Genomic DNA, 57671 nt, shown 5'->3' on the forward strand with positions numbered 1-57671 from the left:
TTCTTCCGTCTCGTGTGCGCCCCGGCCGGGGGTGCCATGGTCAACCGCATGGGCGAGCGGTGGGTCTACGTCACCGGCCTGCTCGTCGTCGCCGCCTCCACCTTCGCCGTCGCGCTCGCCCAGACCTACTGGCAGCTGCTGCTGTTCCGTGGTCTCGGCGGCCTGGGCTCGACGATGTTCACCGTCTCCGCCATGGCGATCATCATCCGCATCGCCCCCACCCACATGCGGGCGCGGGCCACCGGCGCCTACGCCCAGGCCTTCCTCGTCGGCAACATCCTGGGCCCCGTCGTCGGCGGTCTCATGGCGGGCTGGGGCATTCGCGTGCCCTTCGTGGTCTACGCCGTCGGTCTCGTCATCGCCGCGCTCGTCGTCCGCCTCCGGCTGGGTAAACGGACCGAGGTCGCGCTGCCCGCCACGGACGGATCCGCTCCCGAGGCGCCCTCCACTCCCGCGGAGAACGTCGGGTCGGCACCGGCCACCTCGTCCCGCTTCGCGGCCCGAAGGGCGCGCAAGCGCGCCGAGCGGGCCGTGCGGGAGGCGGACCGGTTGCCGCGCATGCGGTTCCGGGAGGCCTGGCAGGACTCCGCGTACCGGGCCTCGCTCGTGTCCTCGCTCGCCAATGGCTGGACCTCGAACGGGATCCGGGTGGCGCTCTACCCCCTGTTCGTCGTCCACGTCCTCCAGGCGGACGCCCGGATCGCCGGGATCGCGCTCACCGTCTTCGCGGTCGGCAACGTCATCGCCGCCCGCGCCGTCGGTCGGTGGGCGGACTCGGTGGGCAGGCGCCCCTTCGTCCTCGGTGGCCTCGCGGTGCTCGCCGCCTCGACCTTCGGGCTCGCCTTCGTCGGACACACCGTGCCGTTCCTGCTCCTCTCGGCGCTCTCGGGTCTCGGCGCCGGTCTGCTCAACCCGGCGCAGCAGGCCGTCGTCGGCGACGTGATCGGCAAGGAGCGGGCCGGCGGTACCGTGCTCTCGCGCTTCCAGATGTCGATGGACGCCGGCGCCATCTTCGGGCCGATCGTCGCGGGTGCCCTCGCCGAGCAGCTGGGGTACGGCACGGCCTTCGCGGTGTCCGGGGCGATTGCGGCACTCGGGTTCCTCGTGTGGCTCACCGGCCGGGAGACACTCCCGTCCCGGGAGACACCGCTTTCCCGGGAAGGCGCGTCCCGTGGTCCGGATCCTGTGGACGGGGACGGACCCGGTCGGGACGAGTAGGGGGAGGGGCGCCTCGGCCGCGTCCTGAGGCATCGCTCGAGGGCGGTTCCGGCAGGACTGCCGGGGCGGGCGACCTGCGGTCACAGTCCGGGCCGACCGGGGGTCCGTGGCCGGGGGACGGAGAGCCCGGCATCCACAGGCCACAGCGGGGTCTTCCGGCCCCGTGGGGCGGTCCGGGAGTGTTCCGGCCATGGACGACATGTATCTCATCCCCGGACCCCCGCCCGCTCTTCGTGACACGGCTCTTGGTGACACCGCACTTCTCGACACCGGACCGGTGCGGGAACCGGAGGCGGAGGACCTGTGCGCGTGGATCGACGCGCTCCAGTCTGCCCACCCCGACGCGATCGCGCACGGGCCGACCGCCGCACGACTGTGGGGAGTGCCGCTGCCCCTGCGGGTGCGGTCCGAACGACGTCTCCACCTGGCGGTCGAGGCCGGGCGGTCACCGGTCCGCCGACCGGAGGTCGTGTGTGCGTCGACCCGCTTCTACGACCCGCACCTGGTGCAGGAGGTGGTCGTCAACGGGCCCGGTCAGACGGTCGTGTCGCTCGCGACCCTGCTCGACATGGAGGAGCTCTGCCTGGTGCTCGACCACCTCTTCACCCACGGCGAGTGCCCGGAGACCGGTGACCCGGACGCGGCGCGGGCCTTCTTCCGGCAGTACCCGCGGTTCCCCGGTGCCGGACGGGTGCGCTCGGCACTCGCGCAGTTCTCGTGACCATTTCTCGCAACGATTTAAGGGAAACCCCACCCCGATGGTGGGGGACCAGGGTGAGACGGTGCGCCGGACCCCCGTACGATGGAGGACGGCCGGATGCGACCCTGTATCCGTTCGCCCGGACCACTTCTTCAGGTCGCGGGACCCGCGTGCGTCGAAAGGCCCCGAGTGAGAGCTCTGACCCGACTCAGTCTGAAGAACCGTGCACTCATCGCGCTCATGTCCGTCGTGGTCGTGGTGTTCGGTGTCATCGGCGCCGGGTCGCTCAAGCAGGAGCTCATGCCCTCGGTGCAACTGCCCCAGGCGGTGGTGTTCGCCAACTACGAGGGCGCCTCGCCGGAGGCCGTCGAGCGGGAGGTCACCGAGCCCCTCGAGGGCGCACTCGGGGGTGTCCAGGAGGTCGAGTCGATCAGTTCGGTCTCCTCGACCGGGTCCTCCCAGGTGATCGTCGAGACGGAGTACGGCACGGACTCCGACGACATCGTCCGGGCACTCCAACGGGCCGTCTCCCAGGTCGAGGCACAGATGCCCGACGGGGTCGAGCCGAACGTGTTCGCCGGTGGGATCGACGACTTCCCGGTCATGCAGATCTCGGTGACCGGTGGGGAGTCGACGGAGAAGCTCGCCCAGGAGCTCGAGGACGTGGCCGTCGTCGAGATCAAGAAGTTCGGCGGGGTCCGCGACGCGACGATCGAGGGCACCGTGACCCAGGAGGTCGCGATCACCGTCCGGGAGGACGACCTGGAGGACGAGGGCGCCTCGCTCGACGAGATCGCCGGGATCCTGCAGGCCAACGGTGTGCCCACCTCGGCCGGCGACCTGGAGACCGGGGACGCGACCGCCCCCGTCCAGATCGGTACCCGCCTGACCTCCGTCGAGGACATCGCGGACATCGCGATCGCGGGTTCCGACGGTCCGGTCCTCCTCCGCGAGGTCGCCGATGTCGAACTCCGGGACGAACCGGTGAGCTCGATCTCGCGGACGAACGGCGCGGACTCCCTGACCCTGTCGGTGACGAAGAAGCCGGACGCGAACACCGTCGAGGTCTCCCATGCGGTCGAGCAGGCGCTCGACGACGTGCAGGACCAACTGAGCGGGGACGTCGAGTTCGTCACCGTCTTCGATCAGGCACCCTTCATCGAGCAGTCCATCCACGACCTCGTGGTCGAGGGTGCCCTGGGCCTCGGCTTCGCCGTTCTCGTCATCCTCGTCTTCCTCATGAGTGCCCGGGCGACGGTCATCACGGCGATCTCGATCCCGCTCTCCCTCCTCGTCACCCTCATCGGCGTGTGGATGACCGGCTACTCGCTCAACATGCTCACCCTCGGTGCGCTCACGATCTCGATCGGTCGTGTCGTCGACGACTCGATCGTCGTCATCGAGTCGATCCGGCGCAGGCACGCGACCGGTGGTGCCAAGTTCGCGAACATCCTCGCGGCGACGGGGGAGGTCGCCGGGGCCATCACCTCCTCGACGCTCACCACCGTCGCGGTGTTCCTGCCGATGGTGTTCGTCGGAGGGATGGTGGGCGAACTGTTCCGCCCCTTCGCGCTCACCGCCTCGATCGCGCTGCTCGCCTCGCTCGTCGTCGCCCTCACGATCGTCCCCGTCCTCGCGTACTGGTTCCTGCGGGACCGCGAGTCGCGGGTGAAACTCAGCGGGGAGCAGCGGAAGCGGATCCGGTCCGACCGGAAGGCCGCGCTCGCCGAATGGCGGGCCGAGCGGAAGCAGGCGAGGAAGCAGAAGGGCGACGTCACCCGCCCCTCCGGCCGTCACAGCCTGCCGACCGGTGCGATCCCGCTCGTCGGGCAGGAGGAGGACCAGGCGGAGGAGGTCGACGAGCTGGCCGGCATGCGCTCGCCGGTCACCCGTCTGCAGAAGACCTACGTACCCGTCATCCGGGCGGCCACCCGGTTCCCGGTCGTCACGATCCTCATCGCCGTGCTCGTGCTCGGCGGGACCTTCGCGATGATCCCGGGCCTCAAGACCCAGCTCATGGGCGACACCGGGCAGAACTCGATCACCGCGATGCAGGAGTTCCCCGCCGGAGTCACCCTCGAGGAGGCCTCCGAACGGGCCACGGACGTCGAGGCGCTGCTCGCCGACGACCCGGAGGTCGTCGACCACCAGCTCACCATCGGTGGGGGCATGGCCGCCCTGTCCGGCGGCGGCAACCGCACCGGCAACTACACGATCACCCTCGAAGAGGGTGTCGACGTCCCGGCGGCCACCGAGCGGCTGCAGGAGGAGTTCGACGCCCTGCCGGAATCCGCGGGCGAAGTGCTCGTCATGGGGTCCGACGCGATGAGCGGCGGCGACGACATCACCGTGAGCCTCGTGTCGAACGATTCCGAGGCGATCGCCGACGGCGCCGAGGGCCTGGCGGACGAGCTGTCCGGTCTCGACGAGGTGTCCGCGGTGACGACCGACCTCGAGGCGTCCCAGCCGGTCGTCGAGGTCGACATCGACCGGGAGGCCGCCGCCGAGGAGGGTCTGACCGAGTCGCAGATCGGGCAGGTCGTCTCGCGGGCCATGCGCGGGCAGATGCTCGGCCAGGTCGTCATCGACGACGTCGGCCACTCCGTCCTGCTCTACGACGGTGAGGTGACGGACCTCGACGAACTGCGCGAGATGGAGATCGAGATCCCGGCGGCTCCTGCGGCACCGGGTCTGCCCGCCGGCGATCCGGAGACGATCGAACTCCAGGACGTCGCCGAGGTGAGCGAGGAGCTCACACCTGCGACGATCCGCCACACCGAGGGTCTGCGGGCAGTCACCGTGACCGTGACCCCGGCCGGGGACGACCTGGGCGCGGTGTCGACCGCAGTGCAGTCGACCGTCGACGAGTACGACTTCCCGCAGGGTGTCACCACGAACGTCGGGGGTGCCGCCGAGGAACTGGAGACGACCTTCACCCAGTTGGGCCTCGCGATGCTCGCCGCCGTGCTGATCGTGTTCGTCATCCTCGTGGCGACCTTCAAGTCGCTGCTGCAGCCGCTCATCCTGCTCGTGTCGATCCCCTTCGCCGCGACCGGCTCGATCGGTCTGCTGCTCGTCACCGGCACCCCGCTGGGCATGACGGCGATGGTCGGCCTGCTCATGCTCATCGGCATCGTCGTGACGAACGCGATCGTCCTCATCGACCTCATCAACCACTTCCGTGCGTACGGCGTTCCCCTGCGGACCGCGGTGATCCAGGGTGCGCGACTGCGGTACCGGCCCATCCTCATGACGGCGGCGGCGACGATCTTCGCGCTCGTCCCGATGGCGCTCGGGTTCACCGGCGGCAGCGCCTTCCTCTCGAAGGACCTGGCGATCGTCGTCATCGGTGGTCTGGTGAGCTCGACGGTGCTCACGCTCGTCCTCGTCCCGGTGCTCTACCAGTTGCTGGAGGGTGTGAAGGAACGACGGGCTGAGAAGCGGGCCATCCGCTCGATCACCCGCGGTGCCGTCATCGACGAGGCCGAGGCAGCCGCGAGTGCGGACTCCTGACACACCCGGACTCCCACCCGGACCGCGTCCGCGGTTCGGGTGGGAGGTCGTGCTCGTCGCGGCACTCTCCCTCGGGCAGTCGGCGGTGTACGCGGCCGTCAACCTCCTGGAGATCTCGACCCGGGCGCCGATCGCGCAGGCGCAGGCGAACCTCAACACCTCGCAGTCCGCCCGGCCATGGTTCGACCTTCTCTACCAACTCCTCGGCCTCGGTTTCTCGCTCGTCCCGGTCGTGCTCGCGCTGTACCTGATGAGTCGGGACCAAATCTGGCCGGCCCTCGGGGTCGAGGTCGGGGACACCCGGCCGGTCGCCCTGCGCACGGGTCTCGACCTGTACCGCCCCTGGTCGGACACCGGGCGGGGGCTCCTGCTCTTCCTCGTCATCGGCATCGGCACCCTCGGCGTGTACTGGGCGGGGAGGGGCCTGGGCATCACGGCGGAGATCGTGACGAACAACCTGTCCGCCCACTGGTGGACGGTCCCGGTGCTCCTGCTCGCAGCGGCCAAGAACGGGATCCTGGAAGAGGTCCTGCTCCTGGCCTTCGGGGCCGACCGGTTGGAGAAGCTGCGCTGGAACCCGTGGACGATCATCCTCGTCCTCGCCCTGTTCCGCGGGGCCTATCACCTCTACCAGGGCATCGGTCCGTTCGTGGGCAATGTGCTCATGGGGCTGCTCTTCGGTTTCCTGTACCTGCGGTGGAGGCGGACCATGCCCTTCGTCGTCGCGCACACGGTCATCGACGCCGTCGGCTTCCTGGGCCCCGGGATCCTCGCCGCGGTCGATCCGCGGGTCTGAGACGTGCCCCGACACTCGACCCCACCGGTAACGCACACTCCACATGCGCTAAATGTGCACGCCATCGTAAGTTACCCGCGCGTTCACGAGGCCGTTCCCCCGACTACAAGTCGTCTTGACACCGTGACACGGTCCCGGGACCTCAAGGGTCCCCGTTCGTTCCCCGTTCGACCGAAAGGTCTCACACCGTGTCACTCCTGCGTGAACTCCTCCCCATGGCCGACCACGTGCGCGGCAAGCGTTCCCCGGTCACCTGCCAGCTCAAGTGCGGCAACGCCTGCCTGGGCGATGTCTGCAACACCTCGGCGAACCCTAACTTCCGGTCGATCGCCTCGGCCGCGCTCAGCCGCCGTGCGGCCCTCGGCGTCGGTGCCGCCGGCGCACTGGCCGTCGCGGTGACGACCACAGGTTCCCCGACGGCAGCGCTGGCCGCCACGCAGGGTCCGACGGGTGCGGCCCCGGCGAAGTCCAAGCTCTCCTTCACCCCCATCGACCCGGTCCACTACGAGGTCGACGGTGTCCACGTCCCGAACGGTTTCACCTGGGCCCCGATCGCCCGCTGGGGCGATCGTCTGTTCCCCGACTCCCCGGAGTTCGACCCCGAGTCGCAGACCGAGGCCGCGCAGAAGCGTCAGTTCGGCTACAACTGCGACTACCTGTCGATCCAGCCGGTGGACGGGAAGAACGGCAAGCGCGCGCTGATGTTCTCCAACCACGAGTACGTGAACGAGGGCATCATGTACCCGGACTCGCTGCCGGCCGCCGAGCGTCGTGCGATCTCGCGGGCCGCCGTGGGTCTCACCGTCGCCGAGCTCACCCGGAAGAACGTCACCGACCCGTGGACCATCGACGTGGACGGCGAGAAGAACCGGCGCTTCCTCATGGAGACCGAGTACGCCTTCACCGGCCCCGCCGCGGGCTCCGATCTGCTGAAGACCGCCGACTACCCTGCCGGTGACATGGTGCAGGGCACCGTCGGCAACTGCGCCGGCGGTCTCACCCCCTGGGGCACACTGTTGTCCGGCGAGGAGAACTTCAACGGCTACTTCGCCGCTGCCGGCACCACGCCCGAGGAACAGCGCTACGGCCTCGGAGGGGAGGGCAACGGCTGGGCGGCCGACGACCCGCGGTTCGACACCCGCAACCCGGGCTACGAGAACGAGGCGAACCGGTTCGGGTACATCGTCGAGGTCGACCCCTGGGACCCGACCTCCACCCCGGTCAAGCACACCTCGCTCGGTCGCTTCAAGCACGAGGGCGCGAACGTCATCGTGGCCGAGGACGGTCGTGTCGTCGCCTACTCCGGTGACGACGAGCGGTTCGACTACCTCTACAAGTTCGTCTCCTGCGACACCTACCGCGAGGGCGACCGCGCGCACAACAAGACCCTCCTGGCCGACGGCGACCTGTTCGTCGCGAAGTTCTCCGGCAATTCGCCGGAGTCCGAGATCGACGGCTCCGGCGCGCTGCCGGCCGACGGTCACTTCGACGGCGCCGGTGAGTGGCTGCCGCTCGTCCTCGACGGGCAGTCCGCCGTCGAGGGCATGAGCGTCGAGGAGGTGCTCGTCCACACGCGTCTGGCCGCCGACAAGGTCGGCCCGACCAAGATGGACCGGTGCGAGGACGTGGAGCCGAGCCTCCACACCGGCCGTGTCTACGTGGCCTGCACGAACAACACGAACCGGGGCGTCGGCAGCTACGCGGGCGTCGACGAGGTCAACCCGCGCACGCAGAACCGTGACGGCCACGTCGTCGAGATCGTCGAGCGCGACGACCAGACCTCGACCGCCTTCGACTGGAACCTCCTCATCGTCGCCGGTGACCCGGCGAACGACCGCGAGACCTACTTCTCCGGTTTCCCCGAGCAGCTCGTCTCGCCCATCTCCTGCCCCGACAACCTGGCCTTCGACTCCGTCGGCAACCTGTGGATCTCCACCGACGGTCAGCCGAGTACCATCGGCTACGACGACGGTCTCTTCAAGGTGACCCTCGACGGTCCGGAGCGCGGCAACGTCGAGCAGTTCCTCTCCGTCCCGCGTGACGGGGAGACCTGCGGGCCGATCATCCACGACGAGGAGCGCACCGTCTTCGTCGCCGTCCAGCACCCGGGCGAGGACGGCTCTTACGCCTCTCAGCGCTCCGCGTTCCCGGACTTCGTCACCGAGAACTCCGCAGGTGACGCCATCGTGCCGCGTCCCTCTGTCGTCCAGGTGATCAAGGCCCGCCGCGGGCTCAGCGAGCAGGACGCCCGTCAGCGTGCGCTCATCGGCGACCGCGAGGCGGGGGATTCGCTCCGCCAGGGGCTGCCGACGGCCTGAGTCCCGCTGCCGAGGCGCCCTCCTGGGCATGACGGCCGGGTGCCTCGGGGTGGGATCCGGCCTGGTCGGACCGGGTTCTTCGGAGGGCTCAGAGGGTGACGAGGCCGCCGGGGGTGGAGAAGCTCACGGACATGAGGCCGGGGGTGGCGTGCGGGGCCGTCCAGTCGATGTTGATCTCCGGGATCGGCTTGGCCTCGTCGGTGCCCAGCCAGTCCTTGAGGCGGTCGCGGGACCCGGCGATCTGGAGTGCCTCGATGGCGACGCCGGAGTCGGTGCCGCGGGCAGAGGGGTGTTCGGAGGCCGGGGAGAGCCAGTGGATGAAGTAGGGCAGCTGCGGATCGGCGATGAGCCCCTTGACGCCGATCTGCTTCCAGGACAGCTCGACGCCGGTGTCGGGGGTCCGGTTGCCGTCGACGGCCTTGCGTTCCAGGCGGTCCTCGACGGGGCCGAGGTCGGAGACGTTGACGCACCAGCCCATCCAGCCGCCGCCCAGATCGCTGCGGGCGCGGACGGCCTGGCCGTAGGGCGTGGAGAGTGCGGCGGGATGTTCGAGGGCTTCGACGACCTCGATGTAGTGCCCGCGGGAGAGCGCGAAGACGAGGGTGCGGGTCCCGAACCGGGGATGGACCCCGCCGTCGTGGTAGCCGACGCCCAGCCGGTCCGCGATGCGGTCCGCCGTGGCGACGTAGCCATCGGGTTCACTGGCGAAGGAAACGTGATCGAGGTGCATGTCCGAACGATGGCACAGCCGCCTCACCAGTGCTTCTCAGGGTGACCTAACTTGCAATCCGTGACCCCGATCACCCCGTGCTCCTCACCTGCGCACCTTCCTCGAGAAGCCCCCGGGAGCCGTCCCGACATGCGAAAAGCCCGTTCTGCGTACCTTTGCGGTACGGCAGAACGGGCCGTTCGTGGAGCGCGGTGCTCAGTGCCCGGTGGGGTGCCGGGGCACGGGCGGCGTCAGGCTCAGTGCCCCTCGGCCTTGAAACGCTCGATCGACTCGGTGACGATCTTCTCGGCGTCCGCGCGACCGGCCCACTCCGAACCCTTGACGAACTTGCCGGGTTCCAGGTCCTTGTAGTGGACGAAGAAGTGCTCGATGGAGTCGAGCAGGAACGTGTCGACGTCGGACACGTCCTGGATCGCCTCGAAGCGCGGGTCACCCGCGACGACGGCGAGCACCTTGTCGTCGCCGCCGGCCTCGTCCTCCATCTTGAAGACACCGATGGGGCGGACCTCGACGCCGACGCCGGGGAACACCGACTCGTGCAGGAGCACCATGACGTCGAGCGGGTCGCCGTCCTCGCCGAGGGTGTCGTCGAAGAAGCCGTAGTCGGTCGGGTAACCGAACGAGGTGTAGAGGTAGCGGTCGAGCAGGACCCGGCCCGTCTGGTGGTCGACCTCGTACTTGTTCCGCGAGCCCTTGGGGATCTCGACGGTCGCGAGCAGTTCCATGAAAACTCCTGGTCAGTCTGTTGGGGACACCCGTGACGCGGTACCCGCGTCGCTTGCCGCCCTTAGCATAGTCGGCGTGAGTGAGGCCCCGAGGAGCAGTGAGAGCGACGCCCCCGAGCGTCCGTGTGGTCGAGCGCGGAAGGACCGGCGGCGTAGGCGGCGCTCCCGCCGGGTCCTCCTCGGGGTCGGCGCCGTCCTCGTCCTCGCACTCGGCTACGGGATCGCGGACTCCTACGACCACGTGCCCGGCGTCCTCACCGTCTCCCCGGAGGTCGTGGCCGAGCCCGTGCCCCAGCCGCGGGCCACCGCCGGCTCCGCCTGGGCTGCCGACACCGACGACTCCCCGTCCGCCGAGGCGCCCCTCCCCACCGACATCACCGGCGTCCTCGACGGGCTGGTGGAGGATCCACGGTTCGCCGGTCCGCTCGGCGTCGAAGTGGCCGATGCGCTCACCGGTGACGTCCTCTACTCCCACCGGGCGGAGGCGACCCACACGCCCGCCTCGACGACGAAGGTGTTCACGGCGGGGGCGGCTCTGGCGGAACTCGGTGCCGACTCGACCCTGTCGACCCGCGCCCTCGTCTCCGGTGGGTGGGTGGCCGAGGGCTCCGACAACACCGAGGAGACGGGGACGACGAGCATTCCGGCTGTCCACCTCGTGGGCGGCGGTGACGTGCTGCTCGGGGCGGGCGCCTCGGACGCGGGGGCGGTGAACGGCCATGCCGGACTCGCCACCCTCGCGGCGGATACGGCGGCCGTGCTCGCCGAGCACGGCGAGGACACGGTCGAGGTCACGGTCGACGAGTCCCGCTGGGCGGGCCCCCGGTTCAATGCGGGGTGGGCGCGAGCGGACATCGGCAACGGGTACATCGCGCCGATGTCACCGCTCATGACGGACAGCGGGTACACCCCGGCCGAGGGTGACGAGGCCCGCACCACGACGCCCGCATGGGTCGCGGGCCAGGCTTTCGTACGTGCCCTCCGCGAGGCGGGTGTCACGGCGGACCTCGTGGGCTTCGGGGACGACCGCACCGCGAGCGCGGAGACCGCACCGGCCGGTGTTGTCGAGGTCGCCGTCGTCGAGTCGGCGCCGGTCTCCGCGCTCGTCCGCCACATGCTCCTGTACTCCGACAATGTCGTCGCCGAGGCGCTCGGCCGCGAGATCTCGCTCGCGCGGGGTGGCGACGGCAGTGCCGCCGATGCGCCGGTCGCCGTGCTCGCAGCCCTGGCCGATGCCGGGATCGATCCCGGCGCGACGACCTTGGAGGACACCTCCGGACTCGACTACGGCAATGCGATCGCCGCGCGTGACCTCGTCCGGGTGCTCACGACCGCCGCGACCGACACCGGAGATCTCTCCCGCCTGGTGCCCGGGCTGCCGGTCAGCGGCCTGTCCGGCAGTCTGTTCGAACGCTACGAGGACACGGACACCCGGGCGGCCGCCGGGGACGTCCGGGCCAAGACGGGCACGCTGAGCACCGTGAACTCCCTGGCCGGCACCGTGCTCACCGCCGACGGACGCCTGCTCGTCTTCGCGGTGCTCGCCGACGGTCAGACGCCCGGATCCGCCTGGTCCACCCGGGCGGCCATCGACGAGGCGATCGCGGGGCTCGCCTCCTGCGGATGTGGAGGGACCTGAGGATGGCACGCACGGACTCCCCACGACCCGGCCCCACGCTCGATGCCCGCCTGGTCGAGCGCACGGCCCGGGAACTCATGTCCGCGGGCCCCAAGCCGGGCACCGGCGAGGCGCTCGTCCTCGTCGAGGAGCTCCACCGGGCCGCGGAGACCTCGACCGACCTGGTCCTCGACGTCATGGACCTGCCCACCGACCACGCGGACCTCGTGCGCTCGCACGTCGCCCGGGGCAGCGTCCACGTGGTCGACCGACTGGGCTGGGTGCGCGCGAACGCACACATGTTCTCCGGGATCGTCCGGTTCCCCGCCGGGGGATCGCTACCGAGGCGCCTGGCGCTGCGGGCGGCGGCACGGACCGGTTCCGTCGAGCTCGGTGGGGGTCTCGCGGTGCTCGGGTCCCGGATCCTCGGGCAGTTCGACCCCTTCCTCGCCTCCTCGCACGCCGGGGTGGGGGAGGAGGACGCGCGGACCGGTCGTCTCCTCCTCGTCGCCCCGAACATCCTCGACCTCGAACGGGAACTGGAGGTCCGACCCCGGGACTTCCGCCTGTGGGTCGCCCTCCACGAGCGGACCCATCAGGTGCAGTTCGCCGCCTCCCCGTGGCTGGCCGGGGTTCTGCGGGGGCACATCTCCGCGCTGCTCGCCGACCCCTCCCGCCTCGTGGAACCCTCGGAGATCGGCGGTGACCCGCGGTTCGCCCAGCTCACCACGCTCATGAGCCTCCTCGAAGGACACGCGGACGTCGTCATGGACGCGGTCCCCACGAGTGCGATCCCCACCGGTGCGACGCTCCGGCGGTTGTTCGACGCCCGTCGGCGGGAGCCGGGGAGCGGGATCCGCAAGCTCCTGGGCACGCTCGTGGGCATCGACGAGAAGCTCGGGCAGTACTCCCGCGGGGCCGACTTCGTCCGTGCCGTCGTCGCCGCCCGGGGTCATGCCGGACTCCGCCCGATCTGGGACGACAAACGGATGATGCCGACGACCGCCGAACTCGCCCACCCCGAGGCCTGGCTCGCCCGGGTCCCTGCGGGTCGGGGGCGTCGGTGAACGGGCCGGATTCCCGCCGTCCGCGTCTGGACCGCGCGACCGCCGACATCCGGAGAGCGGTACGCGCGGCACTGCTCGACGACCCGGGTGACGCCCGGTACGTCGTGGGCGTCTCCGGCGGGGCCGATTCGCTCGCGCTCGCCGCCGCCTGTGCCTTCCTGCAGCGCGGTGGGGTGCCGGGGGACGGGCGGCGTCGTGCGCACAGCGGTGGGGTGCCGGGGACCGGGCGGCGTCAAGCACAGCGTACGGGCGCTGCGCGCTTCGTGGCCGTCACCGTCGACCACGGGATGCAGGCCGGCTCGGAGGCCGTCGCCCGGCGGGTGGGCGAGGTGCTGGAGCCGCTCGGGCTCGACCACCGGGTCGTGCCGGTGACCGTGGACCCGCAGGACCCCGCCGGTCCCGAGGCGGCCGCCCGGAACGCCCGGTACCGGGCGCTCGTCGCCGTGGCCCGGGAGGTCGGGGCGCGGACCGTGTTACTCGCCCACACGCTCGACGACCAGGCCGAGACCGTGCTGCTCGGTCTGGCCCGTGGTGCCGGGGTGCGGTCGCTGGCGGGGATGGCGCCGCGGCGACCGGCGGAGGTGGACGGTGGGACGGGTGCGGCACCCGGCGGGTCGGTCGACCTGGTGCGGCCCCTGCTCGGCCTCAGACGGGAGGACACCCGGGCGTCCTGCACGGCACAGGGCCTGGACGTCTGGGACGACCCCATGAACGACGACCCGACCTATGCCCGGGTGCGGGTCCGGAACACCGTCCTCCCGACCCTGGAAGCGGAGCTGGGACCCGGGATCGCACAGGCGCTCGCCCGCACCGCCGACCAGGCGGCGGCGGACTCGGTGTACCTGGAGACGGAGGCGGTCCGGGAGTGGCACGCGCTGGAGTCGGAATTACGGCGCCCATCGGAACTGCAGTGCTCCTCGGAAGCACAGCACCCCTCGGAACTGCAGGGCGCCTCGGCGGCGGGGGAAGGGGACGTCCTGCTCGTCCCGGCGGGGACGGCCCGGTTGCCGGAGGCCCTCCGGTGGCGGATCGTGCGGGACCGTCTGCGGCTGTGCGTGGGGACCGCGGAGGAGGTCGGCCACGGGCACGTCCGCGCCGTCGACGACCTGCTCGTGGGTGCGCGCGACGGGGCGGTCTCGGTGCCCGGTGGGGCGCGTGTGCGGCGCCGGGACGACGGCGGACTGCTGTACCACCGGGTGTCCGGTGGGCGGGATGCCCGGGTCCGCGCGGAGTGATCCGTCACAGCCGGTGGTCCGCGGCGGGCCTCGGTGTCCGTGCGCTGCGATAATGTGGGCACACGGATCCGGCGTGGGCCGAGCGCCGCGAGCTTGAGTCACCAACCGAGGAGCAGCAGTCGTGGACGAAAAAGACCTGGGGACCGACATCGATCGCGTCCTGGTCACCGAGGCACAGATCAAGCACCGCCTCACGGAGATGGCCGCGGAAATCGACCGCGACTACCGGGACAAGGACATCCTGCTCGTCGGTGTCCTCAAGGGCGCCGTCATGGTGATGGCGGACCTGGCCCGGGCGCTCCACTCGCACGTGGAGATGGACTGGATGGCTGTGTCGTCCTACGGGTCGGGTACCAAGTCCTCCGGTGTCGTGCGGATCCTCAAGGACCTCGACGCGGACATCAAGGACCGTGACGTCCTCATCGTCGAGGACATCATCGACTCCGGCCTCACGCTGTCCTGGCTGGTCAAGAACCTGAAGTCGCGGGGTGCCGCCTCGGTGGAGATCGCCACCCTGCTGAGCAAGCCCGAGGCCCACAAGGTCGAGATCGACGTGCGGTACGTGGGCTTCGACGTGCCCAACGAGTTCGTCATCGGCTACGGCCTCGACTTCGCGGAGAAGTACCGGAACCTCCCCTTCGTGGCCACGCTCGCGCCACACGTGTACAGCTGAACGACCACCTTTCTTCAGCCGGAATGTGTGGGGGACCCGAGTTCAGGGGTTCCCCACCTTTCTCGGATAGCCTCCCTCCGGCCCGATTCCGCACCCCGTCCTGAGAGGACCCATGGCAGAGACCAAAGACAGCCGACCGCGCATGACCAAGTGGGCGCGTGGGCCCCTCCTGTGGATCGTCCTCGCGATCCTGGTGGTGACCTTCGGTGCCCTGTGGTTCGGCGGGGGCGGCTTCCAGCGGGTCGACACCGAACAGGGCCTCGAACTGTTGGCCGACGGCAAGGTCGAGCAGGCCAAGATCGTCGACGGCGACCAGCGGGTCGACCTGGTGCTCACCGAGGACTACTCCGCCGACGGCCACGACTACGGTGACCGGGTCCAGTTCTTCTACGTCGAACCACGGGGTGAGGCGATCGTCGCGGCCGTCGACGCCGCGGCCCCGGAGAAGGGCTTCACCGACGAGATCGCGCAGCAGAACTGGTTCACCAGTCTGCTCATCAACCTGATCCCCTTCGTCATCATCTTCCTGGTGTTCTGGTTCCTGCTGTCCCGGATGGGTGGCGGCAAGGGCATCATGAACATCGGGAAGTCCAAGGCCAAGCTCGTCAACAAGGAGAACCCGGACGTCACGTTCACCGACGTCGCCGGTGTCGAGGAGGCCCTGGAGGAACTCGAGGAGATCAAGGACTTCCTGTCCGAACCGCAGAAGTTCCAGGACGTCGGGGCCAAGATCCCCAAGGGTGTGCTGCTCTACGGCGCCCCGGGTACCGGTAAGACGCTGCTCGCCAAGGCCGTGGCCGGCGAGGCCGGGGTGCCCTTCTACTCGATCTCCGGCTCCGACTTCGTCGAGATGTACGTGGGTGTCGGCGCCTCGCGCGTGCGTGACCTGTTCGACCAGGCCAAGCAGAACTCGCCGTGCATCATCTTCATCGACGAGATCGACGCGGTGGGACGCAAGCGTGGCTCCGGGATGGGCGGCGGCCACGACGAGCGCGAGCAGACGCTCAACCAGCTGCTCGTCGAGATGGACGGGTTCGACGCGACGACCAACATCATCCTCATCGCCGCGACCAACCGGCCGGACGTCCTGGACCCCGCCCTCCTGCGCCCCGGTCGGTTCGATCGGCAGGTGCAGGTCGAGGCCGCCGACCTCAAGGGCCGGACGCAGATCCTCGAGGTCCACGGCCGCAACAAGCCGTTGGCCGAGGACGTCGACCTGGCCGTCGTCGCCAAGCGAACCCCCGGCTTCTCCGGTGCGGACCTGGCGAACGTGCTCAACGAGGCCGCGCTGCTGACCGCCCGGCAGGGCAGGGACGTCATCACGAAGGACGCGATCTACGAGGCGATCGACCGTGTGATCGCGGGCCCCCAGAAGCGCACGCGTCTGATGAACGACAAGGAGCGGCTCACGACCGCCTACCACGAGGGCGGCCACGCCCTCGTCGCGGCGGCGATGAACGACACCGACCCCGTCACCAAGATCACCATCCTCCCGCGCGGCAAGGCGCTGGGCTTCACCGTCGTGATGCCGGAGGAGGACAAGTACTCGACGAGCCGCAACGAACTGCTCGACCAGCTGGCCTACGCGATGGGCGGACGGGCGGCCGAGGAGATCATCTTCCACGACCCCACCTCGGGCGCCTCGAACGACATCGAGAAGGCGACGAAGACGGCCCGGGCGATGGTCACCCAGTACGGCATGAGCGAGAAGCTCGGCATGGTGAAGATCGGCGAGTCCGATCCGGAGCCGATGGCCGGTGCCTACGGTCCCGTCGACCCGCACGCGGACTCGACCGTGCGGATCATCGACGAGGAGGTCCGCACCCTCATCGACGAGGCGCTGGCCGACGCCCACTGGGCCATCAACACGAACCGCGGGATCCTCGACCGACTGGCCCACGAGCTGTTGGAGAAGGAGACCCTCAACGAGCCGGAGCTGCGCGAGATCTTCGCCGAGGTCGTCAAGCGCCCGCGCCGTGACCTGTGGCTGGCCAGCGAGGACCGTCCGGTCTCCGACCAGCCGCCGATCGCCGTGCCCCCGCGTCTGTCGGAGAACGGGAACGGGACCGGCAACGGGAACGGATCCGGCTCGGGTGATGCCGGAGGCGTGCCGCAGCCGCCACGACCGGGGACGGCACCACAGCCCCCGCAGCCCGGTGTCCCGCCGCAGCCCCCGCAGCCCGGCGCGCAGTTCCCTCCGCCGCAGGGCCACCCGCAGCCGGGGGACCAGTTCCCGCCGGCACCCGGTGGGCAGAACCCGCCGGCGGGCCCCTACACCGGTCAGGGCCATTTGCCCGGCCACTCCGGCCCGGCGGGTACCCCCGACCAAGGGCGGGGAGAACCCCGGGGTCCGCAGGATCCGCAGGGTCCCCCGGACAAGCAGGGTCCGCGGCACTGACCCACGGGTGCCGGGATCGCTCGGTCCCCGCACCCCACACGAGACACGTCCGACAGTTCGAAAGGCAGACATCAGTGGTCGATCAGGAACGCATCGCGGCCGCCGTCCGGGAGATCCTCCTGGCCGTCGGTGAGGACCCCGACCGCGACGGTCTGCAGGACACCCCGGCGCGGGTGGCGCGCGCCTACGAGGAGATGTTCTCCGGTGTCGGGCGGGACGCCTCCGAGGTGCTCTCGACCACCTTCGACATCGGCCACGACGAGATGGTGCTGGTGCGCAACATCGAGATGTACTCGATGTGCGAACACCATCTCGTGCCCTTCCACGGGGCGGCGCACGTGGGCTACATCCCCGGCAAGGACGGCCGGGTGACCGGTCTGTCCAAGCTCGCCCGCCTCGTCGAGCTCTACGCCCGCAGGCCCCAGGTCCAGGAGCGTCTCACCGGCCAGATCGCCGACGCCCTCGTCGCGCACCTGGCACCCGGCGGCGTCATCGTCGTCGTCGAGGCCGAACACCTGTGCATGTCGATGCGCGGCGTGCAGAAGCCGGGTGCCTCGACGATCACCTCGGCCGTGCGCGGACAGTTGCGCGACGGTGCCTCCCGCGCCGAGGCGATGAGCCTCATCCTCGGGAGGTGACCGCCGTGACCGCGCCCGGTCCCGATCCCGTCCACCCCGTCCTGGCACCCGCCGACCGGACGCGGATCATGGGTGTCCTCAACGTCACGCCGGACTCCTTCTCCGACGGCGGTCTGTGGTTCGACACCGGGGACGCCGTCGCCCACGGCTTCGACCTGCTCGCTCAGGGTGCGGACATCGTCGACGTCGGTGGCGAGTCCACGCGACCGGGTTCCGTGCGGGTCGACGAGGCGGAGGAACTGCGCCGAGTCGTCCCCGTGACCCGGGAGCTCGCGGCGGCCGGGGTCGTCGTGAGCGTGGACACCATGCGTGCCTCCGTCGCCGAGGCCGCGATCGAGGCGGGTGCGGCGCTCATCAACGACGTGTCCGCCGGACAGATGGACTCCGACATGCTCGGCACCGCCGCCCGGACCGGTGCCCCGATCGTGCTCATGCACTGGCGGGGTCTGCTGGAGCGGGCCGACGCCTCCTACCACTACACGGACGTCGCCGCCGAGGTGCGCGCGGAACTCTCCCGGCGCGTCGAGGTTGCTGTCGAGGCGGGCGTGCGGCCGGCCCAGATCGTCCTCGACCCGGGTCCCGGGTTCTCCAAGAACGCCGGGCACAACTGGCAGTTGCTCGCCCACCTGGAGGAGTTCCTGGACCTGCCGTTCCCGTTCCTCGTCGCGGTCTCCCGGAAGAAGTTCCTCTCGACACTGCTCGCCCCGGGCCCGGACGCAGCGGCGTCCGTGGCCGACCGCGATTCCGCGACCGCCGCCGTCACGACTCTCGCCGCCCGGGCGGGTGCCTGGGCCGTGCGCGTGCACGAACCCCGGGCTTCCCGGATCGCCGCCGAGGTGGCCCGGGCCGTCACTTTCGCCGCGGCGTCCGACCGGGACGGAGAGACCGTCCCGCCGCCCGCGGACACGCACGTCTTCGGAAGGAACGACAGGTAGATGACCACCGACAGCATCCGCCTCACGGGTCTGCGCGCCCGGGGCCACCACGGGGTGTTCGAGCACGAGAAGACCGACGGTCAGGACTTCCTGATCGACGTCGTGCTCCACACCGATGTGTCCCCGGCCGCCGCGACGGACGACCTGGCGCACACCGTCGACTACGGGACCCTGGCCCAGGACGTCGTGGAGATCGTCGGGACCGGATCGCTCGATCTCATCGAGACGCTGGCCGAGCGGATCGCCGACCACTGTGTGACGCTGTGCCCCCACGTCGAGGTGACGGTCCACAAGCCGCAGGCCCCGATCCCGCACGCCTTCGCCGATGTCTCCGTCCACGTGGAACGCCGCCGGGAGTCCACTCCCGAGGCTCCGGTGGAGGGCACCTCGGGAACGGGTGCACGGCCGGGTGACGCGGCGGCGGACGCACAGGCCGTCATCGCCCTCGGGGCGAACCTGGGACACCCGGTGACGGCTCTCAAGGAGGCGGTCGCCGCTCTCGACCGGCACCCCCGGATCACGGTGACCGACGCGTCGAACGTGTACCGGACCGCCCCGGTCGGTGTCACCGACCAGCCGGACTTCCTCAACGCGGCCGTCTCGCTGCACACCGAGCTCTCCGCCCTCGAACTGCTGTCCGTCTGCCAGGGCATCGAGGTCGCCGCCGGACGGACCCGCGGTGTCCACTGGGGACCGCGGACGCTCGACCTCGACCTCGTGCGGTACACGCCGGGCGGGGGAGACCTGGACGATCCGGGCGCCCAGACGGTCATGGACACCGCGGTGCTGACGCTGCCGCACCCGCTGGCCGCCGCCCGTGCATTCGTCCTCGGGCCCTGGCGGGATCTGCGCCCCGCCGCCCGGCTGGTCTGGGATGATGGGAGTACGGGTCCGCGGGTCGTACCCATCGGGGAGGCCTTCGCCGCGGCCGAGGACCACGCGGGCCTCACCCCGACGGAGCTCACCCTCCGCTGATCCCGGCACGGATACGGGTGTATCGGTGACCCGGGCACGGCGCCGGGCATCCGACCGGCTTCGACAGGTGGCAGGAGGCGACATGAAACAGACGAGCACCGGGCTGGTGCTGGCCTGGGGCGTGATCGGCCTCGTCCTGTCCGTGGGGTTCCACTTCGTGTGGGAGTCGATGGGCCGTGTCCTCCCGGCCCTGCCGTGGACGGCGGTTCTCGGCATGCTCGTCCTGTCCCTCGTCCTCGTGCTGCTCGGGTGGCCGGTGAAGAAGTGGCGCGACGGTGACCGCTCGACGGAGATCGACCAGGTCCAGGCGGCCCGGACCGCGGTGCTCGCCAAGGCCGCACTGCTCGCCGGGTCCCTGCTCACCGGCTGGTACCTGGGCGCTGTCGTCCACCTGCTCGTGAGTGCGCCCGGTGTGCGGGTCGACGCGGCTCTCGTCGGGCTCGTGCCGGTCGGAGCGGCCGCGGTGCTCATGGTGACCGGTCTCGTCGTCGAGTCCTGGTGCACCCTCCCACCCGGCGACGGTCCCGCGGACGGCCGACGTGGCGGGCGGGGAGGCCCCGGCTCGGGCGCCCCCGAACCCGCCTGAGGGCGGACACGGGGCGCCACCGGCGTTCTCGTCGCTCGAAGTACCAACCCCACGTACTCCTTCGCTCCTCGGCCTTGGTGGCGCACCCGTCTCCGCCCTCAGGGGACCTGAGGGCGGAGACGGGTGCGAGCGGCGGATATCCCCCTCCCTTCCCTTCCGGTCAGCCGTCTAGGCTGGTGGCGGCCATCGTCCTGCCCACCGGGTGGGACGGACTCCGACCCCCGAGGTGACCGATCGTGACCGAGTCCGTGACCACCGAACCCGTCGAGCAGACACTCCGGATGCCCGAGTTCGTCCCGGTGAGCCCCAAGTACGTGTGGCTCGAACTCCTCGGGACCGCGATCGTCCTCGCCGTGGTCCTCGTCGGGCTCGTGGTCCTCAAGGCGTTCACCTGGAACAGCACCGTCACGTGGTGGATCGCCGGGATCGTGCTCGGACTCGTGGTCATCGACGTGGTGGTCACACTCATCGTCGTCCCCCGGCAGGCACGGGCCCTCGGCTACGCCGAACGCGAGGAGGACCTGCTCGTCCGACGCGGCATCCTGTTCCGGAAGATCACCGTCGTCCCCTACGGGCGTCTGCAGTACGTGGAGGTCGAGTCCGGCCCGATCGAACGCGGGTTCGGGCTGGCGACGGTCAAACTCCACACCGCCTCGGCGAACTCCGACGCCACCGTCAAGGGGATCCCCCGGGAGGACGCGGACCGTCTGCGTGACTCGCTGGCCGCCCGGGGCGAGTCCCGCCTCGCAGGGTTGTGAGCACGATGGACACGGACGACACCGTGGACACGCACGCCGGGGACCCCACCTGGCACCGCGTCCACCCGATGACGCCGTTCCTGCAGGCCTGGGTGGGCCTCGTCGCCGCGGTCGGTGGTATCGCCGCGGGATTCCAGAACACCATCCAGGGGCTCATCGAGGCCCTCGTCCGCGGTCGGCCCCTGAGCGAGGTCGAGGGGATCGGCTGGGTGGCCTCCCATTCCTGGGTCCTGCTCCTGATCCTCGGCGGCATCGTGGCCGTCGTCGTCCTCGTGGGTCTCGTCTCCTGGCTCAGCTGGCGGGCGCTCGGATACCGGGTGGACGACACGAACGTGTACCTGCGCCACGGCATCCTCACGAAGGAACACAAGCAGGCCCGAATGGACCGGGTGCAGTCCGTGGACGTCAACCAGCCCTTCGTGCCCCGCCTGCTCGGCTTTGCCGCCGTCACCTTCGACGTGGCCGGCGGCAAGGGAAGCTCCGTCGACATCCGGTTCCTCCGGAAGGCCCGGGCCGAGGAGCTCCGCGAGGAGATGCTCGGACTCGTCCGCGCCGCGAAGGTGGAGCGGACGGGAGACCCGTCCGCCCCCGCGGCACCGGAGGAGGGCACGGACGCCCGTCCCGGGCAGGGCTCCTCGGCAGCGGGTCTGTCCGGGGTCGTCGAGGAGACGGCCGAGACCGTGGCCGCCGACTTCGGCGCGACGATCCACGACCTCCTGGTTCCCTACGGGGTACGGATCCGGCCGGACGAGGACGGGCAGTTGGTGCGGGCGCCCGCCCACCGGGTGGTCCTCGCACGGGTGCTCAGCGAGGAGATGCTGGTGATGGCGTTCTTCGCGCTACTGGCCATCGGCGGCGTCATCACCCTCCTCGCCCTCGGGATGGTGGAGGTCGCGATCCCCGTCCTGTTCTCCGTCCTGTTCCCGCTCGGTGCCTTTACCTTCGGGTTTTTCAAGGGCGGGATCGACAACGCGAACTTCACGGTCCGGGTCACCGAGGACGGGCTGGCGGTGAGTCGGGGCCTCACGAGCACGGTGCGCCGGACGCTCCCGCTTGACCGGGTGCAGGCGGTGCGGATCCGTCAGCCCCTCCTGTGGCGGAAGGCCGACTGGTGGGAGGTCACCTTCAACACCGCCGGGGGTGGCGGCAACGAGGACGGCAGCGGCACCAGCGGCAACGACAACGTGCTGTTCCCGGTGGGCACGCGGGAGGAGGCCCTCACGCTCGCCGCGCTCGCGCTGCCGGACCCGGGACTCGACGCCGAGGCGGTCGAGGCGTCCTCCCTCTACTCCTCGGCCATGTACTGGACACGGTCGTCCGACCCGCACGCGTCCGCCGCCGAGGCGCTCTTCCGTCCGCATTCCCCACGCGCGCGGATCCTCGACTGGCTCACCTGGCGGCGCAACGGGTTCGTCGTCACCGACACGACGCTCGTGATCCGGGCCGGGCGGCTGACGCGCGAGGTCGTCGTCGTCCCGCACGCCCGGGTGCAGTCCATGGCGCTCCACGACGGGCCTCTCCGGCGGGCACTCGGGCTCGGTGACGTCCGCCTGCACTCGACCGCTGGGCCCGTGAATGCGCAGTTGAACCACCTCGACGCCGAGGTGGCCCGGGAGTTCTTCCTCACACATGCGGAGACCACCTGGGCTGCGCGGCACCGGATGGACGCGGGGACCGAACCCGCCCCGGCCGGGGTCCGCGCTCCCGCCTGACCGCTGCCGACCCCTCCTGGTCCCCGGTGCCATCGGTGCCGGGGCCGGTTCCGGGGTCGCCCGGCCCACCGACTACCGTGGGGGCCATGAATCACGAGGACGGGACGCGCCTGGGGGTCGGCGTCGTGGGCTGTGGCCGTGTCGGAGCCGTCATGGGAGCCGCCCTGCGCGGTGCCGGGCACGCGCTCGTCGGGGTGACCGCCACCTCGCAGGCCAGCCGTGACCGTGCCGAGGCGATGCTCCCGGAGGTCCCCGTGCTCGACGTCGAGACGGTCGTCGAACGGGCGGAGCTCGTCCTCCTCACCGTGCCGGACGACGAACTGCCCGGTCTGGTCCAGGGGCTCGCGGACCTCGGCGGGTTCCACCCGGGCCAGATCGTGCTCCACTGCGCGGGCCGCTACGGGACCGAGGTGCTGCAGCCGGCCGTCGCCCGTGGGGCCATCCCGATCGCGCTCCACCCGGCGCTCACCTTCACCGGCACCTCGATCGACCTGAGCCGTCTGCACGAGGCGACGGTCGCGGTGACCGCGCCGCGGGCCGTCATGCCGATCGGGCAGGCGCTCGTCGTCGAGATCGGTGCCGAACCCGTGGTCGTGGCCGAGGGGGACAGGGTGCTCTACCACACGGCCCTCTCGCACGCCTCGAACCACACCGTCACCGTCCTGTCCCAGGCGATCGACATGCTCCGGAGCATGGGGGTGGAGGACCCCTCCCGCGTCCTCGGGGCGCTGGTCCACGCGAGCGTGGGCAACGTGCTCCAGTCCGGGGCGAGTGCACTTACCGGACCGGTGAGCCGGGGGGACGTGTCGACGGTCGAGGCCCACGTCGCGGGGCTCGGGGAGTACTCCACCCAGGTGGGATCGACCGAGACCTTCGACACGTATGCCGCACTCGCCCGGGCGACGGCCGGCCGGGCGCTGGCCACCGGGACGATCCACGAGGAGACCGTGGCCCGGATCCTCGACGCGCTGGAGAAGGACCGGACGACGGACTGAGGGCTGTGCGCCGGGCCCGGGCTGTGTCGAACCCGGGCGGGGCCCGGGCGGTGTCGAACACCGCACTGCCCACGTTTCGGGGGCGTGAAGCCTCACCGGTACGCTTGGGGTCATGGCCGAGAACACCTCTTCCGCCCCCGGAGCAGACGCCTCCGCGGCCGCGACGACGCCCGACGAGCACCTCGATCCCGAACAGCTGCGCATCCGCAAGGAGAAGCGCGCCCGCCTGCTGGAGAACGGGGTGGAGGCGTACCCGGTCGCGGTGCCGCGCACTCACACCCTGGCGGAGATCCGCGTACGCTACGCGGACGTGCTCGAGGCCGGTCAGGAGACCGAGGACGAGGTCGGGATCTCCGGCCGCGTCGTGTTCGTGCGGAACACCGGGAAACTGTGCTTCGTCACCCTGCAGTCCGGTGACGGCACCCGGCTGCAGGGCATGCTCTCGCTGGCCGAGGTCGGTCAGGAGTCGCTCGACGCCTGGAAGTCCGACGTCGACCTCGGGGACATCGTGTTCCTGCACGGTCGGGTCATCTGCTCCCGCCGTGGTGAGCTCTCGGTCATGGTCGACCGGTGGGCCATGGCGGCCAAGGCCATCCGTCCCCTCCCGGGCCTCCACACGGAGCTCGCGGAGGACACCCGCGTCCGCAACCGGTCGATCGACCTCATCACCCGCCAGCAGGCCCGCGACAACGTCCGGATGCGCTCGGCGGTCATGAAGTCCCTGCGGTCGACCTTCGACGCCGCCGATTTCATGGAGATCGAGACCCCGATGCTCCAGACCATTCCCTCCGGTGCCTCGGCGCGTCCGTTCAAGACGCACATCAATGCCTACGACATCGACCTGTATCTGCGTATCGCCCCGGAATTGTTCCTCAAGCGGGCCGTGGTCGGTGGACTCGACAACGTGTTCGAGATCAACCGCAATTTCCGGAACGAGGGCGCGGACTCCACGCACTCGCCGGAATTCGCGATGCTCGAGGCCTACCAGGCCTACGGTGATTACCACTCGATCGCGGAACTCACCAAGAGTCTGGTGCAGAACGCCGCGAAGGACGCGACCGGGTCCATGGTCGTCACCCTGCCGGACGGTTCCGAGTACGACTTCGGCGGGGACTGGACGGTCGTGAGCATGTACGACTCCCTCTCGGAGGAGTCCGGCCACACCGTGACCCCGGAGACCACGGTCGAGGAACTCGAGGCGATCGCCGCCGAGCACGACATCGATCTCGAGGGTGTTTTCCGGTCGCACGGCAAGTACGTCGAGGAGATGTGGGAACACTTCTATTCCGACCGCCTGTGGGAGCCGACCTTCGTCACCGATTTCCCCGTCGACACCTCGCCGCTCACCCGTGAGCACAGGGAGAAGAAGGGTGTCGTGGAGAAGTGGGACCTCTACGTCCGCGGATTCGAACTGGCCACCGGCTACTCGGAGCTCGTGGACCCGGTGGTGCAGCGGGAACGGTTCGCCGCCCAGGCCGCGGACGCCTCGGCCGGCGACGACGAGGCCATGCGCCTCGACGAGGACTTCCTCGTGGCCATGGAACACGGTATGCCGCCCACCGGTGGAATGGGGATGGGTATCGACCGACTTCTCATGGCGATCACCGGACTGGGAATCCGCGAGACCATTCTGTTCCCCTTGGTGAAGCCCCTCGAGGACTGAATGGGGGAATTCCCCCGATTCGTGCCATTTCCCCCGCGGCATATGCTGCGAAATCGCCGTTCTTCGTTAGGATGAGCAGTGGAATACATCCAAGTACTCCTTCCCTCGATCTGTGTGGGCCTGATCTTCTGGTACGTCATCCGTACCGTCATGCGGGCCGACTCGATCGAGCGGACAGAATTGGACAAGTACGCCGCGGAATCGGATTCCCCGGACACGGACATCACGGGTGTCACGGCCCCGGAGGAAAAGGAGACCGTGGACCACGAATCATCCGAGAGGAAACGGGACAATGGCGGTCAAGACGGTACAGATCCTCACTGACGACATGGACGGCTCGGAGGCCACGGAGACCGTCGAGTTCTCCCTCGACGGCAAGGCCTACGCGATGGAACTGTCGGACGACAACGCGGCCGGCCTGCGCAACGTGCTGGCCCCCTACATCGAGAAGGCACGGCGTGTGACCGCCGCACCCAAGCCGGTGGCCCGCCGCGGCGGCACCCGCCAGGCGACCAAGGTCGAGGTCGGTGCGGATGCCAAGACGGTGCGCGCCTGGGCGCGTTCCAACGGCTACGAGGTCCCGGACCGCGGGCGGATCCCGCTCCAGGTCCAGCGCGCCTTCGCGGAGGCGAACCCGAGCTGAGCCCCTGCGGCTGACGGCTTCCTTCCACCACACATCCGGCCCACGGCGATGATTTCGCTGTGGGCCGAATGCTTTCGGCCCAGGGCGAAAACCGGAATCGTGGCGGCCCGGATTCGTTAGGGTTTCAGGAACCCACGGAACGAGGAGGGCGAATGTTCGAACGCTTCACAGATCGTGCCCGTCGTGTCGTCGTACTGGCGCAGGAAGAGGCCAAGCTTCTCAAGCACAACTACATCGGGACCGAGCACATCCTGCTGGGCCTCATCCACGAGGGTGAGGGCGTCGCAGCGAAGGCCCTCGAAGGCATGGGGATCTCGCTGGAGCAGGTGCGCGAGCAGGTCACGGAGATCATCGGTCAGGGCCAGCAGGCTCCCTCCGGTCACATCCCGTTCACCCCGCGCGCCAAGAAGGTCCTGGAGCTCAGCCTGCGCGAAGCGCTGCAGCTGGGCCACACCTACATCGGCACCGAGCACATCCTGCTCGGCCTGATCCGCGAGGGGGAGGGCGTCGCCGCACAGGTGCTCGTCAAGCTCGGCGCGGACCTGGGCCGGGTGCGCCAGGAGGTCATCAAGCTGATCTCCGGTTACCAGGGCAAGGAGCCGGTCTCCGCCGGCAACCGCGAGGAGGCCACGCCCTCCGGATCGCTCGTGCTCGACCAGTTCGGTCGCAACCTGACCGCCGCCGCGCGGGAGGGCAAGCTCGACCCGGTCGTCGGTCGCCAGGACCAGATGACCCGCGTCATGCAGGTGCTGTCCCGCCGCACCAAGAACAACCCGGTCCTCATCGGTGAACCCGGTGTCGGCAAGACCGCGGTCGTCGAGGGCCTGGCCCAGGCGATCGTCGCCGGGGACGTCCCGGAGACCCTCGAGGACAAGCAGCTGTACACGCTGGACCTCGGTTCGCTGGTCGCCGGTTCCCGCTACCGCGGTGACTTCGAGGAGCGCCTGAAGAAGGTGCTCAAGGAGATCCGCACGCGTGGTGACATCGTGCTCTTCATCGACGAGATCCACACCCTCGTGGGTGCGGGTGCCGCCGAGGGCGCGATCGACGCCGCCTCGATCCTCAAGCCCATGCTCGCCCGCGGTGAGCTGCAGACGATCGGTGCGACGACCCTCGACGAGTACCGCAAGAACATCGAGAAGGACGCCGCTCTCGAGCGCCGGTTCCAGCCGATCCAGGTGCCGGAGCCCTCGCTGTCCGACTCGATCGAGATCCTCAAGGGTCTGCGCGACAAGTACGAGGCGCACCACAAGGTGACGATCACCGACAGCGCACTGGCGGCCGCCGTCAACCTGTCGGACCGCTACGTCAACGACCGGTTCCTGCCGGACAAGGCCATCGACCTCATCGACGAGGCGGGTGCGAAGCTGCGGATCACGCGGCTGTCGGCCCCGCCGGAGCTCAAGGAGCTGGAGTCGAAGATCCTCGACGCGCGCCACCGCAAGGAGGCCGCGATCGACTCGCAGGACTTCGAGCTGGCCGCCAACGAGCGCGACGCGGAGATGAAGCTCAAGGCACAGCAGGAGGAGCTGGAGAAGGAGTGGCGCGCGGGCAACAAGACCGCGACGTCCGCCGTCGTCGACGAGGAACTCATCGCCGACGTGCTCGCCTTCGCGACCGGCATCCCGGTCTACCAGCTCACGGAGGAGGAGTCCTCGCGTCTGCTCAAGATGGAGGACGAGCTGCACAAGCGCGTCATCGGCCAGGAGGACGCCATCAAGAGCGTCTCCCGGGCGATCCGGCGCACGCGTGCCGGCCTCAAGGACCCCAAGCGTCCCTCCGGTTCCTTCATCTTCGCCGGCCCCACCGGTGTCGGTAAGACGGAGCTGGCCAAGTCGCTCGCGGAGTTCCTGTTCGGCGACGAGAACTCGCTCATCTCGCTCGACATGTCCGAGTTCTCCGAGAAGCACACCGTCTCGCGGCTGTTCGGTTCGCCTCCCGGTTACGTCGGCTACGAGGAGGGCGGCCAACTCACGGAGAAGGTGCGCCGCAAGCCGTTCTCCGTCGTGCTGTTCGACGAGGTGGAGAAGGCCCACGCGGACATCTTCAACTCGCTGCTGCAGATCCTCGAGGACGGTCGACTCACGGATTCCCAGGGTCGTGAGGTGGACTTCAAGAACACCATCATCATCATGACCACCAACCTGGGCACGCGGGACATCAACCGCGGCGTCCAGATGGGCTTCCAGGTCGAGGGCAACGCGAACAACGACTACGAGCGGATGAAGCAGCGGGTCAACGAAGAGCTCAAGCAGCACTTCCGGCCCGAGTTCCTCAACCGCGTGGACGACACGATCGTGTTCCCGCAGCTGTCGAAGGACGAGATCGTCCGCATCGTCGACCTGTTCATCGAGCGCCTGGACAAGCGCATGAAGGACCAGTCGATGAGCGTCGAGCTCACGCAGGCCGCGAAGAACCTGCTGGCCGACCGCGGTTACGACCCGGTGCTCGGTGCCCGGCCGCTGCGCCGCACCATCCAGCAGCTCGTCGAGGACCAACTGTCCGAGAAGATCCTGTTCGGGGAGCTCAAGGGCGGCCAGAAGGTCAAGGTCGACGTCGAGGGCGAGGGCGCGGACGCCGTCTTCACCTTCGAGGGCACCGACAACGAGCGTGTGCCCACCGAGATCGAGGGCGAGGTCGAGGAGATCCCCGAGGACGCCTCGGCTCTGGCCTCCGAGAGCTGAGGTCGACGCCGCCTTGAGCCCCGGCACCCCGCCGCTGCTCAAGGCTGAGTTCGAAGAGCCATTCCGTTCCGCCCGCGGCCCGTGTCCCCTTCCGAGGGGACACGGGCCGCGGGCGTTCTCATGTGGGCACGTCGGCGCAGGTGGGAGGCGAGGGTGTAGAACTGTGGGCATGACATCCGATCCCGCCGCACACCTCGACGCCCACGTCCTGCCGAGTGGGTTGGTGATGCGACGGGCCGTCGCCCGGGACGTCCGGGACCTGCGGGAGCTGGTGAAGCCGCTGGCCGCGGACATGCTGCTCGTCGAGAAGCCCCCGGTCGCCTACTTCGAGTCGCTCGCGGAGTTCCGTCTCGTCGTCGACCCGGGGCCGGACGGCGGGATCGCCGACGGCACGCAGACCCTCGTCGGGTGTGCCGCCCTCCACGTCATGTGGGAGGACCTCGCGGAGATCCGCACCGTCGCGACGAACCCCGACTACCGCGGCCGAGGCGCCGGCAAGGCGCTCGTCGCACAGATCGTCGCCGACGCCCGGGCCATCGGGGTCAGGCGGGTCTTCTGCCTCACCTTCGAGACGGGCTTCTTCGGGTCCTTCGGATTCCGGGAGATCTCCGGGACCCCGGTGTCCCCGGACGTCTACGGCGAGCTGCTGCAGTCCCACGACGAGGGCACCGCGGAGTTCCTGGACCTCGCCCGGGTCAAGCCGAACACCCTGGGCAACACCCGGATGATCCTCGACCTCTGAGGACCAGCCCGATCGACCGCACGGAGCGCCCGGTCGACGGTAGGGAGCGCCCACTCGACGGTTCGGATTCAGGGGAGCGCGAGCACCTGCGTGCCGTCGGCGGTGGTGCGTCGGACGGCCAACCCGTCGTTGACGAGGTCGGCCACCAGCCCTGAGATCCGCTCGGCGGTGCCGAGCTCGCGGACGACCGACCACGCGGTGCGGACCGCCTCCGGGAGCGCCTCGGCGGCGGCCTCGTCGGTCTCCGTGAACTCTGACGTCGACACGGTGAACAACCGGACCGGGACGGTGCCGGGCGGGTCGGAGGGCGCCCCGGGAGCGGGACCCGCCGCCGAGGCATTCCGCAGCACCTTCATGATCGCCCCGCGCAGCTGCCGGTCGGTGCCGGCCCAGGCCTGCGTGCGCGGCTTGCGGGCGGGCGCGGCGGGACGGCCCGCGGCCAGCCACCCGCAGTGCGCGGCGAGTGGGCAGGTGTCACAGGCCGGATTGCGGGAGGTGCACACGACCGCGCCGAGTTCCATCGTCCCGGCGTTCCACGCGACGTGGTCCGTGTCGGGCACGAACCGCGAGGCCCAGCGGGTCTCCTTCTTCGACAGGGCCGTCGGCGGGTGCTGGATGCCGTCGAACACCCGGGAGAGCACCCTGCGGACATTGACGTCGAGGACGGTGGTCCGTCGTCCGTGGGCGAAACTCGCGACGGCCGCGGCCGTGTAGGCGCCGATGCCCGGGAGATCGAGAAGGGTCTCCTCGTCGGCGGGCACCTCGCCGTCGAACCGGTCGACCACGGCCTGCGCGCACTCCTGCAGTCGCAGGGCCCGGCGGGGGTAGCCGAGGGTGTCCCAGGCCAGGAGCACCTCGGAGGTGGGTGCGGCGGCGAGGTCGGCGGGAGTGGGCCAGGCGTCCATCCAGGCCAGCCAGCGCGGGGCCACCCGGGTCATGGGGGTCTGCTGGCTCATCACCTCGCTCACGAGGATCCCCCACGCGGAGGTGCCCGGTTCCCGCCAGGGGAGGGGCCGGGCGTTGTCGGCGAACCAGTCGACGACGGTGCGCGTCACCTGCTCGACGCGACTGTCCTCCGCTAGGCTCACGGTGATGTCTCCTTCCAACACGAATCGTCGGCCCGCCACCTCGAAGCGCGGGACCTCGCGTCCCCGGGGTGGCGGCCGGAAGCCCTCGGCAGTCTACGCGCGCAGGCGACTGACCGTGCTGATCGCCGGTGTCCTCGTCCTCGTCCTGCTGGGGCTCGGGATCTGGCTGCTGGTGAAGGGCATCTCCTCCCAGATCGAGAAGTCCGCGCAGGCTCGTGCCGAACAGCAGGCGGAAGAGCCCGCCGAGGCGCCCGCCGAATCGACCTCGCAGGCACCCTCCCCGGACGCCTCGGCGGCGAGCGGACGGTGCCCGACGGAGGCGGTGGTCGTGACCGGTGGGACCGACAAGAAGGAGTACGGGCCGGACGACTCCGTGACCTTCCGGTTCACCGTGACGAACGACCACGAGAACGCCTGCCTGGTGGCGGTCGGGACCAAGGACCAGGAGTACGTGGTCGAGCACGAGGGCGACACCGTGTGGAGCTCCCGGTGGTGCGCCGACCCGGAAGCCGACGGCGACAACGCCGAGGTCGAACAGGTGTTCGCGGCCGGAGCGGAGAAGTCCTCGTCCCTGCCGTGGAACCGGATCCCCATCGACTCCGACTGCACCCGGACGGGCGAGGAGGACTTCGCGGCCGGGGACTACGAGCTGATCGTGAAGCTCGGGGAGATCGAGAGTGCGCCGGTGGCCTTCACGCTCCGGGCACCACCCGGGCCGGAGCCGACGGAGGAGACGGAGTCCGCGGAGGACGCGGAGACCGACGGCGAGGGGTGATGCTCCGGGCAGGGCGCCTCGGCGGCGTCGGATTCAGGTGACCGCGGAGAGGAAGGCACGGGTGCGTTCCTCGCGGGGGTTCTCGAAGAGCTGCTGCGGTGTGCCCTCCTCGATGATCCGGCCGTGGTCGAACATGAGGACGCGGTTGCTCACGTCGCGGGCGAACTGCATCTCGTGGGTGACGATGAGCATGGTGATGTCGGTCTCGTGGGCGACATCCGTGAGGATGGTGAGCACCTCGTCGACGATCTCGGGGTCGAGGGCGCTCGTGACCTCGTCGAGGAGCAGGATCTCCGGGTCCATGGCGAGTGCCCGGGCGATCGCCACGCGTTGCTGCTGACCGCCGGACAGGCGGGTGGGGTGGGCGTCCGCCTTGTCGGCCAGACCGACCTTCTGAAGCAGCTGGTGGGCACGCTCGACGGCCGCCGACTTCGACATCCCGAGGACGTGGACGGGCGCCTCGATGATGTTCTCCAGGACGGTCATGTTGGGGAACAGGTTGAACTGCTGGAAGACCATGCCGATCCGTTTGCGCATCTCCACACGGTGCTTCTCCTTGAGCGGGACCCGGCGGCCGTCCTTCTCGACGTGGGTGAGCGGGTGGCCGTCGATGAAGATGTAGCCGCCGTTCGCCTCCTCCAGGGTCATGACGAGGCGCAGGATCGTGGTCTTGCCGGACCCACTGGGGCCGATGAGGGTCACGCGGTCGCCCTTGGCCACGGTGAAGTCCAGGTCCTGGAGGACGACGTGGTCGCCGAACCGCTTCTCGATCCGGTCGAACCGGATGGCGGGGGTGGGGTCAGGATCGTCCCCGGAAATGGGACCGGGCACGCTGTCAGTAGCGTTCAAGGCGGCGTTCCAATCGTCGGAGGAGCATGGACGTGGGGTAGCTGGCGAGCAGGAAGATGATGCCCGCGATCGTGAAGGCCTCCATGTAGCGGAAGTGTTGGCCGCCGAACTCCTGGGCGGTGCGGACCATCTCCGTGACCGTGATGGCCATGAGGAACGGGGTGTCCTTGAACATGGAGATCACGTAGTTGCCGAGGGCCGGCAGGGTGGAGCGGACGGCCTGCGGGATCACGACGGCCACCCAGGTACGGCGGGTGGACATGCTCAGCGCGGTGGCCGCCTCCCACTGTCCCGGGGGGACGGCGTCGATGCCGGCGCGGTACACCTCGGCCATGTAGGTGGCGTAGTGGACCCCGAGGACCACGATGCCGATGGTGAGGGGATCGACGGCGGTGAGCGCGAAGTAGACGAACATGAGCTGGACGACCACCGGGGTCATCCGGACGAAATTCACGCAGAAGGTGAGGACGGCGGCGATCGGGGCCGGTGCCAGTCGCCGGGTCACGGCGATCACGAGTCCGAGGGTCGCGGCGATGAGGCTGGCGAGCACCGTGGCCAGGAGTGTCACCTGCACGAAGGCGAGCAGGAGTTCCGGCAGGGCCTGCAGCGCATAGTCCCAGTTCCAGAGTTGCATCAGGAGCCGACCTCCTTGGCGGGTGCCCGGAAGGACAGGACGTCCCGCAGCGACTCACCCTGGCCCAGGCGGTGCTTGGCGCGGACCTCCAGGGCATTCATGAGGAGGGTGAGCAGGTAGGCGATCGCGAAGTAGATGAGCAGACCCACCATGAAGGCGAAGAACGTGTCACCGGACTCCACGCGGAGCTTGTCGATCTGGACCGTGAGGTCGACGAGCGTGATGAAGCTGACGATCGCGGTGCCCTTGAGCAACTGGATGAGCAGATTGGTGAGAGAGGGGATCATGAGGGCCCAGGCCTGCGGCAGGATCACGCGGAACATGCGTTGGGCCGGGGAGTGGCTGAGCGCGATCGAGGCCTCCCACTGGCCGGAAGGGACGGCGTTGATCGAACCGCGGACCACCTCGGCGGCGTAGGCCCCGTAGTTGAGGCCCAGTCCCATGACACCCACGAGGATCGGGTGGAGGTCCACGCCGAACAGCGGCAGCACGTAGAACAGGAAGAACAACTGGACCACGAGCGAGGTGCCACGGAAGAACTCGATGACGATCCGGGCGAGGACCCGCAGTGTCGCCGAGGTGGTGCACGAGGCCAGTCCGAGGGCCAGCGCCACGACGAGCGCCAGGAGTGCGCCGCCGACGGTGAGCCACAGGGTGATGCCCACGCCCTCGAGGATCTGCGGCCACGCGCGGGCGAGTGCCTGGAGGTTGTCGGTCACGAAGGGTCCGCCCGATCACTCCGCGGCGCAGAGTTCCGCCGCCGTGAGGTCCTCCGGCGGGCGGTTCTCCGCGGTGAAGCCGAACTCGCCGACGAGGTCCAGGTAGGCCTGTTCGTCGGACAGGATCGTGGAGGCCTCTTCGTTGTAGGCCTCGAGGAGAGCGGTGTCGTCCTGCCGGAAGACGGTGGAGCCCGCACCCTCCTGGGGCACGCCGTCGATCTCCTGGATGAAGGCGCCGGTGGTCTCCAGGCCGGCGTCGGGGGAGTCGGAGACCATCGTCTCCAGGGACACCGCGGTGAGCGCGAAGGCGTCGGCGCGGCCGTTGGACACCGTGTCCCAGCCGTCCTGGGCCCCGTCGACCTTGACGACGTCGGAGATCCCGAGTTCGTCGGCATAGCCCTCCTCGATGGCACCGGACTGGACGGCGAGGGTCACGTCCCCGGCCGCGGCGACCGAGTCGAGGTCGGACAGGTCGTTCGGGTTGCCCTCGGGGACCAGGAGCGTGGTCGTGTACATGATCTCCGGCTCACTGAAGGCGGCCTGCGCGCAGCGGTCCGGGAGGATCGACATGCCGGCACTGATGACATCGAACCGGCCCGCGTTGAGACCGGGGATGAGGGAGTTCCAGTCGACCTCGACGACCTCGAGGTCCTCGATTCCGAGATTGCCGAAGATCTCCTCGTGCATGGCGATCGTCGCGCCGGTGGCCTCCCCGGACTCGTCGACCCAGGAGTAGGGGCGCTCGTTGGCGACGGCGACCGTGATCGTGCCTTCGGACTGGGCGCGTTCGAGGGTGGAATCGGCCTCGGTGTCGCCGCCGGAACCACAGGCGACCAGGGTGAGGGCGAGGACTCCCAGTCCGGCGAGCCCTGCGCGGGTGCGGGTGATGGTCCGGTGGGTGGGTGCCGGATCGGTGGGGTGGAGTCGGGACGTCATCGTGCTTTCTCCTGTATTCCGTCGAGGTTCTGCTCGTCTGGCCCGGTGCGACCCGTCGGTACGAGCCGTCGGTGCGACCGGGTGTGTTCGGTGCCACGTTGCCACAGATGTGTGGGACGCACGGAGGATCTGTGCCGCGGGCACTGATTGCGACCGGATCGTTATGTGTGGTGTGTCACATGTGATGGACGGTGGAAAGTATTGAGTCGGCCTGGCCCACGGAACCGGCCCACGGAAATGGTGTCCGAGGCGGGTGGAAGACTGGGGTGTATGGCGTACACGTGCACGGATTGTGGTCACCAGGTCCCCAAGTGGTTGGGCCGCTGCCCCGGGTGTGGGGAGTGGGGGACCCTCGAGGAGAACACCGGTGCCGCCTCGTCGGTGCGGACGAAGGCCAAGCCCACCCCGCACGGGCAGAAGCCCGCGCCCATCACGGACGTGGACGCCACCCTGGCCCGGGCCCGGCCCACCGGTGTCGGTGAGTTCGACCGGGTGCTCGGCGGTGGACTGGTGCCCGGCGCGGTCATCCTGCTCGCAGGTGAGCCCGGCGTCGGCAAGTCGACCCTGCTCCTCGACGTCTGTGCCCGGACGGCGCGGGAGGGCGGGATCGTCCTCTACGTCTCGGGTGAGGAGTCCTCCGGGCAGATCCGGTTGCGGGCCGAACGGATCGGTGCCCTGGAGAAGACCCTGCTGCTCGCCGCCCAGACCGACCTGGGCGTCGTGCTCGGCATGCTCTCGGAGATCAAACCGGACTTCCTCGTCATCGACTCCGTCCAGACGCTGTCCTCGGCGGAGGTCGACGGTGTGCCCGGCGGTGTCACCCAGGTCCGGGAGGTCGCCGCCGGTGTCATCCGCGCGGCCAAGGACCACGGCATCCCGACCGTCATGGTCGGGCACATCACGAAGGACGGGAACGTGGCGGGGCCCCGTCTGCTCGAACATCTGGTCGACGTCGTCTGTCAGTTCGAGGGGGAGCGGCATTCCCGCCTGCGCATGTTGCGGGCCGCGAAGAACCGTTTCGGTCCCACCGACGAGGTCGGCTGCTTCGACATGACGGAGGCCGGGATCCGCAGTCTGCCGGACCCATCCGGTCTGTTCCTGTCCCGGTCCCGTAAGCCCACCCCGGGCACCTGCCTCACCGTGACCCAGGAGGGCAGGCGCCCCATGACGGTCGAGATCCAGGCCCTCGTCGACCTGAGCTCCCAGGGTCCGGGACGGCGCAACGTCACCGGCGTCGACCCCGGCCGTGTCGCGATGATGGCCGCCGTCATGAGCAAACGGATGCGGGTGGAGACCAAGAACCCGGACATCTTCGTCGCGACGGTGGGCGGGGTGCGCATCACGGAGCCGGCCGCGGACCTGGCGGTGTGCCTCTCGCTCGCCTCGGCGGTGGCGGACACGGAGGTCTACGGGCGCCTGGTCGCGATCGGGGAGGTGAGTCTGTCCGGTGAGGTCCGCGCCGTCCCGGACGTGGAACTCCGCCTCGCCGAGGCGGCCCGGCAGGGGATCGTGAACGCGATCGTCGCCCGTGGTGCCCTGGACGGGGCCCGTGTGCCGGAGTCCCTGCGCGTCCGTGAGGTCGACACCGTTGAGGACGCCATGGACCTCGTCATGCCCGCCCGCGCGCGGGCCGGTGCCGGGTCACCCGCGGACTGATCCGGCGGCACCGAGCGGACGGGAAGCGCCGTGGCCGGTCAGTGGTGGGTTTCCCCCTGTGCGGTGGTGCTGCGTGCGGGTAGCCTGAACGGACATCCCCGTCCGAGAACCGGAAGGCCCCGCCCGTGCGCCCTCATTCCACCTCCGCGTCCCTCGCCGCCGAAGCGGAGACCGCCAGCCACGAGCTCATGCTCGAGACGCTGGCCCAGGTCGCACCCGGAACCCAGCTGCGGGACGGGCTCGAACGGATCCTGCGGGGTCGCACCGGTGGGATCGTGGTCCTCGGGACCTCGAAGGTCGTCGAGACGATCAGCACCGGTGGGTTCCCCATCGACGTCGAGTTCTCCGCCACCCGCCTGCGTGAGCTCGCCAAGCTCGACGGTGCCGTCGTCCTCGACCGGTACGCCTCGCGGATCCTCGCCGCCGGTGTCCAGCTCATCCCGGACCCCTCGATCCCCACCGGGGAGACCGGTACCCGCCACCGCACGGCCGAACGCACGGCCAAGCAGACCGGGTTCCCCGTGATCTCGGTGAGCCAGTCGATGCAGATCGTCCAGCTCTACGTCCACGACCAGCGCCACGTCCTGCAGCACTCCGAACGGCTGCTCTCGCACGCCGCCCAGGCGCTCGACACGCTGGAGCGGTACAAGATGCGCCTCGACGAGGTGGCCGAGACCCTCACCTATCTGGAGGTCGTCGACCGTGCGACCGTCGCGGACGTCATCGCCGTGCTCCAACGGCAGGAGATGGTCCGACGCATCAGCGGGGAGATCCGCGAGTACATCCTCGAGCTCGGGGTCGACGGCCGGCTCGTCACGCTCCAGCACGAGGAACTGGTCGGCTCCTTCGCCGGCACGCAGGAGAACCTGCTGCGCGACTACCTGGGGGAGATCCCCGGGCACGAGTCGATCGAGACGGCCATGTCCAACCTGGCGGCCCTCGACGGGTCGGACCTCATCGACGTCGACAGGATCGCCCACGCGATCGGGACCGCAGCGTCCACCGAGGCCCTCGACACCACGGTGCGCCCACGAGGTTTCCGGGTGCTGGCCGCCATGCGTCGGATCCCACCGGTCGTCGTCGACCGGATCGTCGACCGGTTCCCCAGCTTCCCGGCACTGTTGTCCGCGCGGACGGAGGAACTCCTCGAGGTCGAGGGCGTGGGCGGCAACCGCGCGAAGATGGTCCGCGAGGGCCTGGACCACCTCGTCGCCGAGGTCACCGACCGCTGAGGTCCGGTCCGCCGGGGCCACGGGGCGCCTCGGGAGCGGGGCTCAGAGGAACTCGACGCCCTGGGCCAGGGGGAGTTCACCGGAGTAGTTGATCGTGTTCGTCGCCTGGCGCATGTACGCCTGCCAGGAGTCGGTGCCGGACTCCCGGCCCCACCCGGTCTCCTTGTTCCCGCCGAAGGCGCCGCCGATCTCCGCCCCGGAGGTCCCGATGTTGACGTTCGCGATCCCGGTGTCCGACTCGGCGAGGAACTTCTCGGCCTCCGCGAGATCGGAGGTGAACACCGCCGAAGACAGCCCCTGAGACACGCCGTTGTTGAGTGCGATCGCCTCGTCGAGGTCCGCGTACTCCATGACGAAGAGGATCGGGGCGAAGGTCTCCTCCTCGACGATCGGTGTCTGCCCCGGCATCCGCACGACGGCGGGTTCCACGTAGAACGCACCGGGCGCCTCGGCGTCGTAGAGGCGGCCACCGCCGCACAGCACCTGCCCGCCCTGCTCCTCGGCGGTCCGCAGGGCGGCCTGCATCTGTCGGTAGGCGGCCTCGTTGACGAGCGGGCCGACGAGGACGTCCTCGCCCCCGGTGCCTCCCTCGCCGGCGCCACCGGGCATCGGCGAGCCGATCGAGAGCGTGCGGTAGGCGGCGACGATCTTCTCGGTGAGGGAGCCTGCCACCGACTCGTGCACGATGAGGCGTCGGAGCGTCGTGCACCGCTGCCCGGCGGTCCCGGCGGCGGCGAACACGACACCGCGTAGCGCCAGCTCCATGTCCGCCGAGGGTGCGACGATCGCCGCGTTGTTGCCGCCGAGTTCCAGGAGCACCCGGCCGAACCGGGCGGCCACCCGCGGCCCGACCTCCCGGCCCATCCGCACGGAACCGGTGGCCGAGAGCAGGGCGATCCGGGGGTCGTCGACCACCTGTTCGCCCACCTCGCGCCCGCCGACGACGACGTGGGTGAGGCCCTCGGGGGCACCCACCTCGGCGGCGGCCCGTTCAAGCAGGGCGTTCGTCGCGAGCGCGGAGAGCACGCACGACTCCGAGGGCTTCCACACGATCGTGTCGCCGGCGACGAGCGCGAGCGCGGTGTTCCACGCATAGGGCGCGACGGGGAAGTTGAAGGCGGTGACGATCCCGACGACGCCGAGCGGGTGCCAGGTCTCCATCAGCCGGTGGCCGGGGCGCTCGGAGGGCAGGGTCTTGCCGAACAACTGGCGGGACTGCCCGACGGCGAGCTCGCAGATGTCGATCATCTCCTGCACCTCGCCGGCGGCCTCCGAAGGGGTCTTGCCCGCCTCGACGGTGACGAGTGCCGCGAGGTCGTCCTTGTGCTCGGCGAGCAGGCGGCCCCAGCGCTGCACCATCTGCCCGCGGGTGGGTGCCGGGACCGTCCGCCACGCCTCGAAGGCGGTCTGTGCGGCGGCGATGGTCCGGTCTACGTCTCCTGAGCCGTCGGCGCGCAGGTGGCCCACGGGGCGCCCTGTGATCGGCGAGGGCGCCGGGAGCACCGTTCGTGCCGGGCTCCCTGCGGCATCGTCGGCGGGATCGACGAACAGGCGATCCGGTTCGACGCCGCAGGCGCGCAACGCATGGTGGGCGTAGGCGGTGACGGATTCGTGGGTCGGGAGGTGTGCTGCGGGGGAGGTCATGGTGGTCCTTCCGTGGGATGGCGTGCGGGTGGAGGTGCGAGTGGGGGCAGGTCAGACGGTGGTGCGAGGTCAGATGATGTTGACCTCGGGACGGAGTGCGGAGGTCGTGAAGCGTTCGACGGACAGTCCGGAGACGTCGATCTCCGGAGCCCGGCCGAGGACGAGGTCGCGCAGGACGACACCGACGGCCGGGCCCTGGAGGAACCCGTGGCCGGAGAACCCGCACGCGTAGTGGAACCCCTCGACCTCCCGGGCCGAGCCGATGAGCGCGTTGTGGTCGGGGGTGCACTCGTAGAGCCCCGCCCACCCGGAGGCGAGCCGGACGTCGCCGAGTGCCGGGGCGCGGTGGGCGAGGAGCTCGCCCAGGTACTCCTGCCAGGCGGGGTCCTGACGCATGTCGAAGTCGTGGAGGTCGGTGCGCTCGGGGGAGCCCATGAGGAGACCCGCGCCCTCCCCGTGGAAGTAGAAGCTCGTGGCGAAGTCGAGGGTGAAGGGGAGGTCGCGGGTATCGAAGTCGACGGCGTCGGTCACGGCGATCTGCCGACGCAGCGGGGTGACGGGCAGGTCGATCCCGGCGGTCGCGGCGACACCTGCCGACCAGGCCCCGGCGGTGCAGACCACGTGGTCGCAGGCGATGTCCCCGGCGGAGGTGCGCACGCCGGTGACGTGTCCGTGCTCGACGACCACCTCGGCCGCGGAGGTGTGAGTGAGGATGCGGACCCCGGCGGCACGGGCCGCCCGGGCGAGACCCGCGACGGCGGACTCCGGTGTGCAGTGTCCGGCGGCGGGGTCGAGGGCGCCGGCCACCAGGTCGTCGGTGCGGACCCAGGGGTTGAGGGCGGCGACCTCGGCGGGGGAGACCATCCGGGTCGGCATGCCCAGGTCGTTCTGCAGACGGGTGCTCGCCTCGAAGACCGTGGCGGACTCCGCGTCGGCGAGGAGGAACAGATAGCCGGGCGTGTGGAGGTCGATGTCCTGCCCGAACGTTTCAGGGAACCTGCGGAAGGTCTCCAGGGAGTGTGCACCGAGGAGGATGTTCGTCTCGTCGGAGAAGGAGGTACGCACGCCTCCGGCGGCCTTGCAGGTCGAACCCGAGCCCAGGGCGTCCCGCTCGACGAGGACGACGTCGACGCCGTCCCGGGCGAGTTCGTGGGCCGCTGCCACGCCCATGATCCCGCCGCCGATGACGACGACCGAGGCGCTGGTGGGAAGAGTGCCCCGGACGGCCGGCGGGGCGGTGGTGGTGTCCGGGGTGGGTGGGTTCGCGCCGGTCGGATCGGTGTCGGGTGGGGGAGTCGCGCTGTACACGGGGACCTCCGGGGGTAGAGGTGGTGAGCTGTCTCACCAGCCTGCGACCTTCACGGCCGTCGGGACAATCGACGGATCGTGCGCCGACCTTTCAGTGATGCTGAATGGTCGGGTGTGTGGCCAGGAATGGGAGATTCCACTGTGGAAGGAATGGCGTCTGCACCCCGGTCGGACGCCAATCCGTCGACAGTGGAATCCCGGGGTTCGGTACGGGTGAGTCGCTCTGTCCTCAGGGGTGCGAACTGCACCTTCCTCAGGGGTGCAAGTTGCACCTTCCGAGGGTGCGCACGTTGTACCTTCGGAAGGGTCATCAGGACGGAAAATCCACTGTGCGCGGATCGGCGGCCTCGCCCCGGTCGGACGCCGGACTGCGCACACTCGACTCGCTGGGTCCGCGCTCGCGCTGACTCCCGCGCCCACGCGTCCCTCCCACCAGGTGTTCGAGCGCGCGCTGGGCGGCGACCATGGCGAGGAGCACCGGCGCCAGGAGCGGCAACAGGGGCAGTTCGTAGAGCAGAGGGATCCTGATGAGGTCCCACAGCACCACGAGGATCCCCGCAGCCTCGGGATCGAACATGTACATGTAGTTGGCGAGCGGGTCGACGAACGCCCGGGCGACGAGGTTGACCACGAGGACGCCCAGCGCCAGGACCACGAACCACAGGAGTGACAACAGCGCGTCGACGTACCGCGGGCGGTAGTACCCGAGCGCGGCGTGGACGAAGGGCAGGAGCACGTTGAGCGCATGGACGAGGTAGAACAGGACGAGGAACGCCGCGAGCGCAGCCGGGAAGAACAACAGGGTGTGCAGCGGGCGCAGGCGCTCGGAGCGGAACCACACCGCCGGCACGAGCAGGATCGTCACGAGTGTGCAGAAGTGGAAGGGTCAGTTCCGGTCGAACTCGAAGTCCGGGTAAGCGGGATCGGCGATCCGGTCGAAGGTGAACCACGTCGACATGCCCCAGTTCACCACCGCGATCACCAGCAGGGTCGCACGCCCACCCCGCCGCCGAGGCGCCCCGCACTCCCCACGGGACGCCGGATCTCAGGAGGTGGCGGGATCCGCCGGAAGTCCGAGCATCTCCTCGCTGGTCTCCCACAGCGTGTGGGCGGCTGCGGGGTCGGAGGCCATCCGGTGGGTGCGCATGGGGCGGAAGTTCGTCCCGTAGAAGCCGCCGGACTCCCAGGTCCGCCCCGGGATCCCGGTCATGAAGTGGACGAGGTTCTGCCCGCCACGGTGCGCCGAGGCGAGGAACTTCGAGACGACCGAGTGATAGACACGACGCGGGTACCCACCGGCGTCCGCGGCGAAGTTCGTGCGGATGACCCCGGGGTGGAACGCGACGGCGTCGATGCCCGGTCCGGAGTCGGTGTGGAACCGGCGGTGCAGCTCCTTCGTGAACAGGATGTTCCACAGCTTCGCGTTCCCGTAGGCCCGGTTCTCCGTGAAGCCCTCGAGGGTCTGCGGATCGTCCAGGTCGGGCCGGGCGTAGAGGATCGACGCGAAGCTCGACGTGTTCACCACCGCCGTCCGGCTCTCCATCAGCCGGTCCATGAGCAGATGGGTGAGCAGGAAAGGCGCGAGGTGGTTGATCTGGAAGGACTTCTCGAACCCGTCACCGGTGAGCTCCGGTCCGGCGTAGAGACCACCGGCGTTGTTGGCGAGCACGTCGATCCGTGGATACCGGTCGAGCAGGGTCGTCGCGAGCGCACGCACCTGGGCGAGATCGGTGAAGTCGGCGGTGAGCGCGTCGGCCCCGGTGTCCCGGGCGATCGCCGCCGTCTTGTCGGTGTTCCGGCCCACGAGAACCAGGTGGTTGCGGGGGCCTTCGAGGATCCGGGCGGCGGCCGCGCCGATCCCGTCACTGGCTCCGGTGATGACGAGGGTTCGCATACCCCCACCCTTCCACCCGGGTCCGGATACGGGAAGGGAGTGTCCGGGCCGGGACGCTCCGGTTGCGTCGGGGTTCGGGTCAGGGCGCCTCGGCGGCGGTGGCGGTAGCCTGCGGCCATGCAGTGGACGCTGGGGCAGTTGCGGACCTTCGTGGCGGTAGCCGAGCACGGCACGCTCACGCGCGCGGCCGCGCAGCTGGGATACACACCGGGCGCGCTCAGCCAGCACATGAGCGCGCTGCGGCGGGCGGTCGGCGTCGATCTCGTCGTGCACCGGGGTCGGCACCTGGTCCTCACGGAGGAGGGCCGGTTGCTGCTGCCGCGGGCCCGCGCGGTCCTCGCGGCGGAGACCCAGGCCGCCGAGGCGGTCCGCGGCGGGCAGGCCGGACGGGGTGCCGTCGTGACGCTCGGGGTGTTCGGGTCGGCCTCTGTGGTGGCCTTCGCGCCCACGCGGGCCCAGCTCGCGGGGACCGGGATCCAGTTGCCGGCGCGCGAGGTGGACGTCGAGCAGATGCAGGAGGCGGTGGAGGAGGGGCGGATCGACGTCGGGCTCGGGATCGACTACCCGGCCTCGCCGCTGGCGCCGCAGCGGGGACTCCTGATGGAGGTGGTGCGGCGGGAGAGGTTCGGTTTCGTGGTGCCCGGGGACCATCCGGACCCCACGCCGGAGCAGTTGCAGGAGGCCGACTGGATCCTCGCGCCCAACGACACGACCTTCGGGCGGGGTCTGCGGTTCGCCTGTGCGGAGGCGGGGATCGCGCCGCGGGAGTCGCACATCGTCATGGACTCGGCCGTCGCGCTCGCGATGGTCGGTGGGCGGATGGGTTTCACGCTGGCGACCCCGATCATGATGTCGCTCGCTCCTGCCTCGGTGCGTCTGGTGGAACCGGTGGAACTGAGCGGGCGGGACATCGTCGTGATCGCCCGGGAGGACATGGCCGCCCGGCCCGAGGTCGCCACCGTCGTCGACGCGCTCCGGACGGTGTTCGCGGGGTGAGGCGGGGGCCTGTTCCGCCGTCGCGGCGCGGATTAGGCTGGGTGTCATGTACGCGATCACCGTGAAGTTCACCGTCAAGCCCGAATCCGTCGACTCCTGGCCGGAGATCGTCCGTCCCTTCACCGAGGCCACCCGCGCCGAGGAGGGCAACCTGTGGTTCGAGTGGTCCAAGAGCCTGGAGAACCCGCAGGAGTACATCCTCATCGAGGCCTTCACCGACGAGGGGGCCGCACCGCACGTGCAGAGCGGGCACTTCTCCGCCGGTCTCGAGACCATGAAGCCGCACCTGGAGTCCACGCCGCAGATCCTCTCCCGCCAGGTCGAGGGTGACGGCTGGGACACGATGGGCGAGCTGCAGATCGACTGAACGATCACCCCGGTCCTCCAGGCACGCCTCGTGCGCGTCGGCTGGACCGGGGCACACCGCCGACGCAGCCGTCGGCACCCACCCGAGGAGGCGTGACCATGTCCGGGACCAAGGCATACGACCCGAGTGCACTGGAGAAGGCCAGCGGTCTGCGCTGGACGGAGATCGTCGCGGGTCTCGACGCCGCCGGCGGTGCCGCCCTCGACCACGCCGCGCTCGCCCGCGTGGCCGAGGACCTGCTCACCGGCCGGGTCGACACCGTCGGGTGGTGGGCGCAGGGCGCCGCCGTCGGTTATGAACAGGAGATCGGCAGGCGGCGCCCCGGCCAGCGGTCTGACGGGGCCTGGTCCGCGAGCGCCTCGAAGACCTTCCCCGGTGACCGGGACACGGCCCTCGCGGCGGTCGAGCAGGTGTTCGGCGGCCAGGAGCGCTCCCGAGGCGCCCTGTTCGGGGTGCCGTTCGCGGGGGAGGCCCGGACCTCCTCCACCGAGAAGTGGCGGTACTGGCGCGTCGACCTGGCCGACGGTTCCAAGGTCTCCGTGACGATCGGGGCGAAGGCTCCGGGAAAGGACGGTGCGGAGAAGTCCTCGATCGGGGTCGAGGTCGCAGGCCTGCCCGACGAGGGGTCGGTGGCCACGCGCAAGGCCGAACTCAAGGAGTTGCTGGCGCAGGTCGTCGGGCTGAACGGCCGGTGACCCCGTCCCTCAGGGCGCCAGGATCGGGTTCCAGGTCCCGGCCCACAGGGCGGCGGCCACCGCCACCGTGCACACCGCGAGCGTCCCGAGCACCAGGAGTCCGTCCCGGCGACGGAACACGACGGTGCGCGACCACGTGCGGTGCGGGGTCCCGAAGGCGCGGCCCTCCATCGCCATCGCCAGGCGCGTGCCCATCCGCACCGCCTGCACGAGCAGCGCGAACGCGAGCGGGAAGAACTCCCGCACCTTCCCCACCGGGCCCGTCGCACCGACACCGCGGGCCCGCCTGGCCGAGCGCAGCACCTGCCACTCGGCGAACAACAGGCTCACGAGGCGGCCGGCCGACAGCGCGGCGAGGACGAACCTCTCCGGCAACCGCACCTTCTGCACCAGCCCGTCGGCCAGGTCCGTCGGGTCCGTCGACACCGCGACGAGCACCGCCGGGACCGCGAGCGTGAGTGCACGGATCGCGATCGCGGCGCCGGCCGTCACCGTCCCGGTCGTCACGTCGAGCGGCCCGAGTTCCACGATCACCTCGCCCGTCCGCGGCGCCAACAACAGGGTCGCCCACCCGGCTGAGAGCGCCACCAACGGCAGGAACCACGTCCGCGCCAGGAACACCCGCCAGGGCAGGGCCGCCGGCACCACCGCGAGGGCCGCCACCAGCAGGATCCCCGCGCTCACCACGTCCACGCTCACGAGCACCGTGAACGTCACGAGGAACGCCGCCGTGATCTTCGCCAGCGGATCGAACCGGTGTGCCGCCCGCTCCTCGGTGGACACCGGCAGGGGAGTGGACACCGGCACCGCGGAACCGGCACCGTCGAGCTCCCGCTCCCGAGGCGCCCCGTCCTCGACCTCCTCACCCGCACTCCCGACCGGGTCCTCCTCCCACCGCACGGTCTCCAGGCGTTCGGCCGGGACGAGGGATTCGGGGAACCCCTCCTCGTGCGTGACGACGACGAGCGCGGTCCCGCGGGCCAGTTCCTCACGGAAGAGCTCGACGAGCGCCGCCCGGGTGCGCGGATCCTGACCGAAGGTCGGCTCGTCGAGGACGAGCACGTCCGGTGTGGCGGCGAGTACACACGCGACGCTCAATCGCCGCTTCTGCCCGCCGGACAGGGTGTGCGGGTGGGCGAGGGCGAGGTCGTCGAGGCCGACCCGGGCGAGCAGGGCCATGGACCGAGGTCCGATCTCCTCCTCCGGGACACCGGCGGTCCTCAGACCCAGTTCGATCTCCCCGGCGACCGTCCCGCGCAGGAACTGGTGTTCGGGATTCTGGAACACGGTGCCGATCCGCGCGGCGAGCGTGGGGGAGTCCCAGCTCCCGGGTGACGATCCCGCGGTGGAAGCGTCCGACACCCACTCGACGGACCCGGACACGGGCGGCAGCAGTCCGGCCAGAGTGAGGGCCGTCGTCGTCTTGCCCGCCCCATTGTCCCCGGTGAGAGCGAGGACGTGCCCGCCACGGACCTCCACATCGGTAACCGACCGGACCGCCACACCGTCCCGCCCGACCACGAGATCGCGGGTCCGCAGCAGGACGGTGCCGTCGGCAGTCCCGTCGGCAGTCCCGTCGGCAGTGCTGACGGCAGTGGCATCCATCCCGTCGGCGGCGCCGTCCGTGCCTCTGTCCCGGTCGGCGTCGCCCGGGTCCAGGACGTTCCCGATCTCCACCACCCGGTCCATGTGGTCGACCCACAGGTCCCGGTCGTGCTCGGTGACGACGAGTGTCGCGCCGGTCTCCCGGACCGCCCGGAGGACCGCGTCGCGGATCTGCGGGGACGTGCGCCGGTCCGTGTTCGCAGTCGGTTCGTCGAGCAGCACGAGTCCCGGCCGCATCGCGAGCACTCCCGCCACCGCGAGCCTCTGTTTCTGCCCGCCGGACAGTGCGGAGGTCGGGTGGTCGAGGTCGACGTCGAGCCCCACGGTGTCGAGGGCCGCGTGGACCCGCACGGAGATCTCGTCCGCAGGTACGCCCAGGTTCTCCGCACCGAAGGCCACGTCGTCGCCCACACGGGCGAGCAAGACCTGCGCGTCCGGGTCCTGGAGCACCAGGCCGGTGCGCCCCGAACGCGGGTCCGGGGCCTCACCGTCGACGAGCAAAGCACCCGCCGCCTCCCCGGACTCCGCGGGCAGGACCCCGGCCAGAGCGTGCAGCAGGGTCGACTTCCCACCCCCGGACGGGCCGGTGAGCAGGACCGTCTCCCCGGCCGCGATGTCGAGGTCGACCCCGCTCAGTGCCCACTTCTTCCGGTCGGCGTGCCGCCACCCGAACCCCCGGGCCGCGACCGAGGCGCCCTGCCTCCGTAGGGTCCCCGGTCCCGGGGCGGTCACCGGCTCAGACACGCGCGTTCGTGCGACCGGCGGCGAAGGCCGACAGGGCACCGGTGCGGGCGAGACCGCGGACGAGGACGTGGGCCAGCAGACCGGCGAGCACGATGCCGGAGACGGCTGCACACCCGGCGTAGACCCACTGCCAGGTCGGGGCCCACAGCGCGTTGTACATGACGTTCTCGCCGACGGCGAGGAACAGGCCGGCACCCAGACCGGACAGCAGCGCGGGGAGGATCCCCCAGCGGCGGTAGAGCAGGAGGGCGAACACGAGTTCCGCCCCGAGGCCCTGGATCAACCCGGACACGAGGACCTGCATGCCCCACTGGGTGCCGAGGACCGCGGAGATCGCAGCGGCGAGCACCTCGCAGTACAGGGCGGCGCCCGGTTTGCGGATGACGAGCCCGCCCACGGGACCGGCGAGGACCCAGATGCCGGTGAGGAGACCGGCGGCCGGCGGGAAGGCCGCGAAGGGCAGCGAGAGCACGCTCCAACCGGTGCTCCAGGCCCAGAAGACGACGCCGAGCGCGACGGCGAGGACCGAGGCGACGACGACGTCGACGACCCGCCAGCGCAGGCGATGGGTGGTGGATGACGGTGTCATGACGGTGGTCATGCGAACTACCTCCTGAATGAGGACAGGAGGGGATAAGAGATGCGACTCGACTTCCTTCGCCGGTCCTAACCGGATCAGGTTCGAGGGTCTGCGGTGGCCCGCACTCTCAGCGCCCCTGTTCCCGGATCGGTCCGGGCGGCGCTCCCCTGTCGTGTGCCGATGAATGTAGCCGGACCGGCGTGACTGGGGCAACGTGGGGGATGAGTGGCAGGGCGCCTCGGCGGCGGGGTCGGCGGAAAGCGGTGGGGTGCCGGGGTTGGGGCGGGGTCGGACTCAGGGGTGGATGCCCAGGTGGGTGAGTGCGGCGCGGACGATGTGCTCCTGGCCGCCCTGCATCTCGGCGACGACGTCCTCGCGGAGGGCCTCGGCGGGGGTGAGCCAGTCGAGGCTCAGGGCGTCCTTGCGGGGCTGGCACTCGCCGGTGACCGGCAGGACGTAGCACAGCGCGATCGCGTGCTGGCGGGGGTCGTGGTAGGGGCCGGCGCCGTCGGTGGGGAAGTACTCGGCAACGTGGAAGGGCGTGAGCGAGGGCGGCACCTGGGGGAGCGCGAGCGGGCCCAGGTCCTTCTCGGCGTGGCGCATGAGGGCGGTGCGGAGCGTCTCGTGGAAGCGGACGCGGCCGCCGACGATCTCGCGGCCGAGCGTACCGTCGGACATCGACGCGAGCAGCGTGCCGATCCGCGTGACGACGCCGTCGTCGCCCAGCCGGACGGGGACGGCGTTGACGTAGCTGAGCGGCAGGCGGCGGCGGAACTCGGTGAGTTCCTCGGGTTCCAGCCAGTTGTCGTCGAAATCGAGGGCGGTGCGCGTCATGGGAGCATGGTGTCACAGGACACACCCTTCCCCGCTCACTGAACAATCGTTAAGCTGATGCCTCCGGTCCCTTGCAGTATCTCAGCGCCACAAGTATCTTGACATCGAGAGAATCCATGGTGCGGGCCACATCCGCGCCGGTGGACCGTCCACGACCTGGACACGGCGGCCATGGAGATCCCGTGTCCGCGACGAAGGAGTCATCCGTGATCGAGCACGATGTCCGTACGTACAAGAGCTCCGAGAACCTCGCCCGCGAGGACCAGCTCGCCTGGAAGATCGCCGAGGTCGCCACCGACCCCGTGCCCGTCGACGCCGACGTCACGGACATGGTGATCAACCGCATCATCGACAACGCCTCCGTCGCCGCGGCCTCCGTGCGGCGCTCGGCCCCCACCCACGCCCGCGAGCAGGCACTGCCCCACACCACCCCGCAGCCGGGTGCCACCGTGTTCGGCATGCCGCTCGACCGGACCATTTCTCCGGAGTGGGCCGCCTGGGCCAACGGTGTGGCCGTCCGTGAGCTCGACTTCCACGACACCTTCCTCGCCAAGGAGTACTCGCACCCCGGCGACAACATCCCGCCGGTCCTCGCCGTCGCCCAGCACGTCGGCATCGGGGGAAAGGACCTCGTCAATGGCATCGCCACCGGCTACGAGTTCCAGGTCGACCTGGCCAAGGGCATCTGCCTGCACGAGCACAAGATCGACCACGTCGCGCACCTCGGCCCCTCCGCGGCCGCCGGTATCGGCGCCATGCTGAAGCTGCCGACGGAGGTCGTCTACCAGGCGGTCGGTCAGGCCCTGCACGTCACCACCGCCACCCGCCAGTCCCGCAAGGGCGAGATCTCCTCGTGGAAGGCCCACGCACCGGCCTTCGCCGGCAAGATGGCCGTCGAGGCGGTCGACCGCGCCATGCGCGGCGAGGGTGCACCCTCCCCGATCTACGAGGGTGAGGACGGCTTCATCGCCTGGATCCTCTCCGGTCCGGAGGCCCGCTACACCGTGCCGCTGCCGGGCAAGGGCGAGTCCAAGCGGGCGATCCTCGACACCTACACGAAGGAGCACTCGGCCGAATACCAGGGCCAGGCGCTCATCGACCTCGCCCGCAAGCTCGGCGGGCAGATCGACGACCTCACGAAGATCCGCAAGATCACGATCCACACCTCGCACCACACCCACAACGTGATCGGCACCGGTGCGAACGACCCGCAGAAGATGGACCCCAAGGCCTCGCGGGAGACCCTGGACCACTCGATCATGTACATCTTCGCGGTCGCGATGGAGGACCAGGGCTGGCACCACGAGAAGTCCTACGCCCCGGAGCGTGCCGGCCGTCCCGAGACCGTCGCCCTGTGGCACAAGATCGAGACGACCGAGGACCCGGAGTGGACCCGTCGCTACCACTCGACCGACCCGGACGAGGTCGCCTTCGGTGGTCGTGCGGTCATCGAGTTCGAGGACGGCAGCGTCCTGGAGGACGAGCTGGCCGTGGCCGACGCCCACCCCGCCGGTGCCCGCCCCTTCGTCCGTGAGAACTACGTCGAGAAGTTCCGCACGCTCGCCGAGGGCATCGTCACCGAGGCGGAGCAGAACCGCTTCCTCGACCTCGCCCAGAACCTCACCGAGCTCGGACCCGACGAGGTCCGGCAGCTGTCCTTCGCCGTCGAGGGCCTGGAGCACAGTGGTTCGAAGGGGATCTTCTGATGTTGGGCGCGACCACCCCGGCCCACGAGCGGCGCGCGCGGTTCCGCGAGCTGCTCGCCGGTGACGGGATCGTCCAGTTCCCCGGTGCCATCAACCCGATCAACGCCCAGCTCATCGAGCAGGCAGGCTTCGAGGGCGTCTACATCTCCGGTGGTGCCTTCTCCGCCGCGCAGGGTCTGCCCGACATCGGGCTCACGACCCTCACCGAGGTCGCCGACCACGGGCGGAACATCTCGCGGGTGACGAACCTGCCGACCTTCATCGACGCGGACACTGGCTGGGGCGAGGCGATGAACGTCGCCCGCACCGTCCAGGAGTTCGAGGACGCCGGCGTGGCCGGGATGCACCTGGAGGACCAGGTCAACCCCAAACGCTGCGGGCACCTCGACGGCAAGGAGGTCGTGTCCACCTCGGAGATGGTCAAGCGGATCAGTGCGGCCGCCAAGGGCCGGCGCGATCCGAACTTCGTCATCTGCGCCCGCACGGACGCCCGCGCCGGCGAGGGTCTGCAGGCGGCGATCGACCGGGCGAACGCCTACGCGGACGCCGGGGCGGACATGATCTTCCCCGAGGCCATGAAGGACCTCGGCGAGTTCGAGACCTTCGCGTCGAGCGTGAAGGTGCCGATCCTCGCGAACATGACGGAGTTCGGCAAGAGCGAACTCTTCACCACGCAGCAACTGGCGGACGTCGGCGTGAAGCTCGTCATCTACCCGGTGACGACCCTGCGCATCGCGATGGGCGCCATCAAGCGGGGCCTGGAGACCATCCGGGCCGAGGGGACACAGGCGTCCCTGGTCGAGGGCATGCAGACCCGGGCCGATCTCTACGAGACGATCGACTACGCGGCCTACAACGACTTCGACACCGACATCTTCAACTTCTCACAGGAGAACCACTCATGACCGAGCAGGAGATCAAGAAGGGCCTCGCGGGCGTCGTCGTCGACACCACCGCCGTGTCGAAGGTCGTCCAGGAGACCAACTCGCTCACCTACCGTGGGTACCCCGTCCAGGAGCTCGCCGCGAACTGCCGCTGGGAGGAGGTCGCGTACCTCATCTGGCACGGTGAGCTGCCCAGCGAGTCCCAGCTCGAGGAGTTCATGGCGCTGGAGCGCTCGCAGCGTGCCGTCGACCAGAAGCTCGTCGACCTCATCCTGTCGCTGCCGCAGGACACGCACCCCATGCACGTCGTGCAGACGGCCGTCGCCTACCTCGGTGCGGTCGACCCGGAGGCGGAGACGGAAGGGCCCGAGGCGAACCTGGCCAAGGCCCAGCGGCTCTACGCCCAGCTGCCCACGATCGTCGCGATCGACCACCGTCGTCGTCACGGCCTCGACCCGGTCGCCCCGACCTCCGACCTGGGCTACTCGGCCAACTTCTTCAAGATGGTCTTCGACGAGGTGCCCGCACAGGAGGTCGTCGACTGCTTCGACGTGTCGATGATCCTCTACGCCGAGCACTCCTTCAACGCCTCGACCTTCACCGGTCGGGTCATCACCTCGACGACCTCGGACATGTACTCCGCGGTCGCCGGCGCCGTCGGTGCCCTCAAGGGTGCCCTGCACGGTGGCGCGAACGAGGCCGTCATGGCCACGCTCGAAGAGGTCGGCAGCGCGGAAAAGGCCTCGTCGTGGATCGACGAGGCGCTCGCCCGCAAGGAGAAGATCATGGGCTTCGGCCACCGGGTCTACAAGAACGGTGACTCCCGCGTGCCCACGATGAAGAAGGCCTTCGAAGCGATGGTCGAGGTCAAGGGTGCGAAGGACCTCTACGCGCTCTACGCCGAATTCGAGAAGCAGTTCGTCGACCGCAAGGGGATCTACCCGAACCTCGACTACCCGTCGGGCCCGGCCTACCACCTCATGGGCTTCGACACCCCGCAGTTCACGCCGATCTTCGTGATGTCCCGCATCACCGGCTGGACCGCGCACATCATGGAGCAGCAGGCCTCGAACGCGCTCATCCGTCCGCTCAGCGCCTATGACGGTGAGGACCAGCGCGAGGTCCCCACGAAGGCGTGAGCCCCATCTCGCGGAGCCTGTCGTGACAGCAGCACCGGGGGCGCACTCCGTCCCCCTCGTCGAGGGTTTCGACCTCACCGTGGACGGTGGGGTCGGGACCCTCGTCATCGACCGGCAGGACAGGCGCAATGCGCTCTCGCGGGCCATGTGGCACGCCCTGCCGGGCATCGTCGCCGCCGTGGACGAGGACCCGTCGATCCGGGTCCTCGTCCTCACCGGGGCCGGTGACCACTTCTCCGCGGGTTCCGACATCCACGATCTCGACGTGCCCCTGCCCGACTTCTGGGCGACGAACGCCGAGGCCGAGGCGGTCCTGGCCGAGTGCCGGATCCCCACGATCGCCGCGATCCGGGGCACCTGTGTGGGTGGCGGTACTGAACTCGCCTGCGCCTGTGATTTCCGGATCGCCGCACCCGGCAGCCGGTTCGGGGTGACGGCGGCCAAGCTCGGCCTCGTCTACCCGCCCGGACCCACCCGCCGTCTGGCGCAGGTGGTCGGTACCGGCTGGGCCAAGTACCTGCTCACGACCGGGAACCTCATCGACACCGAGCGTGCGGACCGCCTGGGTCTCCTGCACGAGGTGAGCGAGGATCCGCTGACCGCCGCGTACGCGCTGGCCGCGACCATCACGTCCCGCTCACCACTGAGTCAGACGGCCTCCGCCCACCTGCTCGCCGGCCACGACTTCACCGCCGACCAGCTCGACTGGCTGGCCGGGGCTTACGCGCAGGAGATCACCGAGGGGCAGGCCGCCTTCTTCGAACGCCGCCCCCCGGAGTTCACCCTCGGCCGGACCGACTTCCCCACCTGAGTCGCACCCCGCTCGCTCCCCGCACCGCTCGGTTCACGAACGAACGTTAGAATCCCAGCCATGCGTCTCGCCGTCCTCGACATCGGCTCCAACAGCGTCCACCTGCTCGTGGTCGACGCCCATGCCGGAGCCCCGCCCATGCCCGCCACCTCCCACAAGGAGGTGATGCGTCTGGCGGAGAACCTGGAACCGGACGGCACCATCTCCCGGCTGGGGCAGGACCGGCTGGTGAACTTCTGCTCCGACGCCACCCGGATCGCCGAGGAACAGGGTGCGGAGCAGATCCTCGCCTTCGCGACCTCCGCCATCCGCGAGGCGCCCAACGGTGAGGAGACCATCGCTCGCGTCGAGAAGGAAGCGGGGGTGTCCCTGCGGGTGATGAGCGGGGAGGACGAGGCCCGCGTGACCTTCCTCGCCGCACGTCGTTGGTTCGGGTGGTCCGCCGGCAACATCCTGCTCCTCGACATCGGTGGCGGATCCCTGGAGATCGCCGCCGGCCGCGAGGAGGACCCGGACGCCGCGCTGTCGGTGCCGCTCGGGGCCGGCCGGATGCACCACCGGTTCCTCTCCACGGACCTGCCCAGCGACGCCGATCTGGAGTCCCTGCGCAAGCACGCGCGGCACACGATTGGCCGGATCGCCGGGACCATCAACCGGGTGGGCCGTCCGGACAAGGTGGTCGGCTCCTCCAAGACCTTCCGCTCGCTCGCCCGCATCGCCGGGGCCGCACCGAGCAACCAGGGCATCTACGTGCCCCGCAAGCTGCGCCGGAACGACCTGCACGAGGTCGTCGAGCGGCTGGCCGCCCGCACCCCGGAGGAGCGGGCCCAGCTGCCCGGCGTCTCCGAGGCGCGTGCCGGGCAGGTGCTCGCCGGGGCCCTCGTCGCCGAGGCGGCCTTCACCATCTTCGACATCAGCCACATGCGCATCAGCCCCTGGGCCCTGCGCGAGGGGATCATCATGCGCAAGCTCGATCTGCTCGCCGGGACGGGGACGACCGCGATGCAGGCGTGACAGGCGCCTCGGGCGCGGGCGGGTCTACCATCGGGGACGTGAACGAGGAGACCACCCGCCGCAGGACACCGCTCACCGCGCGCAACCGCGCCCGGGCGGACAGCCGTCGGCACCGGTCGGAGCTCAGCGCCAACCCGGCCTACGACCACGACACCGTCCACACCTCCGACCACCCCATCCGGATCGGTCTGTCGACGTCCTCGGTCTACCCGATGACGGTGACGGAGTGCTTCACCACCGCCGAGCGTCTGGGCTACGACGGTGTCGAGGTGATGGTGACGAACCACGAGGAGACACAGGACCCGGACTTCATGAACGGGCTCGTCGAGAAGACGGGTCTGCCGGTCCTCAGCCTCCACGCGCCCACCCTGTTGTTCATGCCCGGGGTGCTCCACAAGGACCACTGGGAGAAGTTGCGGATCACCTGCCGACTGGCTGCCGCGGTCGGGGCCGGGTGCGTCGTCCTTCACCCGCCCTTCCGGTGGCAGGGGGACTACGCCCGGGACTTCGTGCCCGGCGTCCGGCGGATCGCGCAGGAGACCGGCGTGACGCTCGCGGTCGAGAACATGTACCCGTGGCGGGCCGGGATCCGCGAGGTCATCGTCTACTCCCCGCACTGGGACAACCGCGGACAGGACTACGACGCCGTCACCTTCGACTTCTCCCACGCCGCGACCGCGGGTGTGAACGCCCTCGACGCCGTCGAGGAGCTCTACCCCGTCCTCGCCCACGTGCACCTCACCGACGGGGCGGGGTCCCTCAAGGACGAGCACCTGGTCCCGGGACGTGGGACCATGGCAGTGGCGGAGACCCTCCAGTACCTGGCCCGCCACGACTGGCACGGCGACGTGGTCGTCGAGGTGAACACCCGGTTCGTGGTCTCGAAGCGCACCCGCGACGAGATGCTCGCGGAGTCCTTGGGCTTCGCCCGCCGGCACCTCGGCCTCGACGCCTGAGGCCGCGCGCTCGGGCCGCAGGACCTGATCCCGGACGGGACCGGGAGTGAAAGTCGTGTAAAACCCGGTGGCCGGGATGTTTCGGACGGCGAGGCCCGCGCTCCCGCCACTTAGTGTTCCCTTCATGACCATCACAGAGGCAGACATCGTGGCGGACCGGCCGACGACCGAGGCACTCGTCCAGGTCTCGGACGTCGACAAGTTCTACGGAGATTTCCACGCGCTCAAGGCCATCGACCTGGACATCGCGGAGGGCGAGGTGGTCGTCATCATCGGCCCCTCCGGGTCGGGGAAGTCGACCCTGTGTCGGACGATCAACCGGTTGGAGACGATCGAGGCCGGGGAGATCCGGATCGACGGGACACCACTGCCGGCCGAAGGTGCGGCACTGGCGAAACTGCGCGCCGACGTCGGGATGGTCTTCCAGTCCTTCAACCTCTTCGCCCACATGACGATCCTGGAGAACGTGACGCTCGGCCCGATCCGGGTCCGCGGGATGAAGAAGACCGCGGCCGAGGACCTGGCCATGGAACTGTTGGACCGGGTGGGGATCGCGCACCAGGCGAACAAGTTCCCCGCACAGCTCTCCGGAGGACAGCAGCAGCGGGTGGCGATCGCGCGGTCACTCGCGATGAAGCCGAAGGTCATGCTCTTCGACGAACCCACCTCGGCGCTCGACCCGGAGATGATCAACGAGGTCCTCGACGTCATGGTCACCCTCGCCCAGGAGGGCATGACGATGGTCGTCGTCACCCATGAGATGGGCTTCGCGCGGAAGGCAGCGAACCGGGTGGTCTTCATGGCCGACGGCGAGATCGTGGAGGTCGCCGAGCCCGAGAAGTTCTTCACCGACCCGCAGTCCGCCCGCGCCAAGGACTTCCTCTCGAAGATCCTCACCCACTGATGCCCGGCTCTCTCCCAGCCCTCACCTCGGCCGGACCGACGGCACCCCTCGTGTGGATCTCCGAGGCGCTCGACCCGGCTGTGGCCGAACGTCTCTCCGCATATCGCGTCGTGCCCGGGTACGGCCCCGAGGGTGTCGACTTCTCCCGGGTGGCCGGGGAGGTCGAGGCGGTGATCGTGCGGGCCTTCCCGTTCCCCGCGGACCTGGTCGAGTCCGCACCCCGCCTGCGGGTCATCGCCCGCCACGGGGTCGGGTACGACGCGGTGGCGGTCGACACGGCGAGTGCGCGGGGTGTTTTCGTGACGAACACCCCGGGCGCCAACCGGTATTCGGTGGCGGAGCTGGCGATCGGACTGCTCATCAACGCGTTCCACCGGTTGCCGGCCGCCGGTGCGGTCACCTCGAAGAAGGACGCCCTGCACCACATGGGCAAGGAACTGCGGGACGCGGTCCTCACGATCGTGGGTGCCGGTGACATCGGGACGGAGACCGCCCGGATGGCATCCGCCCTCGGGATGCGGGTCGTCCTCGCGATCACCCCGGGGTCCTCTCCGGAACGGGTCGAACGCCTGTGTGCCAAGGCCCGGTGCCTGGACGCCGAGGTGCTGCCGCTCGCCGAGGCGGCCGCGGCCTGTGACGCACTGAGCGTCCACGTCCCGCTCACCCCGGAGACGCACCACCTCGTCGATGCCGACCTCATCGCCCGGATGCGGACGGACGCGGTGGTCGTGAACACGGCCCGTGGGGGAGTGGTCGACGACCGCGCGCTCGCCGGGGCGATCCGCGAGGGCCGGCTGGGCGGCGCGGGTCTCGACTGTACGGAGGTGGAGCCCGTCCCGGCGGACCACGAGCTGCGTGACCTCCCGAGCGTCCAGGTGCTCCCGCACATCGGCAGTCTCACCCACCAGACGATGCGCCGGGTGGGTCTCGCCGCGGCCGAGGCGGTCGACGACGTCCTGTCCGGGCGGACTCCTGCGCACGTGGTGAACCCGGAGGCCTTCGAGGTGTCCACCGTGGATTCGATGGTCACGAAGTGATTGCGATCACATGATGATTCTTGGCTGAAACATTCCGGGCGTCCGGCTGTCACACGGTCTTCGTAGGTTCGATCGCATCATCCCCTCTCACAGAGCTAGGAAACACGATGACGATCACGAAACGATTCGGTAAGGCCACTGCGTGGAAGGCCTCCGCGGTCGCCGGAGTTCTCGTCCTCACCCTCGCCGGGTGTGGCCAGAGCGGCAGCCCCACCAGCGACGAGGCAGAGTCCGAGGGTGGGGGCGAGGCCCCCACCTACACCCTGGCCGAGGACTTCTCCCTGGAGGGCAGCCCCACCTGGGACACGATCACGGAGAACGGCACGATCCGGATCGGGATGGCCTTCGACGCCCCGGGCCTGTCCTACAAGGGCACGACGGACGACGTGCCGGCCGGGTACAACGCGGAGGTCGCCAAGGTGATCGTCGCGGGCCTCGGGTTGGAGGAGGACCAGATCGAGTACGTCGAGTCGGTCACCGCCAACCGTGAGCCCTTCCTCCAGAACGGCCAGGTCGACATGGTCGTCTCCAGCTACACGATCAACGACGAACGCAAACAGGTGGTCGACTTCGCCGGCCCCTACTTCACCGCCGGTCAGGACCTCCTGGTGCCGGACGATTCCGACATCACCAGTTCGGACGACCTGGCCGGGAAGTCCGTGTGCGCCACCGTCGGTTCGACACCGGCGCAGAACATCGAGGCGAACTTCCCGGACACCGAGCTCGTCACCTACGACGGCAACTCCAAGTGCTTCCAGGACCTGCAGAGCGGCAACATCGACGCGATGACGACCGACGACATCGTCCTGCGCGGGTTCGCCGCCACGGACGAGGGCTACCACGTCATCGGGGAGACCTTCACCGACGAGCCCTACGGTGTCGGCCTGCCCAAGGGTGACGACGTGTTCCGTGACGCCGTGAACGACATCCTCGAGGCAGGTGCGGAGGGCGGCAACGGCGACCTGCTCGCCGCCTGGGAGTACTCCTTCGGCGGACCCGACGGATACCAGGACCCGGAGGTCGACCGGTACTGACCGCGTCGTCACGACCCCCGTCCGTCCCGCCGGGTCGGGCCGTCCGGTGGAGGACATCGCTGGTCACAGGGTGTCCTCCACCGGACGGCCCGGTCGCCGGTGAACCCCGAGAGGTCCCCTCATGACCACGACCGACGTCCTGGTGAACTTCGGACACGGTGTGCTCGGTGCACTGGAACTGTTCGTCCTCGCCGGTGTCATCTCCCTCCTCCTCGGAGCGGTGCTCGCAGTGCTCCGGGTCTCCCCGATCCCCGTCTTCCGCGCCATCGGAACCGTCTACGTGACCATCGTGCGCAACACGCCCCTCG

General features: G+C 69.9%; 50 protein-coding genes, 1 pseudogene and 1 riboswitch (2 of these 52 only partly in view). Of the genes and pseudogenes, 37 read left to right on the forward strand and 14 right to left on the reverse strand.

The window, feature by feature from the left end:
* From AAD496_RS03125 to AAD496_RS03145, 5 genes are all read left to right on the forward strand, one after another.
* A protein-coding gene (locus tag AAD496_RS03125) for an MFS transporter (protein WP_349827174.1) crosses the window boundary here: on the forward strand, positions 1 to 1218 show its 3' portion. 156 nt of this gene lie to the left of the window's left edge; 1218 of the gene's 1374 nt are visible here — the last part of the coding sequence; its start codon lies off the left edge, out of view; the stop codon is at positions 1216 to 1218.
* Positions 1219 to 1408: 190 nt separating this feature from the next.
* Positions 1409 to 1939: a hypothetical protein gene (locus AAD496_RS03130; RefSeq protein WP_349827175.1), complete on the forward strand. Its 531-nt coding sequence runs from the start codon at positions 1409 to 1411 to the stop codon at positions 1937 to 1939.
* Positions 1940 to 2107: 168 nt separating this feature from the next.
* A complete protein-coding gene (locus AAD496_RS03135; protein WP_349827176.1) occupies positions 2108 to 5431 on the forward strand; it encodes an efflux RND transporter permease subunit in 3324 nt (1107 codons plus the stop codon).
* A gap of 49 nt (positions 5432 to 5480) precedes the next feature.
* Positions 5481 to 6227: a CPBP family intramembrane glutamic endopeptidase gene (locus AAD496_RS03140; protein WP_349827177.1), complete on the forward strand. Its 747-nt coding sequence runs from the start codon at positions 5481 to 5483 to the stop codon at positions 6225 to 6227.
* A gap of 215 nt (positions 6228 to 6442) precedes the next feature.
* The gene (locus tag AAD496_RS03145) at positions 6443 to 8545 is read left to right on the forward strand and encodes a PhoX family protein (protein ID WP_349827251.1); all 2103 of its coding nucleotides are present in this window, start codon (positions 6443 to 6445) and stop codon (positions 8543 to 8545) included.
* Positions 8546 to 8633: 88 nt separating this feature from the next.
* Here AAD496_RS03145 and AAD496_RS03150 read toward each other — a convergent pair whose 3' ends face one another.
* Both AAD496_RS03150 and AAD496_RS03155 read right to left on the reverse strand, forming a co-directional pair.
* Positions 8634 to 9275: a VOC family protein gene (locus tag AAD496_RS03150; RefSeq protein ID WP_349827178.1), complete on the reverse strand. Its 642-nt coding sequence runs from the start codon at positions 9273 to 9275 to the stop codon at positions 8634 to 8636.
* 236 nt (positions 9276 to 9511) lie between these two features.
* Positions 9512 to 10000: an inorganic diphosphatase gene (locus AAD496_RS03155; RefSeq protein WP_349827179.1), complete on the reverse strand. Its 489-nt coding sequence runs from the start codon at positions 9998 to 10000 to the stop codon at positions 9512 to 9514.
* 76 nt (positions 10001 to 10076) lie between these two features.
* On the opposite strand from AAD496_RS03155, the gene dacB reads away from it, so the two are divergent.
* From dacB to AAD496_RS03235, 16 genes are all read left to right on the forward strand, one after another.
* On the forward strand, positions 10077 to 11639 hold the full coding sequence (dacB, locus tag AAD496_RS03160; protein WP_349827180.1) for a D-alanyl-D-alanine carboxypeptidase/D-alanyl-D-alanine endopeptidase: 1563 nt from the start codon (positions 10077 to 10079) through the stop codon (positions 11637 to 11639).
* A 2-nt stretch (positions 11640 to 11641) separates the two neighbouring features.
* Positions 11642 to 12685: a zinc-dependent metalloprotease gene (locus tag AAD496_RS03165; protein WP_349827181.1), complete on the forward strand. Its 1044-nt coding sequence runs from the start codon at positions 11642 to 11644 to the stop codon at positions 12683 to 12685.
* Complete coding sequence (gene tilS / locus AAD496_RS03170) at positions 12682 to 13920, forward strand: tRNA lysidine(34) synthetase TilS (protein ID WP_349827182.1); 1239 nt, start codon at positions 12682 to 12684, stop codon at positions 13918 to 13920. Before AAD496_RS03165 ends, tilS begins: the two co-directional genes overlap by 4 nt.
* 121 nt (positions 13921 to 14041) lie before the next feature.
* A complete protein-coding gene (hpt, locus tag AAD496_RS03175; protein WP_349827183.1) occupies positions 14042 to 14593 on the forward strand; it encodes a hypoxanthine phosphoribosyltransferase in 552 nt (183 codons plus the stop codon).
* A gap of 112 nt (positions 14594 to 14705) precedes the next feature.
* The gene (gene ftsH / locus AAD496_RS03180; RefSeq protein ID WP_349827184.1) at positions 14706 to 16991 is read left to right on the forward strand and encodes an ATP-dependent zinc metalloprotease FtsH; all 2286 of its coding nucleotides are present in this window, start codon (positions 14706 to 14708) and stop codon (positions 16989 to 16991) included.
* Positions 16992 to 17065: 74 nt separating this feature from the next.
* Positions 17066 to 17629, forward strand: coding sequence for a GTP cyclohydrolase I FolE (folE, locus tag AAD496_RS03185; RefSeq protein WP_349827185.1), 564 nt, complete (start codon positions 17066 to 17068; stop codon positions 17627 to 17629).
* Between the two features lie 68 nt (positions 17630 to 17697).
* Positions 17698 to 18564: a dihydropteroate synthase gene (gene folP, locus AAD496_RS03190; protein WP_349827252.1), complete on the forward strand. Its 867-nt coding sequence runs from the start codon at positions 17698 to 17700 to the stop codon at positions 18562 to 18564.
* Positions 18565 to 19539, forward strand: coding sequence for a 2-amino-4-hydroxy-6-hydroxymethyldihydropteridine diphosphokinase (folK, locus tag AAD496_RS03195; RefSeq protein ID WP_349827186.1), 975 nt, complete (start codon positions 18565 to 18567; stop codon positions 19537 to 19539).
* An 82-nt stretch (positions 19540 to 19621) separates the two neighbouring features.
* Positions 19622 to 20125: a DUF3180 domain-containing protein gene (locus tag AAD496_RS03200; RefSeq protein WP_349827187.1), complete on the forward strand. Its 504-nt coding sequence runs from the start codon at positions 19622 to 19624 to the stop codon at positions 20123 to 20125.
* A 236-nt stretch (positions 20126 to 20361) separates the two neighbouring features.
* Complete coding sequence (locus AAD496_RS03205) at positions 20362 to 20883, forward strand: PH domain-containing protein (protein WP_349827188.1); 522 nt, start codon at positions 20362 to 20364, stop codon at positions 20881 to 20883.
* A gap of 5 nt (positions 20884 to 20888) precedes the next feature.
* Positions 20889 to 22595, forward strand: a complete 1707-nt coding sequence (locus tag AAD496_RS03210; RefSeq protein WP_349827189.1) for a PH domain-containing protein — start codon at positions 20889 to 20891, stop codon at positions 22593 to 22595.
* A gap of 86 nt (positions 22596 to 22681) precedes the next feature.
* Positions 22682 to 23590, forward strand: coding sequence for a Rossmann-like and DUF2520 domain-containing protein (locus AAD496_RS03215; protein ID WP_349827190.1), 909 nt, complete (start codon positions 22682 to 22684; stop codon positions 23588 to 23590).
* Positions 23591 to 23702: 112 nt separating this feature from the next.
* Positions 23703 to 25253, forward strand: a complete 1551-nt coding sequence (gene lysS / locus AAD496_RS03220) for a lysine--tRNA ligase (protein ID WP_349827191.1) — start codon at positions 23703 to 23705, stop codon at positions 25251 to 25253.
* Between the two features lie 292 nt (positions 25254 to 25545).
* On the forward strand, positions 25546 to 25896 hold the full coding sequence (locus AAD496_RS03225; RefSeq protein WP_349827192.1) for a histone-like nucleoid-structuring protein Lsr2: 351 nt from the start codon (positions 25546 to 25548) through the stop codon (positions 25894 to 25896).
* Positions 25897 to 26048: 152 nt separating this feature from the next.
* Positions 26049 to 28580 (forward strand): ATP-dependent Clp protease ATP-binding subunit, encoded by a 2532-nt coding sequence (locus tag AAD496_RS03230; RefSeq protein ID WP_349827193.1) that lies wholly within the window; start codon positions 26049 to 26051, stop codon positions 28578 to 28580.
* A 169-nt stretch (positions 28581 to 28749) separates the two neighbouring features.
* The gene (locus AAD496_RS03235; protein ID WP_349827194.1) at positions 28750 to 29322 is read left to right on the forward strand and encodes an amino-acid N-acetyltransferase; all 573 of its coding nucleotides are present in this window, start codon (positions 28750 to 28752) and stop codon (positions 29320 to 29322) included.
* Positions 29323 to 29390: 68 nt separating this feature from the next.
* On the opposite strand, the gene AAD496_RS03240 is transcribed toward AAD496_RS03235, so the two are convergent.
* The gene (locus tag AAD496_RS03240) at positions 29391 to 30410 is read right to left on the reverse strand and encodes an HhH-GPD family protein (protein ID WP_349827195.1); all 1020 of its coding nucleotides are present in this window, start codon (positions 30408 to 30410) and stop codon (positions 29391 to 29393) included.
* A gap of 4 nt (positions 30411 to 30414) precedes the next feature.
* Between AAD496_RS03240 and AAD496_RS03245 the strand changes: the two genes are divergently transcribed.
* Positions 30415 to 31185: a hypothetical protein gene (locus AAD496_RS03245; RefSeq protein WP_349827196.1), complete on the forward strand. Its 771-nt coding sequence runs from the start codon at positions 30415 to 30417 to the stop codon at positions 31183 to 31185.
* A gap of 33 nt (positions 31186 to 31218) precedes the next feature.
* Here AAD496_RS03245 and ehuA read toward each other — a convergent pair whose 3' ends face one another.
* From ehuA to AAD496_RS03265, 4 genes are read right to left on the reverse strand one after another with little or no spacing between them, the layout of a single operon-like run.
* On the reverse strand, positions 31219 to 32016 hold the full coding sequence (gene ehuA / locus AAD496_RS03250) for an ectoine/hydroxyectoine ABC transporter ATP-binding protein EhuA (RefSeq protein ID WP_349827197.1): 798 nt from the start codon (positions 32014 to 32016) through the stop codon (positions 31219 to 31221).
* 4 nt (positions 32017 to 32020) lie between these two features.
* A complete protein-coding gene (gene ehuD / locus AAD496_RS03255) occupies positions 32021 to 32668 on the reverse strand; it encodes an ectoine/hydroxyectoine ABC transporter permease subunit EhuD (protein ID WP_349827198.1) in 648 nt (215 codons plus the stop codon).
* On the reverse strand, positions 32668 to 33387 hold the full coding sequence (gene ehuC, locus AAD496_RS03260) for an ectoine/hydroxyectoine ABC transporter permease subunit EhuC (RefSeq protein WP_349827199.1): 720 nt from the start codon (positions 33385 to 33387) through the stop codon (positions 32668 to 32670). The genes ehuD and ehuC overlap by 1 nt, the downstream gene beginning before the upstream one ends.
* Before the next feature lie 15 nt (positions 33388 to 33402).
* A complete protein-coding gene (locus AAD496_RS03265) occupies positions 33403 to 34323 on the reverse strand; it encodes a transporter substrate-binding domain-containing protein (protein WP_349827200.1) in 921 nt (306 codons plus the stop codon).
* 270 nt (positions 34324 to 34593) lie between these two features.
* Here AAD496_RS03265 and radA point away from each other — a divergent pair, with 270 nt between their 5' ends.
* Together radA and disA are read left to right on the forward strand one after the other, a co-directional pair.
* Positions 34594 to 35979, forward strand: coding sequence for a DNA repair protein RadA (gene radA, locus AAD496_RS03270; RefSeq protein WP_349827201.1), 1386 nt, complete (start codon positions 34594 to 34596; stop codon positions 35977 to 35979).
* Between the two features lie 125 nt (positions 35980 to 36104).
* A complete protein-coding gene (disA, locus tag AAD496_RS03275) occupies positions 36105 to 37211 on the forward strand; it encodes a DNA integrity scanning diadenylate cyclase DisA (RefSeq protein WP_349827202.1) in 1107 nt (368 codons plus the stop codon).
* Between the two features lie 42 nt (positions 37212 to 37253).
* Here the strand turns inward: disA and amaB are convergent, their stop codons facing one another.
* The 4 genes and pseudogenes from amaB to AAD496_RS03295 form a co-directional block, all read right to left on the reverse strand.
* A complete protein-coding gene (gene amaB, locus AAD496_RS03280) occupies positions 37254 to 38855 on the reverse strand; it encodes an L-piperidine-6-carboxylate dehydrogenase (RefSeq protein ID WP_349827203.1) in 1602 nt (533 codons plus the stop codon).
* Positions 38856 to 38924: 69 nt separating this feature from the next.
* Positions 38925 to 40163: an NAD(P)/FAD-dependent oxidoreductase gene (locus tag AAD496_RS03285; RefSeq protein WP_349827204.1), complete on the reverse strand. Its 1239-nt coding sequence runs from the start codon at positions 40161 to 40163 to the stop codon at positions 38925 to 38927.
* Between the two features lie 310 nt (positions 40164 to 40473).
* Positions 40474 to 41037: pseudogene (locus AAD496_RS03290) on the reverse strand (TMEM164 family acyltransferase); the annotation flags it as partial.
* 171 nt (positions 41038 to 41208) lie between these two features.
* Positions 41209 to 42057 carry an SDR family NAD(P)-dependent oxidoreductase gene (locus AAD496_RS03295; RefSeq protein ID WP_349827206.1) on the reverse strand — a complete coding sequence of 283 codons (849 nt, stop codon included), beginning with the start codon at positions 42055 to 42057 and terminating at the stop codon, positions 41209 to 41211.
* Between the two features lie 117 nt (positions 42058 to 42174).
* Here AAD496_RS03295 and AAD496_RS03300 point away from each other — a divergent pair, with 117 nt between their 5' ends.
* From AAD496_RS03300 to AAD496_RS03310, 3 genes are all read left to right on the forward strand, one after another.
* Positions 42175 to 43053, forward strand: coding sequence for a LysR family transcriptional regulator (locus tag AAD496_RS03300; RefSeq protein ID WP_349827207.1), 879 nt, complete (start codon positions 42175 to 42177; stop codon positions 43051 to 43053).
* 46 nt (positions 43054 to 43099) lie between these two features.
* Positions 43100 to 43420, forward strand: a complete 321-nt coding sequence (locus tag AAD496_RS03305; protein WP_349827208.1) for a putative quinol monooxygenase — start codon at positions 43100 to 43102, stop codon at positions 43418 to 43420.
* Positions 43421 to 43518: 98 nt separating this feature from the next.
* A complete protein-coding gene (locus AAD496_RS03310) occupies positions 43519 to 44115 on the forward strand; it encodes a hypothetical protein (RefSeq protein ID WP_349827209.1) in 597 nt (198 codons plus the stop codon).
* A gap of 9 nt (positions 44116 to 44124) precedes the next feature.
* Here AAD496_RS03310 and AAD496_RS03315 read toward each other — a convergent pair whose 3' ends face one another.
* The 3 genes from AAD496_RS03315 to AAD496_RS03325 form a co-directional block, all read right to left on the reverse strand.
* On the reverse strand, positions 44125 to 46464 hold the full coding sequence (locus AAD496_RS03315) for an ATP-binding cassette domain-containing protein (RefSeq protein WP_349827210.1): 2340 nt from the start codon (positions 46462 to 46464) through the stop codon (positions 44125 to 44127).
* On the reverse strand, positions 46457 to 47065 hold the full coding sequence (locus tag AAD496_RS03320) for an ECF transporter S component (protein ID WP_349827212.1): 609 nt from the start codon (positions 47063 to 47065) through the stop codon (positions 46457 to 46459). Before AAD496_RS03320 ends, AAD496_RS03315 begins: the two co-directional genes overlap by 8 nt.
* Positions 47066 to 47099: 34 nt before the next feature.
* Positions 47100 to 47223, reverse strand: a riboswitch (TPP riboswitch).
* A 115-nt stretch (positions 47224 to 47338) separates the two neighbouring features.
* Entirely contained in the window at positions 47339 to 47878 is a 540-nt protein-coding gene (locus AAD496_RS03325) for a DUF4916 domain-containing protein (RefSeq protein ID WP_349827213.1), read from the reverse strand.
* Between the two features lie 206 nt (positions 47879 to 48084).
* Between AAD496_RS03325 and AAD496_RS03330 the strand changes: the two genes are divergently transcribed.
* From AAD496_RS03330 to AAD496_RS03375, 10 genes are all read left to right on the forward strand, one after another.
* Positions 48085 to 49584 (forward strand): MmgE/PrpD family protein, encoded by a 1500-nt coding sequence (locus AAD496_RS03330; RefSeq protein WP_349827214.1) that lies wholly within the window; start codon positions 48085 to 48087, stop codon positions 49582 to 49584.
* Positions 49584 to 50489 (forward strand): methylisocitrate lyase, encoded by a 906-nt coding sequence (gene prpB, locus AAD496_RS03335; RefSeq protein ID WP_349827215.1) that lies wholly within the window; start codon positions 49584 to 49586, stop codon positions 50487 to 50489. Before AAD496_RS03330 ends, prpB begins: the two co-directional genes overlap by 1 nt.
* Positions 50486 to 51607, forward strand: coding sequence for a bifunctional 2-methylcitrate synthase/citrate synthase (locus tag AAD496_RS03340; RefSeq protein WP_349827216.1), 1122 nt, complete (start codon positions 50486 to 50488; stop codon positions 51605 to 51607). The genes prpB and AAD496_RS03340 overlap by 4 nt, the downstream gene beginning before the upstream one ends.
* A 22-nt stretch (positions 51608 to 51629) precedes the next feature.
* Positions 51630 to 52418, forward strand: coding sequence for an enoyl-CoA hydratase/isomerase family protein (locus AAD496_RS03345; protein ID WP_349827217.1), 789 nt, complete (start codon positions 51630 to 51632; stop codon positions 52416 to 52418).
* A gap of 60 nt (positions 52419 to 52478) precedes the next feature.
* Positions 52479 to 53432, forward strand: coding sequence for a Ppx/GppA phosphatase family protein (locus AAD496_RS03350; protein WP_349827218.1), 954 nt, complete (start codon positions 52479 to 52481; stop codon positions 53430 to 53432).
* Between the two features lie 38 nt (positions 53433 to 53470).
* Positions 53471 to 54388, forward strand: a complete 918-nt coding sequence (locus tag AAD496_RS03355; RefSeq protein ID WP_349827219.1) for a sugar phosphate isomerase/epimerase family protein — start codon at positions 53471 to 53473, stop codon at positions 54386 to 54388.
* Positions 54389 to 54512: 124 nt separating this feature from the next.
* Positions 54513 to 55292 (forward strand): amino acid ABC transporter ATP-binding protein, encoded by a 780-nt coding sequence (locus tag AAD496_RS03360; RefSeq protein WP_349827220.1) that lies wholly within the window; start codon positions 54513 to 54515, stop codon positions 55290 to 55292.
* Positions 55292 to 56329, forward strand: coding sequence for an NAD(P)-dependent oxidoreductase (locus AAD496_RS03365; protein WP_349827221.1), 1038 nt, complete (start codon positions 55292 to 55294; stop codon positions 56327 to 56329). The genes AAD496_RS03360 and AAD496_RS03365 overlap by 1 nt, the downstream gene beginning before the upstream one ends.
* A gap of 107 nt (positions 56330 to 56436) precedes the next feature.
* A complete protein-coding gene (locus AAD496_RS03370; protein WP_349827222.1) occupies positions 56437 to 57363 on the forward strand; it encodes a glutamate ABC transporter substrate-binding protein in 927 nt (308 codons plus the stop codon).
* 121 nt (positions 57364 to 57484) lie between these two features.
* A protein-coding gene (locus tag AAD496_RS03375; RefSeq protein ID WP_349827223.1) for an amino acid ABC transporter permease crosses the window boundary here: on the forward strand, positions 57485 to 57671 show its 5' end (the start). Its footprint extends 476 nt past the window's final position; the window shows 187 of its 663 coding nt (coding positions 1-187); it begins with the start codon at positions 57485 to 57487; its stop codon lies off the right edge, out of view.

The sequence above is a fragment of the Brevibacterium litoralis genome (assembly GCF_040212315.1).
Lineage (GTDB): Bacteria > Actinomycetota > Actinomycetes > Actinomycetales > Brevibacteriaceae > Brevibacterium > Brevibacterium litoralis.

What these genes read in the sequence shown, in the direction of transcription:
- AAD496_RS03360 (WP_349827220.1), top strand. Translation starts at nt 54,513, where the DNA reads ATGACCATCACAGAGGCAGACATCGTGGCGGACCGGCCGACGACCGAG.
- AAD496_RS03295 (WP_349827206.1), bottom strand. Translation starts at nt 42,057, where the DNA reads ATGCGAACCCTCGTCATCACCGGAGCCAGTGACGGGATCGGCGCGGCC.
- AAD496_RS03235 (WP_349827194.1), top strand. Translation starts at nt 28,750, where the DNA reads ATGACATCCGATCCCGCCGCACACCTCGACGCCCACGTCCTGCCGAGT.
- lysS (WP_349827191.1), top strand. Translation starts at nt 23,703, where the DNA reads ATGGCCGAGAACACCTCTTCCGCCCCCGGAGCAGACGCCTCCGCGGCC.
- AAD496_RS03200 (WP_349827187.1), top strand. Translation starts at nt 19,622, where the DNA reads ATGAAACAGACGAGCACCGGGCTGGTGCTGGCCTGGGGCGTGATCGGC.
- ftsH (WP_349827184.1), top strand. Translation starts at nt 14,706, where the DNA reads ATGGCAGAGACCAAAGACAGCCGACCGCGCATGACCAAGTGGGCGCGT.
- radA (WP_349827201.1), top strand. Translation starts at nt 34,594, where the DNA reads ATGGCGTACACGTGCACGGATTGTGGTCACCAGGTCCCCAAGTGGTTG.
- prpB (WP_349827215.1), top strand. Translation starts at nt 49,584, where the DNA reads ATGTTGGGCGCGACCACCCCGGCCCACGAGCGGCGCGCGCGGTTCCGC.
- AAD496_RS03155 (WP_349827179.1), bottom strand. Translation starts at nt 10,000, where the DNA reads ATGGAACTGCTCGCGACCGTCGAGATCCCCAAGGGCTCGCGGAACAAG.
- AAD496_RS03350 (WP_349827218.1), top strand. Translation starts at nt 52,479, where the DNA reads ATGCGTCTCGCCGTCCTCGACATCGGCTCCAACAGCGTCCACCTGCTC.
- AAD496_RS03370 (WP_349827222.1), top strand. Translation starts at nt 56,437, where the DNA reads ATGACGATCACGAAACGATTCGGTAAGGCCACTGCGTGGAAGGCCTCC.
- AAD496_RS03215 (WP_349827190.1), top strand. Translation starts at nt 22,682, where the DNA reads ATGAATCACGAGGACGGGACGCGCCTGGGGGTCGGCGTCGTGGGCTGT.
- AAD496_RS03230 (WP_349827193.1), top strand. Translation starts at nt 26,049, where the DNA reads ATGTTCGAACGCTTCACAGATCGTGCCCGTCGTGTCGTCGTACTGGCG.
- AAD496_RS03320 (WP_349827212.1), bottom strand. Translation starts at nt 47,065, where the DNA reads ATGACCACCGTCATGACACCGTCATCCACCACCCATCGCCTGCGCTGG.
- AAD496_RS03310 (WP_349827209.1), top strand. Translation starts at nt 43,519, where the DNA reads ATGTCCGGGACCAAGGCATACGACCCGAGTGCACTGGAGAAGGCCAGC.
- amaB (WP_349827203.1), bottom strand. Translation starts at nt 38,855, where the DNA reads ATGACCTCCCCCGCAGCACACCTCCCGACCCACGAATCCGTCACCGCC.
- AAD496_RS03130 (WP_349827175.1), top strand. Translation starts at nt 1,409, where the DNA reads ATGGACGACATGTATCTCATCCCCGGACCCCCGCCCGCTCTTCGTGAC.
- AAD496_RS03340 (WP_349827216.1), top strand. Translation starts at nt 50,486, where the DNA reads ATGACCGAGCAGGAGATCAAGAAGGGCCTCGCGGGCGTCGTCGTCGAC.
- folK (WP_349827186.1), top strand. Translation starts at nt 18,565, where the DNA reads ATGACCACCGACAGCATCCGCCTCACGGGTCTGCGCGCCCGGGGCCAC.
- AAD496_RS03300 (WP_349827207.1), top strand. Translation starts at nt 42,175, where the DNA reads ATGCAGTGGACGCTGGGGCAGTTGCGGACCTTCGTGGCGGTAGCCGAG.
- AAD496_RS03265 (WP_349827200.1), bottom strand. Translation starts at nt 34,323, where the DNA reads ATGACGTCCCGACTCCACCCCACCGATCCGGCACCCACCCACCGGACC.
- AAD496_RS03325 (WP_349827213.1), bottom strand. Translation starts at nt 47,878, where the DNA reads ATGACGCGCACCGCCCTCGATTTCGACGACAACTGGCTGGAACCCGAG.
- AAD496_RS03225 (WP_349827192.1), top strand. Translation starts at nt 25,546, where the DNA reads ATGGCGGTCAAGACGGTACAGATCCTCACTGACGACATGGACGGCTCG.
- AAD496_RS03145 (WP_349827251.1), top strand. Translation starts at nt 6,443, where the DNA reads ATGGCCGACCACGTGCGCGGCAAGCGTTCCCCGGTCACCTGCCAGCTC.
- AAD496_RS03150 (WP_349827178.1), bottom strand. Translation starts at nt 9,275, where the DNA reads ATGCACCTCGATCACGTTTCCTTCGCCAGTGAACCCGATGGCTACGTC.
- AAD496_RS03165 (WP_349827181.1), top strand. Translation starts at nt 11,642, where the DNA reads ATGGCACGCACGGACTCCCCACGACCCGGCCCCACGCTCGATGCCCGC.
- AAD496_RS03305 (WP_349827208.1), top strand. Translation starts at nt 43,100, where the DNA reads ATGTACGCGATCACCGTGAAGTTCACCGTCAAGCCCGAATCCGTCGAC.
- ehuD (WP_349827198.1), bottom strand. Translation starts at nt 32,668, where the DNA reads ATGCAACTCTGGAACTGGGACTATGCGCTGCAGGCCCTGCCGGAACTC.
- AAD496_RS03365 (WP_349827221.1), top strand. Translation starts at nt 55,292, where the DNA reads ATGCCCGGCTCTCTCCCAGCCCTCACCTCGGCCGGACCGACGGCACCC.
- AAD496_RS03210 (WP_349827189.1), top strand. Translation starts at nt 20,889, where the DNA reads ATGGACACGGACGACACCGTGGACACGCACGCCGGGGACCCCACCTGG.
- folP (WP_349827252.1), top strand. Translation starts at nt 17,698, where the DNA reads ATGGGTGTCCTCAACGTCACGCCGGACTCCTTCTCCGACGGCGGTCTG.
- AAD496_RS03245 (WP_349827196.1), top strand. Translation starts at nt 30,415, where the DNA reads ATGTCTCCTTCCAACACGAATCGTCGGCCCGCCACCTCGAAGCGCGGG.